We start from the raw sequence: 41,555 nt of genomic DNA, 5'->3' as shown, positions 1-41,555 counted from the left end.
GGCGGGCTTAACTTCCGTGTTCGGAATGGGAACGGGTGTTTCCCCGCCGCTATGGCCACCGGAAATCTTCTGTCAAACCCCCGCGGTTCCTCGAGCCGTTCAGAGCGAGCACGAGCGCCGATGTCCCCAAGCCCTCGGCCGATTAGTACCGGTCGGCTGAACACCTCACGGTGCGTACACCTCCGGCCTATCAACGTGGTCGTCTAGCCACGGGCCTTACCAGGTTGACCCTGTGGGAGACCTCATCTTGGAACGGGCTTCGCGCTTAGATGCTTTCAGCGCTTATCCCTTCCGCAGGTCGCTAACCAGCCGTGCCCTTGGCAGGACAACTGGCACACGAGAGCTGCGTCCGTCCCGGTCCTCTCGTACTAGGGACAGCCTTCCTCAGGTCTCCTGCGGCTGCACCAGATAGGGACCGAACTGTCTCACGACGTTCTAAACCCAGCTCGCGTACCGCTTTAATGGGCGAACAGCCCAACCCTTGGGACCTGCTACAGCCCCAGGATGCGATGAGCCGACATCGAGGTGCCAAACCTTCCCGTCGATATGGACTCTTGGGGAAGATGAGCCTGTTATCCCCGGGGTACCTTTTATCCGTTGATCGACGGCGCTTCCACACGCCACCGCCGGGTCACTATGCCCTGCTTTCGCACCTGCTCGACTTGTCAGTCTCGCAGTCAAGCTCCCTTTTGCCATTGCACTCGACGGCTGATTGCCAACCAGCCTGAGGGAACCTTTGGGCGCCTCCGTTACGCTTTAGGAGGCGACCGCCCCAGTCAAACTACCCACCAGACGCTGTCCCCGACCCGGATGACGGGTCCGGGTTAGAGTCCCAGCACGGCCAGGGTGGTATTTCAACGTTGCCTCCACTCCAGCTGGCGCTGGAGCTTCCCAGGCTCCCACCTATCCTACACAAGCCGTACCAAGACCCAACATCAAGCTGTAGTAAAGGTCCACGGGGTCTTTCCGTCCTGGTGCAGCTAACGAGCATCTTTACTCGTACTTCAATTTCGCCGGGTCGGTGGTTGAGACAGTGGGGAAGTCGTTACGCCATTCGTGCAGGTCGGAACTTACCCGACAAGGAATTTCGCTACCTTAGGACCGTTATAGTTACGGCCGCCGTTTACCGGGGCTTAGGTTCAGAGCTTCGCCCTTGCGGGCTGACCCTTCCCCTTAACCTTCCGGCACCGGGCAGGCGTCACAGCGTATACATCGTCTTACGACTTCGCACGCTGCTGTGTTTTTAGTAAACAGTCGCTTCCCCCTGGTATCTGCGACCCCTTCGAGCTCCGGACGCGAGGTCCTTCACCCTAGTGGGGCCCTCCTTCTCCCGAAGTTACGGAGGCAATTTGCCGAGTTCCTTAACCACCGTTCTCCCGATCGCCTCGGTATTCTCTACCTGCCCACCTGCGTCGGTTTGGGGTACGGGCACCGTGTCAGCTCGCTAGAGGCTTTTCTCGGCAGCATGGGATCGGTGACTTCGCCTGAATCGGCTCGGCATCGCGTCTCAGGGTTGTATGAGGCCCGGATTTGCCTGGTCCTCCCCCTACACGCTTACCCCGGGACAACCAACGCCCGGGTTCACCTACCCTTCTGCGTCCCCCCATCGCTACCCTTACCGGGGCTGGTCGGTTCGCCCGAAGGCAGCCCCTTAGTTCCCCGGATCGGGTTGGGCGCGGACACGGTGGTACCGGAATATCAACCGGTTGTGCATCGACTACGCCTCTCGGCCTCGCCTTAGCTCCCGACTCACCCTGGGCGGATTAGCCTTCCCCAGGAACCCTTGGGCTTTCGGCGGAGGGGTTTCTCACCCCTCTCTCGCTACTCATGCCGGCATTCGCACTCGACCACGCTCCACGACGGTTCACACCGTCGCTTTACTGCGAGATCGACGCTCCGCTACCGCCCCTGCTTGCGCAGAGGCCCGCAGCTTCGGCTCTGGACTTGAGCCCCGCTAAATTGTCGGCGCAGGACCACTCGACCAGTGAGCTATTACGCACTCTTTCAAGGATGGCTGCTTCTAAGCCAACCTCCTGGCTGTCTGGGCAGTCCCACATCCTTTCCCACTTAGCACGGATTTAGGGACCTTAGCCGGCGGTCTGGGCTGTTTCCCTCTCGTCCGAGGAGCTTATCCCCCACGGACTGACTGCCGGGCTGTGGAGTTACGGCATTCGGAGTTTGGTTGGGGTCGGTAGGCTTGTGGGCCCCCTTGCCCATCCAGTGCTCTACCACCGCAACTGAACACCCGACGCTAGCCCTAAAGCTATTTCGGGGAGAACCAGCTATCACCGGGTTTGTTTGGCCTTTCACCCCTACCCACAGGTCATCCCCCAGGTTTTCAACCCTGGTGGGTTCGGTCCTCCACGAGGTCTTACCCTCGCTTCAACCTGCCCATGGGTAGATCACCCGGCTTCGGGTCTAGGACACGCGACTAGACGCCCTGTTCGGACTCGCTTTCGCTGCGGCTCCACCTCTCGGCTTAACCTCGCCACGTGTCGCTAACTCACCGGCTCATTCTTCAAAAGGCACGCCATCAGGGCCGCCGGTACTACCCAGCAGCTACCCTCTGACGGTTTGTAGGCCAACGGTTTCAGGTTCTATTTCACTCCCCTCCCGGGGTTCTTTTCACCTTTCCCTCACGGTACTTGTCCGCTATCGGTCGGCGAGTAGTACTTAGCCTTAGGAGGTGGTCCTCCCAGATTCACACGGGATTCCACGTGCCCCGTGTTACTTGGGGACACTGCCGGGAGACCGGACGAATTTCGCGTACGGGGCTGTCACCCTCTCTGGCGCAGCTTTCCAGAAGTCTTCCGCTATTCGCCGGTTTTGTAACTCCCTGATCGGTCCGACGCCCGATCTGGCAGGCCCCACAACCCCCGACCGGCAACGCCGTCGGGCTTTGACACCGGCCGGGTTTGGGCTGGTCCCTTTTCGCTCGCCGCTACTCAGGGAGTCGCTGTTGCTTTCCTTTCCTCGGGGTAATGAGATGTTTCACTTCCCCCGGTTAGCCCCTCACGCCCTATGTGTTCAGGCGTGGGTGACACCCCATTACGGGTGCCGGGTTTCCCCATTCGGAGATCCGCGGATCACAGCTTGCTCGCAGCTCCCCGCGGCTTATCGCAGCCTGCCACGTCCTTCGTCGCCTCTCGCCGCCAAGGCATCCACCGTTGGCCCTTAGTAGCTTGGTAATAGAGATGCTCGTGCTCGCTATGCAATTCTCAAGGATCAAAGCGACCGAGCAAGTTTCTTCCTTCTGGCACGCACAACTACTGCCCTCGGGAAGCTTGCTCCCTCAAAACTGGATAGTGCGTCCGCCCCCACCCCACGGGCCGGCATCTCCAGCACAGAGACACTGCGCGAGTTCCAGCTCATGGGTTGTGAAGCGAGTAGTCGGCTGTCTACTAAATCGAGCCCAAGAGTGCTATCTGCTGCCGATCGGACCGTACTTGTCCCTACAGGCAGATAGACGGCTCAAAAGGCTCCTTAGAAAGGAGGTGATCCAGCCGCACCTTCCGGTACGGCTACCTTGTTACGACTTCGTCCCAATCGCCAGGCTCGCCTTCGACGGCTCCCTCCCTTGCGGGTTGGGCCACCGGCTTCGGGCGCTCCCGACTTTCGTGACGTGACGGGCGGTGTGTACAAGGCCCGGGAACGTATTCACCGCGGCATTGCTGATCCGCGATTACTAGCGATTCCGGCTTCACGGAGTCGAGTTGCAGACTCCGATCCGAACTGAGACCGGTTTTGTGGGATTCGCTCCCCCTCGCGGGTTCGCAGCCCTTTGTACCGGCCATTGTAGCATGTGTGCAGCCCAGGGCTTAAGGGCCATGATGACTTGACGTCGTCCCCTCCTTCCTCCGAGTTGACCTCGGCAGTCCCCTGTGAGTCCCCGGCACTACCCGTTGGCAACACAGGGCAGGGGTTGCGCTCGTTGCGGGACTTAACCCAACATCTCACGACACGAGCTGACGACAGCCATGCAGCACCTGTGCAGGGCGCCGAAGCAGCCCCTGTTTCCAGGGGTTTTCCCTGCATGTCAAGCCCTGGTAAGGTTCTTCGCGTTGCATCGAATTAAGCCACATGCTCCACCGCTTGTGCGGGCCCCCGTCAATTCCTTTGAGTTTTAGCCTTGCGGCCGTACTCCCCAGGCGGGGCACTTAACGCGTTAGCTTCGGCACGGAAGGTGTAGACAACCACCCACGCCTAGTGCCCATCGTTTACGGCTGGGACTACCAGGGTATCTAATCCTGTTCGCTCCCCCAGCTTTCGCTCCTCAGCGTCAGGAACGGCCCAGGAGACCGCCTTCGCCACTGGTGTTCCTCCCGATATCTGCGCATTTCACCGCTACACCGGGAATTCCATCTCCCTCTGCCGTCCTCTAGCCACGGAGTATCGACTGGCCTCCCGGGGTTGAGCCCCGGGCTTTCACAGCCGACTTCCGTAGCCGCCTACGAGCTCTTTACGCCCAGTGAATCCGGACAACGCTCGCCCCCTACGTATTACCGCGGCTGCTGGCACGTAGTTGGCCGGGGCTTCTTCTGCGGGTACCGTCACTTTCGCTTCTTCCCCGCTGAAAGGGGTTTACAACCCGAAGGCCTTCGTCCCCCACGCGGCGTCGCTGCGTCAGGCTTTCGCCCATTGCGCAAGATTCCCTACTGCTGCCTCCCGTAGGAGTCTGGGCCGTGTCTCAGTCCCAGTGTGGCCGGACACCCTCTAAGGCCGGCTACCCGTCGTCGCCTTGGTAGGCCGTTACCCCACCAACAAGCTGATAGGCCGCGAGCCCATCCCGAACCGGCGGACCTTTCCACCAAAGAACATGCGTCCTCTGGTGGGTATCCGGTATTAGCCCCGGTTTCCCAGAGTTATCCCGGTGTTCGGGGTAGGTTGCTCACGTGTTACTCACCCGTTCGCCGCTAGGTCTTCTCCCCGGTTGCCCGGGGATGGACCCCGCTCGACTTGCATGTATTAGGCACGCCGCCAGCGTTCGTCCTGAGCCAGGATCAAACTCTCCATCGAAAAACTGGCCTCCCCGACTTATGCCTTAGTAGCTCCATCTAATACCGATTGCCTCCGAAGATTCGCCTAGTTGGCAATCTGGCGGAAAGCAATCGTTTCGAGAGCAACGGCTGAGCCAGGGAGAGTTTTCAATGAGAGTCCTGGACAATCGGACCCACAGCGCGACCATTCAACCGTATCCGGTCGAATATGGTCTTAGCCTGCTGTCGCCCCAATCGTCCGGATTTGTCATCCGCCTTCCCGATAGGTCACAAAAGGACTTAGAGCTGAAACCACTCTTTCCCTTTCTCAACGGACCTCTCGGGAGCGATGATTTACCGACTTTTGGCGCACTATCCAGTTTTCAAGGAGCAAACAGCGCCCGAGTCTAATCCAAGGGCCTAGCGCGTTAGCGAATTTCTCGTGCACTCCTGCTCGCGGAGAGCGAGCTTCTAAAGACTCCGCCGGCGTCCCGGCGGCTTTCTGGAAGGAGTCAGCGCGCCTACTCAGGATCATCAGAATATCCCGGCCCCACTGTCCAGTCAACGCGATAAAAGTGCTCCGCATTCCAGGTCATATCCTACTGTGCGCAGGCCGCTCGCCTAGACCAGGCAGCTCGCTACGGGCGCTCTGAGACCGACACTTTTACGACACGTCTCTTACCCACTGAGACCACCTGGCCGTCCAGTGCTGCGATTTCTATTTCGGCAGTTGGGTCGGTTATCAGCTCTCCGCCGATCCTCACTGCTGACTGCTCTATCATGCGTTTGCCTTCTGAGTTTGAAGAAACCAAGCCTAGCGCCGCTATAAGGCGGGCCGCCCAGATTCGGCCGTCCCGCCCTTGCGCCGGATCCAGCCTTACTTCGGGGATTTCGTCTGGAAAACCCCCTTCGACAAAAACTCGATCGAACTGCTCCTCGGCAGCTGTTGCGGCTTGCGGACCATGGTACAGCCCCACCACTGAGCGGGCCATCGCCCGCTTAGCATCGCGCGGACTTTCTCGTCCTGACTGAAGATCCGCAATCAAGCGTTCGGCTGTGTCCAAATCAAAGCCAGCTGCCAAACGGATGTACTCGGGAAGTAAATCGTCCGAAATTGACATCAGTTTTCCGAACATCTCGGCGGGAGGAGTATCGATGGCAATGTAGTTACCGTAGCTTTGGCTCATTTTCATCTTGCCGTCGGTTCCCCGTAGCAATGGAAGAGTCAAGCACACCTGTGGTTGCTGGCCCACCGCCCGTTGAAGATCCCGACCGGCTATGAGGTTGAAAACCTGATCGTTGCCCCCCAGCTCGATGTCGGCCTCTACCGCAACGGAGTCATATGCCTGCAGCAGCGGATAGAGAAACTCTACGATGCTTATGGGATTTCCCGCCTTGAAGCGCTCGGCAAAGTCGTCGCGTTCGAGCATCCGGGCGACAGTCGACTGGGAAGCCAACCACAAGAACCGCTCCGAATCAAAGTTGTCCAACCACTCAGAGTTGTATCGAATCTCTAGGCGCTCTCGGCTCAGAATGCTGGTTATCTTGTCCAGACATGCACTCGCGTAGGCTTTGACCTGTTCTTTGTCCAGCCTCGGTCTAGTTTTGGATCTGCCGCTTGGATCCCCTACTCGTGCGGTGAAGTCCCCTACGATGAGAACCGCAACGTGGCCAAAATCCTGAAAGAGTCGGAGTCTTCGCAAAACGACCGCCCACCCGAGGTGTACATGTTGAGCAGTGGGATCCACGCCGAGCTTGACCCGGAGCGGCCGCCTGTCGGCAGCCGACTCTGCAAGCTTGGTTTGCAGGCCTCCCTCGGGAATCACATGGGTAGCGTAGGCAGTCAGTTCTCGATTCTGACGTTCGATGTCCAAATCGGATGTGGCTTGGATAAGAGGTCGCTCTTTATCGCTCAAAACCGGGGCATCCTCCAGTCGAGTAAAAAGCAGATAGATCGATCACATACGCAATGCTAGCTACATGGAGCACCTCAGTATCTAAAGATCCATCAAAGAATCCGTTCTTTAGAGCCATCAGCAGAGCTCCAATCTGGCTGGCGTGTGCAGCCATTGTGGCAGCAACAATAGGCTGCGCCCGCTGGGACACGCCAGCGCTTGTCTCCGCCATACGACCGCCAGCCCAAACCAGCTCTGTCACCGCAGCCGATGGATCCATCATCGCTCAGCTCCATGCTGTCGAGAATCGTCAGGTCGTTCCCATAACCGAGGTAGCCGAGCCCGCCGTGCAAGCCGTAGTGGCTGTCGAGGACGCATCCTTTTTCGATCACTCCGGGGTGGATTACAAGTCGATCGTAAGAGCTCTTATTCGGGATTTACTCAGAGGGGAGGCGGCGGAGGGGGGCTCTACGATCACTCAGCAATACGTGAAAAATGCTCTCATTGGGTCCGAGAAAACGCTTTCGAGAAAGTTGCGAGAGGCTTCCCTTGCCTACCACCTAGAAAAAAGCCTCTCTAAGCAAGAGATACTCGAGCGGTACTTGAACACTGTGTATTTCGGTAGAGGCGCATACGGCATCGAGGCAGCTGCGAAGACTTACTTCGGAAAGAGCGCTTCGCAGCTTAGCCTTGCAGATTCAGCGCTTCTGGCAGGACTGATCAAGTCTCCTGGAGACTACGATCCTGCACTCTCGCCGGATTCTGCGAAGCGCCGGCGGGACTTTGTCCTAGACATCATGGCCCGACACCGTCTTTATCCATTGGACCAAATAAGCGCAGCAAAAGAACAGCCGATACAAACCCTTCCGATTCAGGAATCCGAGCGGTTTCTAGCGCCGTACTTTGTCGACTACGTAAGGCAGTGGATACTGACTGACCCTCGCTTTGGGGATACACCCGGCGCTAGGGCGCAACTGCTCTATGGCGGAGGGCTTCGAATCGAGACGACACTCGATCCGCGGATGCAGGCCGCCGCAGAGGCGGCTGTGGCCAAAGTTGTCTACAAACCCGAGGACCCTTATGCGGCGCTCGTAGCCATCGACGCTAAAACTGGCGCAGTAAGGGCGATGGTAGGGGGGAGGGATTTTTTCGATCCTTTGGATCCGCAAGCCAAATTCAATTTGGCAACTCAGGCCAGGCGGCAACCCGGATCCGCGTTCAAACCATTCGTATTGGCGACAGCTCTTTCAGTCGGCATTCCCGAAGACAAGGTCTACAAGGGAGGCTCGCGGATCTCCATTCCGATCGGCGGAGGTGCTACTTGGGAAGTAAAGAACTACGACGATCGAGCCTATGGACCCATGACTCTGCGGACCGCCACGACCTTTAGCGTCAACGTGGTTTATGCCCAAGTCATGCGCGAGGTAGGCCCTGTGCGAGTAGTGCAAACGGCCCACAAAATGGGCATCGTCTCTCCCATCAAAGCGGTCCCCGCAGTTGGTTTGGGATCAGAGGAAGTCACCCCATTTGAGATGGCATCCGCTTACCAAAGCCTTGCAAACGACGGGGTGCACATTGAGCCGTACGCTGTGTCGAAAATCACCGACGCCAATGGAAATGTCATTTATGAGACCACGCCTAAGCAAACCCAGGCCCTCGACCAGTCTCTAGCTGCTCGAGTCAACGACATTCTGCAAGATGTAATGAAACAGGGGACCGGTGTTGACGCTCGAATAGGTCGCCCGGCTGCAGGAAAGACGGGTACCTCAGAGAACGAAGCCGATGCGTGGTTCGTGGGCTACACACCAGAACTGGTTGCAGCAGTGTGGGTTGGATTTCCTCACGGACAAGTTCCTATGAAACCGCCAAACACTCGGGAGACCATTCTTGGCGGAACCTGGCCGGCCCTGATATGGCGTAACTTCATGGCAGTTGCGTTGGCCGACATACCTGCCAGTCAGTTTCCTCCACCCGGTGGAGAATCCGCCTTGTCTGGAGTAGAGCCACTCGAGAACCTCATGGGATATGAGGCTTCCGACGCAGAGGCGTACCTGATGGGTCTGGGCTACAAGGTCCAAAAAATATACGAGTATAGCGACGAGTTTCCTCCCGATCGCGTGATTCGACATGATCCGGAGCCTGGGGCGCGTGTACCTGTAGGTGGCACCGTCAAACTGTGGATCTCGACCCAAGAAGGAAAACCTCTTCTTGTACCTAATTTGCTCGGGCTCGTCGAACAAGATGCGCGGGACGCTATCTCGCTCGCTGGCTTCAAAGGAAAAAGCCACGTCGAGTCTGATCCCGACCCGGATGCAGCCGCCCGCTTCGCCGGCCGAGTCTGGAAGCAACAGCCTCCTCCGGACACCAAGGCAGCTCCTAGTACGACTATCGAGTACTGGGTAAATCCGCTTCCATCTTCAGCCCCTCGGGGATAGTTGCTATCCGAACCCAAGATGCCTAAAGCCTTGAGAGCCTAAAGAGCGGTGCTAGATTGGATTATTGGGCTCTGCTGCAGTCGACCCTGCTCTGTTGCGTCTGCTGCCATGGCCATGGCCTAGAGACAAATCGGTTTTTGTCAATGCAGTACCGCCATTGGTGCCCGCCGTCCCGCCGAAGCCCGACCCTATAGGATCGATAGATTGCTTCTGGGGTAAAACCATCGTCGGAGATCCCAAGAGTCGAGCTACACAAGTCCGCTCCGTCTGACGTTCTGTCGATGCCCAGGGCCTGGGCGAGCTTTCCCGGACCAGAGGCAAGGTTGAAGAAGTCGTCCGTCCGTCGGCGTCTCATAATTATGTCGATACCTTCGAGTGGCTCTGCAGCCCGCAGAAGTACGGCCGAGCACTCGCCTTCTCTCCCGGTGACCACATTCAAGCAGAAGTGCATGCCGTAGGTGAAGTAGACATAGGCGTGTCCGGGCGGTCCAAACATTGTTCCGTTCCGAGGGGTCATGCCTTTGAATCCATGCGAGCCCGGATCGTCAGCGCCACCATACGCCTCGGTTTCCACGATTCTCACAGCAACGAACCCATCAGCGGAGTCACACCATAAAATCTTTCCCAAAAGATCGATTGCTACTGAGGTGTGCCCACGGGCGTAAAACGACCTCGGGAGGCGGCTCTTGTAAAATGCCCGTCTCTGGCTGGTGGTCCTTTTTATCGCGCTCAGCCTCTTCGCTTCTCGGCCCATTTCTCGATTTCCGCTAGGCGCTTTTCCGCTTCTTCAAACTGCACTTTAAGAGGCTCGAAACCTGCCATTCCTTTTCCCCGTCGTTTGGAGACAGCCTCGGCTGGGCGAAGTGAAGCCACCTCTTGCGCCGACAATACGCTAACGCCAGCAACCTCCAAGTCATTGGGGCCAACTTCGCTCAGTCGGCGCCTTTCGGAGACGAGATGCCGTACGAGTCGCGCGATCTGGCGATGCGCCTCTCTGAAAGGAACCCCTCTACGTACCAGCTCTTCCACGATTTCTGTAGCCAGAGCAAACGAACCCTCTACGCTATCTCTCATTCGGTCTGTGTCAAAGCGAGCACTAGAAACGGCTCCTGCTAGAGCCTTCGCTGTTCCAACCACTGTGTCGAAGGACTTGAAAGCCGCTTCCTTGTCTTCTTGGAGATCCCGGTTGTAGGCAAGAGGGAGCCCTTTTGTTACGACCAGAAGTTGCAACAGACAAGCAATCGATGCAGACGTGCGGCCCCTAGCAAGCTCAGCCACATCGGGGTTCTTCTTCTGCGGCATGATAGACGATCCGGTCGCCCAGGAATCTGATAACTCGACAAAGCCAAATTCCTCTGATGACCATATGACCAGCTCCTCGGCGAGGCGACTCATATGCACGTGCGCTATGGCCAACGCGTACAAGAAGTCCGCAGCAAAATCTCTGTCGGAGACGGCATCTACGCTATTTTCAAAAACGGATCCAAAACCCAACTCTCTGGCTGCCACAGATGTATCTGATATCAGTGAGCTTCCTGCTCCCGCTGCAGCTCCGAGCGGGCTAGTGTCCGCGCTTCGGAAAGCTGCCCTGAGGCGCTCGCAGTCACGCAGTAGCGGCCAGACATGAGCTAAAAGATGGTGGGCGAGCGGTATCGGCTGCGCCCTTTGAAGGTGGGTGTACTCGCAGACTAGAGCATCTCCGGCCGTAACTGCTTTGCTCTCAAGAGCTCTCGCTAGTTCGACAATGGCGAAGGCAGCTTCCTTACACGCGTCCTTGACCCATAGCCTGAAATCAGTCACTACTTGATCGTTGCGGCTTCGCCCCGCATGAAGACGCCCTGCCACCTCCCCCGTAAGCTCGCCCAGCCTTCGCTCAATAGCGACGTGTATATCTTCGTCAGACTCGGAAAGTCGAAATCGGCCCGTGGCAAGCTCTGCCTCCACAGCAGAAAGCCCATTTTTCAGTCTTTCGGCGTCGTTAGCGGAGAGTACTCCGGAGGCCACCTGAGCTTGAATATGAGCTCTAGAGCACTCGATGTCGTACTTCCAAAGCCTTTTGTCCGTGGCGATGGACGAGGAGTACTCGAGGAGTGTCCGATCTGGTGGAAGACTGAATCGCTCGCCCCAGACCATCCAACGCGCTGTTTCTGCTTCGGGGACCTCACTCATCGACAATGGACCTCTCCGCCCACGTCCTCACTGGAAGCGAGAAAACTCGCACGTAGCCAGCCGCATCGGCGTGGTCAAAGCGATCTCTTTCGTCGTAAGTCGCAAGGTCCTCTATGTACAAGGCGAACCGCGATCTTCTACCTGTAGGTTGACACCTTCCGGCACTGTATCGCAGACGCACCTCCCCCTCGACCCGTTTCTGTGTCTCGTTGAAGAAGGCTTGCAGAGACTGACGGAGCGGAGAGTGCCACATCCCATCGTAGACGAGCTGGCTCCACACTGGCTCTAGAAGGGCTTTTTCGTGGGCGAGATCTCTCTCGAGTGTGAGCGACTCCAGGTCGCGATGAGCCTCGATTAGAGCAAGTGCGGCAGGCGCTTCGTAAACCTCCCTGCTCTTTATCCCGACGCGTCTGTTCTCGATCATGTCTACCCGCCCAAAACCGTACCTTCCGCCTACATCACCGATGAGCTCTATCAGCTCTACCAGGGAGCGTTTTTTTCCATCGATAGCCACCGGTCGCCCTTCTTCGAAGCCGACGACTACATCACAAGGAGCTAGCACAACATGTTCAGGGTCCGCTGTAATAGAGAAGGCGTCCTCTGGGGGCGCAGCCCATGGATCTTCCAAAGGACCGCACTCTACCGTCCTGCCCCACAGGTTCTCGTCTACCGAGTATGGGGACTCCTTGGTGGCAGTCACCGGGATTCCATGTTTTTGAGCGTACGCCACTGCCTGCTCGCGACTCACCGGGAAGTCGCGGGCAGGCGCCAAAATCTCGCAGGAGGGGTACAGAGCGGAAATAGACACCTCGAAACGGAGCTGGTCGTTTCCTTTACCGGTACAACCGTGGGCAATCTTTGTCGCCCCATAAGAACGGGCAACTCTAACGAGCTCGGATGCTATGCACGGGCGAGACAAAGAAGAAATCAGGGGATATCGACTTTCATATAGGGCATTGGCAGCTACTGCGGGAACCAGATAATCCTCGGCAAATTCCTCCTGGAGATTGGAGACCACCAACTCGTGTACCGAGGCCGCCTCAGCCCTTTTCGCCGCTTGCGTCAAGTCCTCTTTCTGTCCAACATCGGCCAGAACGGCGATTACATCGTAGCCTTGCTCGTACGCTAGGCGGTGCGCTATGACCGAAGTGTCTAGCCCACCCGAAAAGGCCAAAACTACTGTTTCAGCCACGTCTTATCACCTCCCATGAGCGCCGGTCAGATCGGCGAGGACTTCTTTTACCAAACTGCCAAAACCCTCTTCGCACACCACAATGATCGTGTCGTCTCCTGCGACAGTGCCCAGCACCCGACTGATAAATGCACCGTCCACGAGCGATGCAACATAAGGAGCGTGGCCCGGCAGTGTCTTGAGCAAGACTATGTCACCGGATGCAACTACAGCGGAGACCGAGCCAGCCAAGGCCTTGCGCATGAGTGCATCCCGTCCTGGCTGCAAGTAAGAGTCGCGTACTTCCTCAGGACCAAGCACGTATGCCCCTTCTCCGGAGGAATTTCTGACCTTGCGAGCTCCGATCTCCCTCAGATCGCGGCTGACCGTCGCCTGAGTCACTGCCATCCCACGTTTGGCCAAAGCTGCCACTAGTTCTGCCTGTGTCTTGGCTCCTCCTTCCGAGAGCAACCCCTCAATCAGTTTGTGGCGAAGCTCTTTCCGACTTGAACGCGGTCCGGCCGTCCTTGTGATAGATCGCGAGGTCTTTTTTTTCTTGGGCATTAACGATCACTCTCCCAAGACGGCACACAACAGAGCGTTCTGAGCGTGCATCCTGTTTTCCGCTTGTTCGAAAACTATCGATCGGTCCGAGTCTGCAACTTCGGCCGCTATCTCCTCGCCCCTGTGCATAGGCAAACAGTGCATTACTACCGCTCCATCAGCTGCGTGCGAAAGCAGCTCTTTGGTTAGAGCGTACGGGCGCAACATCTCCACCAGAGAGCGCTCTTCATCTTCCTCGCCCATAGAAACCCACACGTCGGTATAGACAGCTTCGGCGCCTCGTACAGCCTGCATCGGATCGTGTGTGATCAAAAACCTTCCCCCGAAAGATTCGGCTAATTCCCTGCAGCGATGAGCATAAGATGGGTCGAGCGAACGCTCCGGCGGCGTGGCAATCCTCGAGTCCAAACCTGCCATACACGAAGCCAGCATTAGCGACCTCGCCACGTTGTTGGCGTCGCCCACATACGCCACAGAGCTGGCCCCCACCTCTTTGAGAGTCATTAGATCCGCAAAAGCCTGCATAGGGTGTGCGACATCAGAAAGAGCGTTAAGCACCGGCGCTACCATGGAAGAAGCTAGGCTTACCAAAGTACGGTGAGCAAACACACGGGCAGCGAGAGCATCTACATAGCGGTCGAGAACACGTCCTGTGTCTTGTAGCGTTTCCCCTCTGGACAACTGAAGCTCTCCAGAGGAGAGAGGGATAGAGGATCCTCCCAATTTGAAAATTCCCGCTTGCAAGCTGACCCGAGTGCGCGTGGAAGGCTTCTCGAATAGCAGCGCAATACATCGTCCCTCAAGCCCTCCCTGCAGACGAGAAGGATCGGACTTTGCTTGGAGTGCCAAGTCGACCACGGCTAATAGCTCTTCTCGCCCAAGGTCGTCTACATCAAGAATGTCTCGGCCTCTTAGGGAGGGAATAGGAGATATCACAACAGTTTCTTCCGGTCACAAGGCTGAAGCGATGTCTCGAGGGCATCTTTTAGTTTCTCGACTCCCTCCTCGATATCATCCTCTGTGATTACTAGCGGTGGACAGAGCCTGATGGTGTACTCGCCCACAGCGTTGATCAACAGGCCCCGTTGCAAAGCTGCCTCAGCGACGGACTTTGCGGGCACCTCTGTGTCCGCCCCTAGCAGAAGACCTTCTCCCCTCACTTCTCGTATACCCGGCAGCGACGCTACTGCAGCCGCGAGAAGTTTTCCATATCGCGCCGCCCGATCATCGAGAGACAAACGCCGCATGATCTCGAGTACCTTGCACGCTACTGCCGAGACTACGGGACCGCCGCCCAGCGTCGTGCCGTGCTCACCAGGAGCGAAGGCCGACGCGACCTCTTCACGGGCCACACATGCGGAGATGGGAAAGCCATTGCCGAGCGCCTTGCCGAGCGTGAAGATATCAGGTCTAAGCACTTGCCACCTCTCGTGATGAAAAGCCAACCACTTCCCTGTCCGGCAAAGTCCTGTCTGAACCTCGTCGACAACCACCAATGCGCCTGAAACTTCCCTCGCCTCGTTTATCGCTCTAACCGCGTCGACGCCGAGTGGGTGAATCCCGCCTTCTCCCTGTATTACCTCTAGAAAAAGAGCGCCCGCATCTTTAATCACCTCGCAAATGTGCTCGGGCGAGCGCGGATCTACGTACTCAATCGATCCCACCAAAGGCTCAAAGGGGATCCTCTTGGAGGGCTGGCCCGTTATGGACAAAGCTCCCATCGTCCGCCCATGAAAAGAGTTTTCGAAAGCAACAATTTTTCGACGCGCTGGATCGCGCAAATGCCAGTACTTTCGGACGAGCTTGATAGCGCACTCGATCGCTTCTGCTCCCGATGATGCATAGAACACCCTTCCCCACCCGTTTAGACGCCTCAGTTCTTCGGCGAGACGAAGTTGGGGAACCGTGTAATAAAGGTTAGAAGTGTGAACCAGCAGAGCAGCTTGCTCAGCGACCGCCTCTGCAAGCTCCGGATGAGCATGCCCTAGGCTAGTTGTCGCAATTCCTGCTACGAAATCAAGGTAGGATCGCTCCTCCGAATCGATCAGTCTGCATCCCGTCCCTCGGACAAAAACCACGGGGAAGCGTGAATAAGTAGGCATGATGCAGCGACCCTCGATCGCTGCGGCTTCGGCAACATCCATCGCGCGAGCCCCTGAAGCTGCTGGCTCGCCTATAGCTTTAGAAAGCCCGGAACTATAATCTTCCACGGGATCGAAATTCCTTCTCGGTCGGAGATCCCGGAGCACGGGCCATTGTCCCGATTCCCTCCGGTGTGAAGACCTCCAGCAGGACAGCGTGCTCTACCCTGCCATCTAGGATGTGAGCCCGAGGCACCCCACCCTTTAGTGCCGTCAAGCACGACGAAATCTTGGGAAGCATCCCCTCGGAAAGCTTTCCCTTTTGCAGCATTCTTTCGAGCTCTTCCAAGCTGACCTCAGAAAGCAAAGATTCTTCGTCCCCTAAATCTTCGTACAATCCGCGGACATCGGTTAGATAGACCAGCTTTTCCGCGCCCAGAGCAATGGCGATGGCTCCAGCAGCCGTATCGGCGTTGATGTTGTGGACCTCTCCATCAGGCGAGACTCCCAACGGAGCGATCACAGGGATGAGGCCATCGTCTAAAAGTTTCAAGACGACACCGGGGCGTACTTCTTCGACCTCTCCCACCAACCCTAAATCCTCGCCACCCGGACCGAGTCGTCTACGAGTGACAAACAGGTTTCCATCTTCTCCCGAAAGGCCCATTGCCAAGTCGCCGTGGCGATTGATAAGTCCGACGATGCGCCTGTTTATGTGGCCGAGTAGAACCATTCGGGCCACCTCTACCGTCTGTTCGTCGCTGACCCGCAATCCTCCGACAAAACGGGGCTGCATCCCTAGCTTGGTCATCATTTCCGAGATCTGGCGGCCGCCTCCATGTACTACCACGGGACGAATACCGACCAGACGCATGAGCGCCATGTCCTCAGCGAATGCCTCCGCTAGACTCGGCGTCGTCATCGCCGCTCCGCCCAACTTGATCACGACTGTCTTGTTCGAATAAGCCTTGATATATGCGAGGGCCTCGATGAGCACCGAGGCCTTGTACTGGGTGGATGCGACATCTCTCCCTGGATTCATTGCTCAAGAAGTAGCCATGTTTTCTTCAACGTAGCCTGGACCCAGGGCGGCAATAACTCTTACGGTTCCAAAAGGTCCCATGCCCAAGTCGCAAACGATTTCCACTTCCGAAGAGGACATGTAAGAAGAGAGATCGTTCGAATGCCATTCCGAAGTGGCCACGCCATTCCGACACACCTCGAAGGGGCCGTACCAAACCGAGACAGCCCGAGAATCGAAATACCGAGCGACGCTTCCGGCCTCAGCAACGATCCTGCCCCAGTAAGGATCTCCTCCATACAACGAACAACGCACCAGAGTCGAAGAGGCGATCGCACGCGCCACTCGCTCGGCGTCGCTTTGAGATGCAGCACCTCTTATCCGCAGCACTGCTAGTCTGTTGGAACCCTCTCCGTCCCGAGCCATTTCGAGCGCGAGATAGGCGCACACAAAGTCAAGACCCTTCTGTAAGACATTCCCAACGGCAGATGTCACAGCATCGCCGAATTTGACACTAGGACCTTCTCCGGTAGCCACCGCAAGAACGCAGTCGTTCGTGGACATGCAGGCATCAACGCTCATCTTGTTGAAGGTCTTCGAAACCGAGTTTCTCAAAAGACGTCGAAGCGTGTTGGGATCGACAAAAGCGTCGGTAGCAACAAAGGCCAGCATGGTAGCCATTGCGGGCTCGAGCATGGCAGCGCCTTTTGCGATCGCCCCGACAGTCACGGTGCCGTCTATTGACTCCACCCCGACTGCGCATTCCTTTGGAAATCTATCGGTCGTCATGATTGCTCGGGCAGCCTGGTGCCCGGCGTCTTCAGATGAAGACATAGCAATCGCATTTATCGCCGAAGTCACAGCTTCTATAGGGAGGAAAGTCCCGATTATTCCCGTAGAAGCAACAAGAACGCAGTCTTCATTGGCACCAATGACGTGGGCTGCAGCTCGCTGCATTGCCTTGGCATCCTCGAGACCTTTTTCCCCCGTCAAAGCGTTGGCACACCCTGCGTTAGCAACAATCCCTTCAATTGAAGACCCACTCTCGACCACCCCCATAGACACCAACACAGGAGCTGCTTTTGCTTTGTTCGCGGTGAAGACACCTGTTCCACAAGCTCTTTTCCCCGTACCTTCTACTGCAATAAGCGCCACATCGGGCGCTTTACTACGACGCATTCCCGCCGCTCCGACTCCTGCTTCTATTCCTGTAACAGAAGTGATAGTCCCCCCGTCTAGGAGCCTCCCTCCAAAAGATTCCAGTTCGAATCCCAATTCGAAGACTTCCTCAGGAACCACGCTCACTCCTCAGCCTCACCTCACCTCCGCACTGACCTTTTACGGCCACAAGCCCCAAGAAGAAAGGCCTGCTGTTTCATCGAGTCCGAGCATGACGTTGGCGTTGTGAATTGCCGATCCGGCTGCACCCTTGCCCAAGTTGTCGATGGCCACCGTTGCTACCGCAACCTTGAAACCTTCATTTCCCCTCTGCCGCACTGCAACGTGAATTGCAGCCATGTTTGATCCCCGCACTGCCTTGGTGTTGGGAGGAGCTGAAGTCATAGCTACAAATGGCTCACCGGCGTAGATTTCCGAGTAAATCGCTGATACCGTCTCGGCTCCAATATCGGGAGAAAGCGGAACGTACGCTGTCACCATCAGTCCTCGTGCCATCGGGACCAAGTGTGGGACGAATACCACCATCGTCGCGCCACACAAATCCTCCAAAACCATCTCGATCTCGGGCTGGTGCCTGTGACCTTCCACCGCGTAGGCGACCGTGTTTTCCGTTGCCTCCGAAAGCAATAGTCGTTTTTCGGCTCCTCGTCCTGCCCCAGATAACCCAGATTTCCCATCAATGAAGATCTCTCCCCTAATGACTTTTTCTTTTGCCAAGGGATACAAAGCCAGCAGCGCGGCGTACGCATAGCACCCCGGATTAGCAACTCGCTTTGCAGCCGAAATTACAGAGCGGTAAGCCTCCGTAAATCCGTAAACCCACTCGCCAGTACCTGCTTCTTCGGGACGCGAAAAGCCATACCACACAAGGTGTGTTTCCTCGGGCAGCCTGAAGTCCGGACCCACATCGACTATTCGATCGGGTGTTTTCGCACCCAATTTGGCCAAGTACCGGGACGACTCTCCCGCAGGGAGGCAAGTAAAGAGCAGGTCAAGGCCGGACAAGTCCAAGGATTCGCTCACTCCCTGGACTTTCATCCTAGGAAGCCCTCGATCATCAAGACTTTCATGCAACCAAGGATGAAGTTCTGCCAAGGTGGTTCCAGTCGAGGCCTCACCCCCAACCCATGCAATTTCTAGATACGGGTGGCAAGCTAACAGCCTCAAAATTTCGCCCCCCGCGTATCCCGATACTCCTGCGATACCCGCCTTATAAGCCACCTTTGCTTTCCTGCCTTTTTTCGATCTAGATCTAAGCGCCCCGACTGGATGTAAGCGATGCAAGCGATCCAATCGGGCTCGCAGTACTTACGTATAGCGCATATAGATTATACACTATACGTTACTGCGTGCAAACATACGAGACGGCCAAATTTCAAAGACCCGCTAGTGCTTTAAAGACCATTCCAAAAATGGCGCTTCCGCCTAAGGAACGAAGGAGATGGAAATTAGGAGCTCCTAAGCTCAGCACCAAGTCGCTCGCCTACGTGCTGTATGATCGCTTCTCTTACTTCGCCCGCTTCTTCGTCGGTTAGTGTTCGATCCAGAGCCGAGAGGGTAACCGTAACCGTGACGCTTTTTTTACCTTCTCCAAGCTTCGGACTACGGTACAAATCGAGTATTTCAGCACGCTCTACAAGCTGCCCCCCGCCCTCGATTACAGCTTCCGCAACGACAGCTGCCGGAGTGTCGTTTGCGACTACAAAAGCGAGATCGAAGTAGACAGGAGGGAAACGAGAAAACTGCTTGTAGGGAACGGTCTCCGAGAAAAGATCACAGATCCTATCCAGATCGACCTCGAAGACCGCAGTCGAAGCCTCTATCCGATATGCCGTTGCAAACTCCGGGAGTACTTCGGCCACAAAACCTATACGCTCCCCATCGGTGAGGACGCCCGCGCAGCGCCCTGGATGAAAACCATCTAAGGTATCGGGAACGAACTCCACACCGTCTACTCGCCCCGCCTCGAACACCGCATCAAGTACTGCCTTTGCACCAAAAAACTCAGGGGCCTCTACCGTATCGGTAATACCGTTTCTAGCGCCGGTGAGGCGGGTATCGGGCAGCACGACGATTCCCCCCAAGGAGAGGTGTTCCGACGGGAGGCCGTCGTCGTCAGGTGGACCAAAGACCGTACCAATTTCGAAAAGACGTAGGTCTTGGCGGCGGCGTGCGAGGTTCCGTGCTGCTGACTCCATGAGCCCAGGAATCAATGTCGGTCTTAGAGTGCTCTCCTCGACTCGAAGTGGATTTGCCAGACTCGTCGTAGCCGAGCGCATCGCGACCGGAAGCTTATCCAAAGAAAGCATCGAGAAGTTTTTGACCGCCGTAAAACCGCATCCGATCACTAGCTGTGAGATTCGGCGCCTTATGCGCTGAGTCCGATCGAGCCTTCCTATCCTTGCTCCGGAAGCGGGAAGTGTCTTTTTTACGTTGTCGTATCCATACAGTCGTCCAACTTCCTCAATAAGATCGACTTCTCGAAAAATATCCCTTCTGAACGTGGGAACCTCGACATCGAGGGCAGTCTCGGAACGCCCGATTATGCGTAAGCCTATGGAAGACAAAAGTTCCGCCTGACGCTCGATTGGGATCTCTGTTCCGAGTAACCGGTTTGTTTTCTGCGCTCGTAGTTGCACACGTGCTGGATTTATCGGACGAGGATATACATCCACGGCGCCCCTAGCCACCGTTGCTTCGCAGACTTGCTGAATCAAACATGCCGCTCTCTTAGAAGCCCACTCGGCGCCCTCGGGATCGCAGCCTCTCTCGAATCTTGCGCTCGACTCGGTCCTGATCCCATGGCGCTTCGCGGTTCGAAGAATGCCAGCAGGCTCAAAGTACGCAGACTCCAGCAAGACTTCCGTAGTCGAAGCCGAGATCCCGCTTCCCTCCCCGCCTACTACGCCGGCGATCGCCAACGGCCGCTCACTATCAGCAATCACGAGATCGTCCGAGTCTAAAGAGTGTTCGTCGCCGTCAAGAGTTGCTATCCGCTCGCCTGCTCTGGCAAGCCTGACCACGATGCGCCCTTGAGATACTGTGGAGTAGTCAAACGCGTGGAGGGGATGGCCGACCTCGAACAAGACAAAGTTAGTGACGTCGACGACGTTGTTAATCGGCCTAGCACCTGCTTCCCGCAGCCTAAGAGCCATCCACAGAGGTGATGGACCAACCCGAACATCAAAGATGTATCGGGCGATGTAGCGAGGGCATCGGGACTCCTCCTCGATTACCACAGAGACCTTGTCTCGAGCTGGGCGATCACTTTCGTTGAGCTTGATGTCGGGCAAAACGAACTCCATGCCAGAGGAGGCACTCAGCTCGCGGGCGAGCCCCAGCACCGACATGGCGTCCGGGCGATTCGGAGTGATGTCGACCTCTATTACGCTGTCACCAAGCCCCAAGACTTCCTCTAGCGGAGTTCCCACCTCTAGCCCAAGGTCCGGTCCTGAAGACCTGTCAGCAATGACCAATATTCCTTCCGAGTCGCTCCCGACTCCGAGCTCGCTTTCCGAGCAAATCATCCCGTAAGACTGGATGCCTCGTACCGTCCTTGCCTCGACTCGAACACCCCTGGCTATCTCGGAGCCGGGAGGGGCAAAAGCTACGTAGTCCCCAACATCGAAGTTGGACGCCCCGCACACGACATCGACTGCATCCCCGGTACCGTACAGGATCTTGCACAGCCTCAGCCTGTCGGCATTTGGATGCGGCTCCCATCCTTCGACACGTGCTACGACCAGGCCTCTGCATCCTTCTCCGAAGGTACTCACGGACTCGACCTCGAAACCGGCCGAGTCCAATCGAGAGGCAATCTCGGAAGGAGACTCATCGATTGGTAGATAGTCCCGAAGCCACCGCAACGGTAGGCGCACGCTCCAACCTCCGATTGCTCAAAACTGGGAAAGGAACCGCAAGTCGTTCTCGTAGAAAAGTCTGATGTCGGGAATGCCGTAGCGCAGCATTGCCAAACGCTCTACACCCATGCCAAAAGCGAAACCCTGCCACTCTTCAGCATCGTATCCGACAGCCTCGAATACTTTGGGGTCGACCATTCCGGCCCCTAGCACCTCTATCCATCCGCTGCGCCCACAAATCGAGCAACCCGAGCCGGAGCAGGCAAAGCACGACATTGCAACCTCTACCGATGGTTCAGTGAAAGGAAAGTACGATGGAAGCATGCGTATGCGCTCGCCCTCCCCGAAGAACTCTTTTACGAAGTGCTCCAAAGTACCAGCTAAATCCCCGAGTGTGATTTCGCGATCTACGGCAAGGCCTTCCACTTGATGGAATACTGGGGAATGAGTCGGGTCTAGTGTGTCCCGTCGAAACACTCGCCCCGGCGAAATCATGAAGAGCGGCGGCCGCCTAGCCTCCATAACATGAACCTGGACCGGAGAAGTGTGCGTCCGAAGCAGCACTTCCTCTCCCCTCCCTGTATCGAGATACAAGGTGTCGTGCATGGAACGCGCCGGATGCCACTTAGGAGTGTTCAAAGCCTCGAAATTGTAGTAGTCCGTTTCTACCTCGCGTCCTTCGGCAACGGAGTAGCCCATGCCTACGAAGATGTCGACGATCTCCTCGGTGACCTTGTCTAGAACGTGGAGGCGTCCTGGCCTCGGAGCCGGAGACGGCAGCGTGACATCAATACGTTCCCCGGCGAGTCTCGCTAGGATCCGCTCGCTCTCGAGATCCCGACGCTTTTTCAAAACCGCCTCTTCTAAGGTGCGACGAAGCTCCGCGATGCGCCTTCCAGCCTCGGGCCGCTTTTCCGGAGCCACATACCGAAGCTTCCTGTTGGCGTCAGCCAAAGCAGAGCTTTTTCCCAAGAACATCGAGTCGAGCCGCTCGAGAGTTTCCAGGTCTGGCGCTGCCTCCACCGCAGAGATCGCATCTGCAACGATTTCCTCGAGGCGGTGCAAGTCCAGCTTTGGATCTACTGTTGATTCAGGCATCTTCAATATCCTCACGAACGAGCTGTGTTGCCCGAGGGACTAGAAGTTCGAACACTGCCCCTGGATAATCTCCAGTCGACCGAGGGGTAACAAGACGAATGTCTCCGCCTTGAAGCCGCATAATTCTTCGTGCATTGTGCAGTGCGATTCCGAGCCCCCGAGGCTGACCAGATCGGGGGCGACCCTCCAAGTCCGCTGAGAAAATGAGGCTCTTGAGACCATCTGGGATCCCCTCACCGCCGTCTTCAACCCGCACACTCACGAACTGAGCAGTGACTCGAAGAGACACACGGGCCTTACCGCTCCCGTGCCGGAGGGCGTTTTCGACGAGCGCCTCCAATGCCTTCGATAGCCTCCCTGGGTCAGCCTTGGCCACCGATAGCCCGGTCTTTTCGACCTCAATCTCAATATCGGAATCTTTGAAGCCTTCTCTGACCCTGCGGACAATTTCTCTCACTACCTCGGACACGTCTACAAGTACAGGCTCCCATTCAATGGCTCCCAGCTCCAAACGGGCGTAGTCTACGAGTTGGTCCACTGCTGATTGCATCCTGGCCGCCGCCCCCCTAATGTGGTAGAGCATCTCGTACCTCAAAGACTGCTCGAGAGAATCACCCCGGCGCTCCAGAGTCACGGCATATCCACTAATCGCGGCTAGAGGGGTCTTCAGATCGTGGCTCGCCTGAGAAACGAACTGTGCCACAGAGGGAATCCGCTCTGCATTGGTGTTATTCGCAGATGAATTGTCACCAGATGAAGCAGTGTCTCCGTGCGGTGTTGACACGGCCATCCCCGCTATCCCCGCGGGAATTAGGGCGCTTCTTTTGACAGCGAGCGCCGTGCCTCTTGTACCAGGCGAACGAAGGTGCCCGGATCCTCGACGGCGATATCTGCCAGCATCTTGCGGTCAACGTCTAATCCCGCGCTTTTGAGGCCTCGGATAAACTTCGAGTAACTGAGACCGGAGCTTCTTGCAGCCGCGTTGATTCTCACTATCCAAAGCCTTCTCATGTCGCCCTTGCGGGCCCGCCGGTCTCTATAGGCGTACTGACCCGCGTGCATAACCGCTTCGTTGGCGACTCGAAACCGTCTCGACGCCGCGCCTCGATATCCCTTAGCTCGCTCTAGAATTTGCCGGTGTTTTTTCCTAGCGTGAACTCCGCGCTTTACTCTCATGGCTCTCCTTATTCACCTTTACCCAGAGAGATGAAAGACATTGCAGAAAATAGACATTTAGCGAACAGTCTCGCTAGCCGGAGGTCCGGCCCCCCAACAGCCTGCGAGCCGCCCTGCGGTCGGGGGAAGCTAGTTCTTGGTCTCCCTGGAGCCTCCGCTTCCTCCGACTAGACATTTTCCTCAGAAGATGACTGCGGTATGCCCGACGACGCATGATCTTGCCCGTTCCGGTCAAGCGGAAACGTTTGGCTGCAGAACGCGATGTCTTCATTTTAGGCATTGGTCTTTCGCTCCTTCTTGGTAGGGGCCAGCACCATAACCATGTTCCTGCCATCGAGTTCAGGCTGATGCTCCACCGATGCTGCGTCGCTTAGGTCGGTGGCAATCTTTTCCAGCAAGTTGTGACCAATGTCTGGATGGGCAAGCTCCCGTCCCCGAAACATCACTGTCACTTTCACCTTTGCACCTTCTGACAAAAACCGTTCGATATGTTTGAGTTTGGTCTCGTAATCGTGCTGATCAATCTTTGGGCGAAATTTCATTTCTTTTATGACGATATGGGTTTGGTGTTTGCGTGCCTCCCTAATGCGCTGGGACTCTTCGTACAGCCATTTGCCATAGTCCATTAGCCGGCACACCGGTGGATCGGCCTGAGGAGCTACTTCTACAAGATCAAGCTCTTGCGACGCCGCGGTTGCCAACGCTTCCTGAATTGTCTTTATACCGAGTTGCTCCCCGGTCTCCGAAATGAGGCGCACCTTAGGTGCGGTGATCTCGTCGTTGACGCGATGCTTCCGAGTCTGGCCGACTCCCTCTTTCCCCCTTGGCTTAGCCCGTATCTCCTTGACTCCTTTCGACGCGATCGAAACGCTACCCGGCCGCTCTAGACCCCTCGTACCACAACGAGCCAGGGTATCCAGGGCCAGAGGCCCACAACGGGTTTACCGAGTATAAACAAGTCATCGCCGTAACAGAAGGGTAGGTTGACTGCTCAGCAGAGAAACCGCTCAGGATTCGCTCACTTCGAGCTTCTATCTCGCTGTATCATCCATGGACTCGGATGAACCCGGTTCCGGCCGGACTCTTGTGGCCTCAAGCTTGCCATCCTCATCCTTGCCGACTTCAAAAATTACGCGAGCCCGCTTACGGAGCCCTTTGTATCCATCCACTTCGATGTTTTCCTGCCTCACGAAAAACTCTGCTCCATTATCAGCGACGATGAAGCCGAATCCCTTGGCCTCTATGTACCACTTAACTGTTCCACGAACTTCACTCGACACCTGCGTTGCGCTGCCTCCAGTGAAAACCTCTGAGTGCACACCTTGGGGGTCACAATACGATCTTTGATATAGGCATCTCGACTATGTCTTCTGCCCCTCGGTCCTTTAGTAACGGTATCAGCTCGTTCACCCCCGACTTGGGCACCACGGTCTCGACAGCGAAGTATGTGCCACCGTGCAAAGTCGAGACAGTGGGCGACTTCATCGACGGAAGCACCTCGACAACGTCTTTGAGCTTCTCAGACGAGACGTTTAGCTTTATCAGCACTCTCCCTCTGGCGTCGAGCGCCCCCCTCAACAGTACGGCAATTTCCTCCAAGGCTTTCCTCTTCGATAGATCTTGCCAGGCACTAGCATTAACGATCAGCTCGGGGTAGCTCTCAAGCAGGGTATCGATAATGCGCACTCCGGCGGCGCGCAATGACGCCCCGGTCTCGGTGTTGTCTACGATCGCATCTACGATGTCAGGTACTTTGGCCTCCGTAGCGCCGTAAGAAAGCTGGATTTTCACCTCGATTCCCAACTTTTCGAAGTATCGCGATGTAATTCGCGGGTACTCAGTCGACACCCTGATACCAGGAGCAAGATCCGAGGGCTTCTTATAAGGCGACGATTCGGCAACCGCTAGTACGAGCAGGACCGGTCTCGATGTGGACTTCGAGTACCTCAGCTCGGTGACACTAACGACGTCGGCCCCGGTCTCTTCGATCCAGTCTCTGCCAGTAATTCCGGCATCGAATAGCCCGTCCGCTACGTAGTGCGGAATTTCCTGTGGGCGCAAAAAACGAACCGACTCAATGCGAGCGTCGTCGATATCTGCCTTGTAATCCCTGGCCGAGCGGCGCTGAATCGATAGGTCGGCTTCGTCAAACAGCTTTATGGTGGCATCTTCTAAAGAACCCTTAGGCAATACTAGTTTCAGCAATTCCTCCTCCTCATCTGCCTTGCCAAGAGTACATGTAGCGTTTGCCGCACATACACTCGAAAGTGACGATAGAATAAGTACGCCTGCCCACTGGGTAACGAACCATCAAGTAAACGGCGTCCCATTTCGCGCTTGATCCCCAAACGAACCGCGTCGATACCTCGATAGAGAACATTTTTGAATGAGTGCTAGCGCGCCGCTACCGATGCACATGACACGAGCCGCCAATGACAAGACCCTGGGAAACTGCTGAAGAGCTGACTCTCGGAGAACGTCTCTTCCCCACTGAAGAGGCATTCCCCGATCACATAAAGCTCATGCGCTACCGAAGCCAGCTGGCTCTCGGCATTTCGATAGTGATGGTCATTGCGTCTTTCTTGCTCGACCTCTTCCAGCCAATTCAGGATCCCAGTAAGGTTTGGGTCCTCCGCTCCATGCTAGTTGGAAGCTTGATCATTATTTTTCTAGCGTCCAGATCCAGCGTGATATCTCTTCCGCGCCTTTACGCGCTCACATACATCCACTACTTTACCTTGGCGTTTTTCTTTGCGTTGATCGTGGTCTTTGGCAAACAGACAGTTCTGTTTACCGCGTTTCACACAATTATTGTAGGAATCCTTCTCCGCCCGCTTTCGGGACCACAGGTTACCGTGACACTGGGGCTTGTTGTTGCAGGCGCGATGGCTCGGGGATTTGGGATTGCTAACGCCAAAGAATGGCGAGAGTTCATTGCTGAAATGCTTGTACTTTTAGGGACTTGCTTCCTCGTTCAGGCTGTAGCCGACATGAACTTCAAACTCCTCGTTGCAGAAGGCGAAGCCCGCCAGCGCATGGAAGACGCTATGCGCAAAATGAACTTTCTTTCCAGCTTCGACCACCTTACACGTGTAATGAACCGCCGCAACTTCGAGGATGCTTTGGAAAACGCGCTCTTGGAAGCCCGATCTGCGGGGCAGGGGCTCGGCTATCTAGAGATCGACTTAGACTATTTCAAGGACATCAATGACACATACGGACACCAGGCTGGAGATGCTGTCCTGAGAGCCGCGTCCGAGAGAATAGCCTCTTGTCTTCGGACAGGTGATTTGGTCGGACGAATGGGCGGAGACGAGTTCGCCGCCGCAGTCAAGGCTGCCACAACAGATGTAGCTGAACGTGTCGCAGCACGAATCCTAGAGTGCTTCAAGCAAACACCGGTACGTACAAGTTGGGGGGACATACCCATCTCTTGCACGATCGGAATCGGGTGCTATCCGGGCAAAGGAGCCGCCACAGCTAGCGCAGTCATGGCGGCAGCGGACACTAGTCTTTACGAGGCGAAAGAAGCAGGAAGAGGGAGAGTCGGCCGCCCCGTATTAGTTTCGGATGTGGAGCACGCCCCGGTTGCCGAGAGCTATGTGCCGGGAGTAGGGATGCCTTCTCTCGAAATATCAGCCGCATCCCCCCATCTCCTAGAGCAGTTGAACTCGCTAGATACCGATGAGTCTTCCCGCTCGCGGCCTGAAAGCGGTACCGCGTCGCGGCCTCGGAGAGCGAGAAAGGACGGCCGAAGCCGATCCGATCGACGAAGTGACGGCTTGCAAAGCGCAGAAGGCGAAGGGTCTCACGAGGTTGTACAAGCATCCGCGGAGTCTCCAGTTCCGCCTCCTCCTCATCGACGTGGCGGAGGCGCTTAGGTCCTGTGGCACCTTAGGTGACGCCAAATGGATTTAGAGTCGCTCCCTCCGAGTTCCCTCAACGTAAGGATCATCTCCAACGCTGCCGTAGCTGCCTCGAAGCCTTTATTGGACTCGACACTGTCAGCAGCTCTTGCCAAGGCCTGGTCCATGTCGTAAGTGGTCAAAACGCCGAAGGCCACTGGCACCCCTGTTCTCAAAGACACCTCTTGTAATCCATAGGAAGCAGCCGAGGCAACGTAGTGGTAGTGGTCAGTATCTCCCCTTACGACGCATCCGAGAGCTACGACAGCATGAACCCGCTCAAGCTCTATCACCTTAGCAACCGCTATCGGAATCTCGAATGCCCCAGGCACCCATACCAAGATGCATCTAGACCGGTCATTCAGGTCAATACCTACGCTCGCTAGAGCGGCTCTAGCCCCATATAACAGCTTCTCGGTGACTCGGAAGTTCCATCTGGCCGCCACTATTCCTACACGGATACCCGCGCAGTCAGCAGCGGTCATCCTGCGCGCAGTTTCCGACAAATAAGCCGCTCTCTTGAGGCCCTTGGAAGCATATTTGTCTGGCGGCATGTGGTTTATTGGCCGGACTCTCCTCGTGGAGGGTTTTCTACAGCCTCGGCTTCCTCTAATTCCTTCTTCGATGACGAAGGTGCCAGCCCTGTCGAAGAAGTCGAACCGCTGTATTTGTGGCCGTTGGGCTCCATTGATGCCTCAAGCCCGTCCAAAAGGTGGCCTAGCTTTTCTTTTTTGGCCCTGAGATAAGCTATGTTCTCGCGCGTCGGATCTGTCTCAAGCGGAACCCGCCCAACGATCTTGAGACCGTACCCCTCGAGTCCTGCTCGCTTGGTCGGATTGTTTGTCATCAGCCGCATTGTCGTTATGCCTAGGTCCGCAAGGATCTGAGCGCCGATTCCGTAGTCGCGTGCGTCCGCTGGAAAGCCAAGACGAAGGTTGGCGTCTACGGTGTCGTGCCCTCGCTCTTGGAGCTCGTATGCCTGCAGTTTGTGCAGGAGACCGATACCCCTTCCCTCGTGACCCCTGAAATAAAGCACCACACCCGCACCCTCTTCGGAAATCTTCTTGAGCGCAAGTTGCAGCTGGCGGCCACAGTCGCACCTCAACGACCCGAACACATCGCCAGTCAGGCACTCAGAATGAACCCTCACCAAGACTCCATCTCGCCCAGCAACGTCTCCCTTTACCAAGGCCAAATGCTGTCCGCCGTCGACCAATGACTCGTACCCAATAGCCCGGAATTCCCCGTAACAAGTGGGGAGGCGAGCCTCAGCCACCCTCCTTATAAGTCGCTCTGACTGCCTCCGGTAGTGAATCAGGTCCGCTATAGTGATGATCGGAATGTCAAAACGGGAAGACATTTCCAGAAGGAACGGAACTCTCGCCATCTCGCCGTCTTCCCGCATAACCTCGCATATGACTCCGGCGGGTGCCAATCCGGCCAGGCGTGCCAGGTCGACAGCCGCCTCGGTGTGTCCAGCCCTCTTGAGCACTCCACCCTCTTGGTATCTCAGAGGAAAGACATGGCCGGGTCGAGTGAAATCCTCGGGCTTGGATGCGGGATCGATAAGGGCCCTAATCGTCACTGCTCTATCGTAAGCGGATATCCCGGTAGTCGTCTTGTGCTTGTAATCTACCGATACGCAGAACGCTGTCTCTTTGGCATCTGTGTTTTCGGTGACCATAAGTGGTATTTCCAGCTCGTCGAGGCGGGAGCCCAACATTGGGACACACACCAAACCCCGTCCATGAGTCACCATGAAATTGACGATCTCTGGCGTGACCTTCTCTGCTGCGCAAACGAGATCGCCTTCGTTTTCGCGGTCTGCGTCGTCGACAACTATGACCATCCGGCCGTACCGGATGGCCTCGATCGCCCCTTCGACCGGGAAAAACTCTTTCATCGCTAAGGCTGCTTCTTATCCGTGTAAAGGCCGAGCATTCTCTCGACGTACTTGGCTAGAACATCGAACTCAATGTTGGGCCGGTATCCCACCTCCCACGCGCCAAGCGTCGTCACTTTTATCGTATGAGGAACTAGTACCACCTCGAGGAAGTTATCGCCACAGGCGGCGACCGTTAGGCTCACCCCATCGGCGGCTACAGATCCCTTTTGGGCGACATAAGGCGCAAATTCGACCGGATAGCTAAGGCGAACTCGCCTAGCTTCCCCCTCATCTACGAGCGACTCTACAACCCCAGTGCAGTCAATGTGGCCCTGGACAAAGTGACCACCCATAGGCTCTCCTGCTCCTATAGCAGCCTCCAGGTTTACGCGATCGCCCTCGGTCAGAAGTGCTAGGTTTGTCCTCTCCAAAGTTTCCCTAACAGCGTCAAAGTGTGCTTTCGAACCCGACACCCCTGTAGCCGTCAAACAACATCCGTTTATGGCTACGGAATCCCCTATGCGGACCTGCCTACTGAGGTTAGAAATATCTACTAGAAATTTGGATCCCCAGTCGGAACGAAGCACAGCTTTGACGGTGCCAACCGCCTCCACTATCCCAGTGAACATGTAGTATCCAAATTCCCTACCTTCTAAAACGAACTCCCTGACAGAGACTACGCCCTGTCGTGCTGTCCACTATCATCGCCTATGGGCCTCGCCACAATCTTTGCGTCGCTTTCGATTCTGGAAACTTCACAAACTTGCCACATTTCGGCACTGTCTATCGACTGCCCCACCTCACCTTCAAGGATCGGAATGCCACCGCCACCCAACAACTTGGCCCCTATGTACAAGACCATTTCGTCTATGTATCCTCCTGCCACAAAGGATGCCGCTAATCGAGGTCCCCCTTCCAAGAGCAGCTCTACGATCTGTACAGATCCCAAAAAACGCAAGGTCGAACCTACATCTACCACACCGCCCGACAGCTTTGTCGTTACAACTCCGACGCGCGGTAGATTTGAAATATGCCAACAGCCTAGATCGCCTGCGGATACCACCTCGACTTCGTGTCCGGCAGAGCGAAGCTTGGCGCTTAAGCTCTTCGCACCAGCGGGGCCGCTGAAGATTGCGATCGCACCCCCCTCAAAGCTAGCGGCAGTTGAAAACAGCTTCTCGTTTCCCGATAGTCTTCCCGACGTGTCAAAGATTACGCGTACTGGCTGCGGCCCCTCGAATCCATCGAGCCTGCAGGTAAGCTCGGGATCATCGGCAACCACAGTGCCTGACCCAACGGCTATAGCATCGGCTCGAGCCCGGTAGAAGTGTGCGTCCTCGCGCGCTTTGCCAGAGGTGATCCACTTAGAGCTGCCATCGGCTGCGGCGACGAAGCCGTCGAGAGTCGCAGCTGTTTTGTAACGGACGAAGGGGCGGCCCGTTTTCTTATGGTGGAAGTACTCCGGGTCGATTGCCTCTACTTCTTTTTGAGCGAACCCCACTTCAACTTTAAGTCCTTTCTGCCTCAGAAGCTCCACTCCCCTACCGGAGACTCTTTTGTCGGGATCTATCATTCCGATAAATACCCTGTGCACCCGCGACGCGAGGATGGCTTCAGTACAAGGTGGAGTTCTGCCGGTGTGCACACACGGCTCCAAAGTTACGTAAAGGTCGGCCCCGTACGCTTCGGTCCCGGCCTCTTTCAATGCTTCCGCTTCCGCATGGGGTGTCCCGGGGCCCCTGTGGTATCCCCTGCCTACTATCTGCCCGTCCTTGACAACCACCGCCCCCACAGCGGGGTTGGGATGCGCGGTCCACCGGCCGCGCGTGGCCAGCCGGACTGCTTCTTTCATGAACGCCTCGACGGTGGCGTGCTCGGGATCCATCTAAAACACCAAGGAAACTCAGCGAAGAGTCTGGTATGGAATCATCGTCGGACAAGAGAACCGCGAGCCGAGGTTTTTTAGTCCAAGCTAATCCTCGCCGAAGATGTAACGAATGAATTGCACTAGTTCGTTCATTTTGAAGGGCTTTGTTATGTAGTAGTCGGCACCAGCGGACCACCCCTCCCACACATCAGCCTCTTGACGCCGAGCGGTCAGAAGGACTACAGGGAGTTCCGCATACTCGGGCGTGCTTCTCAACTCCTGGAGTACATCGTATCCGTCGACCTCCGGCATCATGATGTCGAGTACGACCAAATCAGGTTCGCTCTCCCGAATCAGTTCGAGTGCTTGTCGCCCTCCACTGGCCTCTATAACCTCGTAACCCTCGTCCTCGAGGTTGGCCCTCAGTATCATCCGGATATCCCTGTCATCGTCCACGACGACGATGGTTTTCTTGGATGTGGACTCGCTCGTCTGTGTCATTGCTCTTTTCCCCACAATAGATTATCTGCACCCACCGCCTTTTGCGGCGACGATGCTCCGAAGGGGCACCGAGCCATCCCCACAGATGCCAGCCGCTTCAGCTCTGCTGCAGCTCCCGCCGGATCCTTGCTCCCAAATATCGAGCTGGCGGAGACAAAAACCGTGGCTCCCGCTTCTGCCGCTCTTTCAATGTTCTCGGCTGTTATCCCCCCGTCCACCTCGATCTCAAAACCAAGTCCCATTTCTTCCCGCCACTGTCTTATGCACCTAATCTTATCGATGGCAGACTCTATGAACCTCTGACCAGAGAAACCCGGATTTACAGACATCACTACCACCATGTCGGTCGAGTCGAGCAACGTAATGAGTACCTCTTCAGATGTGGATGGATTGATCGCAATGGATGCCCCAATACCTAGCTTCCGCAGCGAGCTCAGGTCTTTACGCGGATCGTCGCTCGCCTCATAGTGAAAACTGATCGAGTCGGCTCCGGAGGCTGCAAGCGAATCGAAGTGGGAGGCAGGCCTAACCGCCATTAAATGACAGTCGACGAACAGATTGCTGTGAGCCTTTATGGCCTCGATTACGACATTTCCCATGGTGATGTTAGGTACGAAACAACCGTCCATGACATCAACATGAATCATGTCGGCATGTTCGGAGACAGCCTCAATTGCATCCCCGAGTGCCCAAAAATCAGCCGAAAGTATCGAGGGGGCAAGCTTGGGTTTCATCGCAGACAGATCATGATGTGCCCAGTCGAATAGTGTTACTCATGCGCACGCCCCGAAGGAACTCTCTCGCCAACATTACCCTTTTTCCCTCGGGCTGAACCTCCTCTAGAACGAGGATGCCGTCCCCGCAAACCACCCTCAGCTGGCCGTTTTCATCGACCACCACGTCTCCGGGAGATTTGCCAGGTTGCCGCCCCCACTCTGGCAGTGACGCTTCCGAAATCGCAAAAGCTCTGTGGATTTTTATGAGCTTTCCCCTCAAGTATGTGAATGCGCAAGGGCTCGGGTGTGCGGCCCGAACTAGCCTTTCGATATCGAAGGCACTTTTGCTCCAGTCAATCTGACACTCCTCCCGTTTTAGGGGAGGCGCGTAAGTCACGCCATCCGCTGGCTGTGGCTTAGGTCGAGCCGTCCCTTCCAAGATTGCCTCGAGTGAACGAATGACAAGGCGTGCTCCAATTTCGGCAAGCCTTGCTTCCAACTCACCCGCACGCTCTCGTGGCTCTATCTGCGTGGCCTCACACTCGAGCACGGGCCCCGTATCAAGGCCTTCGTCAATCAACATTGTGCAGACGCCTGTTGTCGTATCTCCGGCTAGTATCGCCCGCTGGACCGGTGCCGCCCCTCTCCACCTGGGTAGCAGAGAAAAATGCAAATTGAGTATCCCGTTGCGAAATATCTCGATCATTTCCTTGGGAATGATTTGGCCATAAGCGACGATTACGCCGGCATCTGACCGAGACTCCTGAATCTGGGGGAGAATTTGGTTCACTTTGGACGGAGAAAGTACCCGAATCCCTCGAGATGCAGCCTCGCAAGCTACAGGGGTGGGAATGTCTCTGCGACCTCTCTTTCTTCCGCGAGCTGGTTGGGTAACGACATAGACGATGTCCGCGCCCCACTCGCAGAGAGCTCTCAATGACGGCACAGCACAGGTTGGAGAACCGAAGAACACAACGCGCGCCCTACCAGACATTACATAAGCCTTCGCCTGATCTCAGCTAGGGCCTCCTTTCGGCGCTCCCGGTCAAGCCGGTCGATGAGAAGTACGCCCTCTAAATGGTCGGTTTCGTGAAGAAGTAGCCGGCCGAGAAGTTCGTCGCCCTCAACAGTTATTTCCTTACCGTCCAAATCAAGACCTGTAGCGACAACAAAGCCAGGGCGCTCGATCTCGAACCACAGGCCCGGCACCGAAAGGCATCCTTCGTTATAGACCCAGGTTCCCTCCGTCTTGAGTATCCGGGGATTTATTAGAGCGCCGGGACCAGATCCGATGTCAAAAACAAATATCTGTTTCTCCACGCCGACTTGTGGGCCCGCCAGACCTACCCCAGGGGCGTCGTACATTGTCTCGAGCATGTCGTCTGCGAGCTTGCGAAGCTCGGGGCCTATCTCGCCTGGCGAAACCCGAGATGCAACTCGCCGCAGCACTGGATCTCCATACTTTCTTATTGGAAGAATTGCCATGGATAGCTCCTCAAAGCTGGCGGTATGAAGCGTCGGGATCGACCTCGACTCGCACTCTGGCCCCTTTGGTCTCCGCTGCCTTTCTGAGGGCTGATACGGGCTCCCACAAAGAGACACTTCCGTCGTGAAGAACGAGTGCCCTACGATGCTTACCGTCGTCGTGCGGACCTGCTATTTCAAGACGTGAGTTCGCGCGGTCTACAGAGGCGAGTCTTTCAGCGAACTCATCTATGAGAGCTTTTCCCGTTTCATCCGGGCTTTCTACAAGGACTGCCCGCGAATAGGGCGGTAACCACTCTGCTTTCCGCGCTACCAGGTCCCGGTCTAGCAAAAGATTTTCTTCGTCTTGGGCAAACGCCTGAAGAACCGGATGGTCAGAGTGATAAGTCTGAATAGCTATTGCTCCCGGTACCTCATCGTCGTACTTACGATAGTCTTTTCGCTGACCCCGCACTAGTAGTGCGCACAAGTCGTACAAGATCCGAGCGGTCCTATGCCACGCATCAAAGCTCACTAAACCTACTAGCGACTCGAAGCTCACGACTACTACTAGCTGGACTCTGTCTAAACGCCAAAGTGCCGCCTCTGTGGCAACAACAATAGATGCGGACGCACCCGCGGCAGAACCCGGTGTTCCCGAGCCGTCCTTTACAACGTGACCTACCGAAAAACCCGGAAAAAGTCTTCTCGCCTCGTCCTCGATAGCTGCAACTCCCGGTCCTGCGAGCCGTAGGCGCTCGGAGCCGCACCGGGGACAGCGTGTATATGAGTCCCGCTCCATCGTGAACCAGCAGTCCGTGCATCGCTGGGAGCGATACTCGCCCTTTTTCGTCACGAACAAAACTGCACGGCCCCCTTTTCCTACGACATTTCGCACGAGTCGAGCAGAAAAGGGCGCTATGTGGCCCGGCTCTGGCACCTCTTTAGAGCGATCGACCACGACAACCTTGGGGAACAAAGCTTTGCGGACATCGCGCCCGGGCTGTATGTACCGAGTACGAGAAGCCCGGGCATCGTAAGAAGGCCATGGCGCGGCCAGTATCGTCGAACACCGTTCGATCCGAGCTCGCAAGAGAGCCACCGTTCGCGCATTGTAATAAGGGATGCGGTCCTCAATGTGGCTTGGGGAAGCTTCGTTTAGGACACAAACAGCCCCCAGAGGCGCCGCGCGCTGCAGAACGACAGCCCTGTCTCCAGCTATGACACAGCCAGGGCTCGATGCTGTGGACCAGTTGGCCGCCCGAACCTTAGTAGGAGCTTTGGTATCTATGAACACGTAGTCGCTGCCTAATGCCGCCAGCATTTGCTTGGCATCAGCGGTCACGGCGCTACCCAGCGCCACCAAACTCGACTGGCCGCCCGCTCTTAGTCTCTGGAAAAACTCCGAGAAAACGGAAACAGGCGGATGCCCGGGAGGGTGACGCACCAAAATCACTTCCAAGTCATCACAATCCATCCCTTCTTCGTGTACAGGATTCGTATCGACTATCTCGTATCCCTGGGTAACGAGAGCATCTCTCAGCCACGAGGCCGCCTCGTTTTTCTCCGACGTCTCCCGATCCAGCTCGTAGGCCGAACGATCACCTCCAGCCACCTCAAGGAATGGCCTCCCGTTCAGTGCCGTGTTGGAAGTCGCCGAGCGCAGCGAAGTTGGCGGTGTCATTCGGCGCAGAAACCTCCGAATATCGGTCAAGTAATACTCGGCCGCTGCTGCCGCTAGTCTCACCTGGGACAACGAAAGCAAAGGGAAGGGAGCCCCCAACGACAGAATCTGTTTTAATCCGGCGACAATTTCTTCGCTAAACCCGACCACCCAACCCCTCGAGCGCCGATTGCGAGATGGAACCCACACCAAAGAACCGACCCTAACAGAAGGCGAAAGGTTCGGTGGGACAAGGTAGTCGTAGTGAACATCTCTTGTGGGATGGTCCAACACGACCTTGGCAACGGGCCCTGGGCGGGGATCCGCTAGAAACCGGCGATAGCCCTCTCTCACAGCGGTTTGGAGCACTGTTGCGAGAGGCCCGCGAGGGATCTCCCAATACTGCTCGCTCACCGAAGTGAAGAAGGTCTGGTCCGCACTGGAGGGCTGCCGGACCCCGTCCTCAGATTCGAAGCGGCATCACGAGCTCAGTTTAAAGAAAGCGGTCTTTTAGCTCTTGGGCCGCGTCGCTTGCTTCCCATGTGAACTCTGAGTCGGAGCGACCAAAGTGTCCGTATGCCGCGGTTTTTCTATAGATAGGCCTTCTTAGCTGAAGTCTCTCAATGATCGCGAGCGGCCTGAGGTCAAACACATCCGAGATAGCCCATTGCAACTTCTCCTCGTCGATTTTTGAAGTACCAAAAGTTTCTAGCATCACAGAAACCGGCCTCGACTTCCCGATGGCATAGGCAATCTGTACCTCACATCTTCGCGCCAGTCCTGCAGCTACGATGTTTTTCGCTATCCAACGCGCAGCATATGCTCCAGACCGGTCCACCTTGGAGGGATCCTTTCCAGAGAAAGCACCACCGCCGTGTCTAGCATACCCACCATAGGTGTCTACTATGACCTTTCGTCCCGTTAGTCCGGTGTCGGCGTGGGGACCTCCAATCTCAAAGCGCCCAGTGGGGTTTACCAACACTTTCATTTCCGAAGAGTCGATGTGATCGGCTACCACTGGCCTCACGACAGACTCGAACAGCGCGTCCTTTAGTTCGTCTGTTGTGACGTCTGGATCATGCTGGGCAGAGATCAGCAGCGTGTGCAGTCGCTTCGGTCGACCATTTTCGTACTCGATGGTGACTTGGGTCTTCCCATCCGGTCTCAAGAACTTCAATTGTCCGCTCTTTCTCACCTTCGCCAGCTGCTTGGCGAGCCGATGGGCTAGCCAGATAGGCATAGGCATGAGATCCGGGGTTTCGTCACATGCAAACCCGAACATCATTCCCTGATCGCCCGCCCCTTGCTCGTCTCGAGCGTCAGACGAGCCCTCGGATCGCACCTCCAGAGCCTTGTCTACCCCTATTGCAATGTCGGGACTTTGTTCGTCCAAGCACACCATGACACCGCAAGCGTCTGCATCGAAGCCATACTCGGCTTTGGTGTACCCAATCTCCCGGATTGTCTGGCGCACGAGCTTTTGAAGATCAAACTGGGCAGTAGTAGAAATTTCGCCGGCCACGATTACCATGCCGGTCGTGATCAACGTCTCGCAGGCGACCCTACCGGTCTCGTCCTGCTCCAAGACCGCATCCAACACGGCATCGGAGACTTGGTCGGCGACTTTGTCAGGGTGGCCCTCGGTAACCGATTCTGAAGTAAACAGAAAATTCCTATCCACACTCACCTCACTTTTGCACCCATAGAGATTACAGATCGCGGAGTCGGACTGCGAGACGGTCCCAGATGATACGGGCAAGAGCGGCTTTGGGCATCAAAGGAAGATTCTCCGTAAGCCCGTCTCTAGTGATGATAGTCGCCTCGTTAGTTTCAGAGCCGAAGCCGGACCCCTTCCTAGACACATCGTTGGCGACTATAACATCCAAGTCCTTTCTCTCCAGCTTCATGCGGGCATTCTCGTCTAATTCGCCCGTTTCGGCCGCAAATCCCACTAACAGGCGCGTTCCGAGCTCTCCCTTTTTTCGAAGCTGCGCTAGCTCTTCTAGGATGTCTGGATTGGGTTCAAAAGCTACGGCGTCGAGTCCTACTTCCTTTTTGATTTTATTAGCAACCGGCTCTTTTGGCCTGAAATCAGCGACAGCTGCGGCCATCACTACGACATCCGCCGATGGCGCAGCGGCCAAGACCGCATCGCGCATTTCGTGAGCGGTCTCCACTTTCACTTGGTCCAACCGCCGCCGCTCCGCTTCTAAAGGCACGGTGGTGACGAGCGTTACGTTGGCGCCTCTCAACCAGGCCTCTCGGGCAAGCGCATGTCCCATTTTCCCGGAAGATCGATTGCCCACGTATCGAACCGCATCGATGGGCTCCCTAGTCCCGCCGGCCGTGACAACGGCAAAGATTCCATCTAGCTCCTTGTCAGGCGTCGTCGAAAACGGAAAAGCTGCATTGTTCGCACGCTCGACCACGAGCTCGGTCAAGTAAACAATGTCTTCAATCTCTGGGAGCCTTCCAGGTCCTTCATCGAATCCCGCTAACTCGCCCCATGAGGGCTCCATCACCGTGACGCCCCGCGAGCGCAGCACCTCGACGTTGTGGCGCGTGGCATGGTTTTCCCACATCTCAGTATGCATAGCTGGAATCATCACGACCGGTGCCGACGTAGAAAGAATCACTGCCGATAGCAGATCGTCGGCTATGCCTGCAGCTGCTTTGGCAAGTATCGTCGCGGTGGCAGGCGCGATAAGCAAAGCGTCTGCCGATTTACTCAACACCGTGTGCGCTAAAGGCTCCTCGCCGCTCCACAAATCTTTCGCAAGCCGCTTACCCGAGAGCGCCTCGAAGGTAAGCATTCCCACAAATCGCTTGGCGTCCTCCGTGAGGACCGGAGTCACTTCTGCTCGGCGTCGAAGCAACTCTCGGAGGAGATAGACAGATTTGTAAGCCGAGATGCTCCCAGTTACGCCTAAGACCAAATGCTTCGACGATAGAACGCTGGAATTCGTACTCATCAAATGGATAGGCCACCTCTCTAAAGCTCGCCCTCTTCAAGAGAGGGCCTTCTGAAGTTACTTTACGCGACTTGCGCCCTGCTTGAGAGAGTCGATGGCCTTCTTGTAGTACTCCTCGTCATAAGTGATCTTGCCGGCGGCAATCTCCTCAAGCGCTATCGTGAGAGGTTTTCTGGAGGTCGTATGCACCTGTGGGGGAGCATATCTTCCGATTCCCTCTCCCAATTGGAGGTAGTAGTCGTTTATTTGGCGGGCTCGCTGCGCCGCCAGCATTACGAGAATGAACTTCGACCCAGTCTTGGCGAGCAGTTCTTCGATAGGGGGCCTAGTCATACGCTCTGATTCCTCCTGGCCTGGTCGATGATAGCCCTGACTTCGGCAATAGCGGCTTCTAGATTGTCGTTCATTACAACAAAATCGAAGCGATCCTTTTTGGAAATCTCTTCTTTAGCAATACCGAGTCGCTTCTCGATCGTTACGTCGTCATCGGTGCCGCGCCGCCCGAGCCTGCGTCGTAGTTCGTCTATGCTAGGGGGCTCTATAAAGATGGTTACTGCCTGGGGCATCCGTTTCTTTACTTGCATTGCACCTTGTACATCAATCTCGAGTATGACGTCACGACTTTCAGCTAGCTTGGCTTCCACCTTCTCTCGCGGCGTTCCGTACTTGTAGCCATATACGGTCGCCCACTCCAAAAGAGCGCCCTTTTGGGCCATGGCGTCAAAGGTAGCATCATCTACGAAAAAGTAGGTCACACCATCAGCGTCGCCTGGCCTAGGAGGTCTAGTGGTCACGCTGGTGGCAACCCACAAGCGTGGGTCCTCCTCCGCCAGCGCCTGGACGATGCTGCCTTTTCCTGCACCCGAAGGTCCTGCTATGACGAACAGTCTGCCCAACTACAAGCTGCCTGCAAGGGACCAAACGCTTTTGTAAATATCTTGGTTCCGGCGAATCGCACTCGCTCAGCTAAACCGCTCGAGAAGGCCCTGCCGCTGGCGGGCTCCCAACCCCTTGACCCTACGGGTCTCGCTAATTTCGAGCTCTTGCATGATCTTGCGCGCTCGAACTTTACCTACCCCGGGGAGAGACTCAAGAAGAGATAGCACCTTCATTTTTCCGATTACTTCGGACTTCTCGCCCTTGTCGAGCACCTCCTTGAGAGTGGTAGAACCGTTCTTCAACTTTTCCTTTATCTCTGCCCTTTCTTTTCGCACCTTGGCAGCCTTCTTCAAGGCTTCCTGGCGCTGTTCAGCAGTCAAGGCTGGCGGCTGTTGTTGTTCCGGCATGTGTGCCTCCTTTTGGCTTTGATCGGAAGGGTGCGATGTGCGCGCGGCATTATAACCGTTCGTGATGACGCAGATTAGGGCAGACCGCCAGGTATTGCAACCCCTTGAAGTTCTCTTACCGAAAAAATCCGGCTACGAAGACACCAGGCCTCAATCTCTCCCGCAATTTTGGCAGGAGCTCTCGGGTCGTAAAAACTCGCCGTGCCCACACCCACAGCACTAGCACCCGCCATTAGCATCTCGACGGCATCACAGCCATTGAAGACCCCGCCAGTACCGATAATTGGAACACCCCGAACCTCGCTCGCCACCTCCAGCACATGCCTAAGTACGATCGGCTTTATAGCGGGCCCAGACAGGCCCCCTCTAGGGTTGCCCAACGCCAGAGCCGCGTGATGAATCTCTAAAGCAGTGGCCAAAACCGTATTGGTTAGGGTGAGCCCCGTAGCACCAGCCTCTAGGAGTTCTTTGGCCATCTCGACAAGACTAGGCAGGTTTGGGCTGAGTTTTGCGAACACGGGTTTTCCCGCCGATCGGACGGACTTCGAAACCGCCTGGATGACAGATGCTGACAGCTTGTAGTCGTGGGCAAAGATCTCGGTAGGTTTTTCCAAGTTCGGGCAAGACAGATTCACCTCAATAGCGATAACCGAATTCCGACAAGCTAGCCGCGAAGCAGCTTCGGCGAACTCGGAGACACTCCTCCCCCACACACTGCCGATTATGGGGATGTCCCAACGCTCCACAAGAGCTAGGTGCTTTTCTACCCACTCGTTGACTCCTGGGTTTTCGAGGCCAATCGAGTTGATCATGCCTGCTGGAGCCCGCCGTATGCGGGGAGGAGGATTTCCGGGCCAGGCATCGAGCGACAAAGACTTGGTCGTGTATGCACCAATTCGCGAGACGTCGACTCCCCTCAAGTACTCGTCGGCCAGCCCAAAAGTGCCCGCGGCTGTGATGACGGGAGAGCGAAGCCTAAGGGGACCTAGGTCAACAGAAAGATCTACGCATTTTTCTTTGGGATTTGCAATCCGGGCTCTCTTGCGGCTTATCCGGCTGAACATGCGCGCCTGAAGCATCCCGAACTATGTCCGGGAGGCGTGGTACTCCTGGAGTGAGCGAACTTCGGCCCTTGATCTCCGCATTGCTGCAATCCCCGATACAGCTGCCTCGGCCCCTGCAATCGTCGTGATACAAGGAATACGTTGCTCCAGAGCGGCACGACGCAGGTAGTACCCATCTGCCCGCGGCCCTCTTCCTTGGGGAGTGTTGATAACTAAACCGACTTTTCCTTCTTCGATCAGCTGTAGTCCCGTCACCCCGCCTTCGCCCAGCTTCGATACCTCTACAGCAGGAATCCCCGAATTCTTTAGGGTACCGGCAGTACCAGCCGTTGCGAAGATCTCGAAACCCAACTTCGCGAATCGGCGAGCTACTGGAACGATGGCCGCCTTGTCACGGTCAGCGACGGATATAAAGATGCCTCCCTGGGTTGGAAGCTTGCTGAATGCCCCGGCTTCGGCTTTAGCGAAGGCCATCCCAAAAGTGCGTGCTATCCCCATTGTCTCGCCGGTTGACTTCATCTCTGGACCCAGAAGCGCATCGGAGCTGGAGAAGCGGCCGAATGGAAGAACCGCCTCCTTGACCGAGACGTGCCCAATGACCGAATCG

37 protein-coding genes and 3 rRNA genes (1 of these 40 only partly in view) are annotated in these 41,555 nt (G+C 56.2%); 2 read left to right on the top strand and 38 right to left on the bottom strand.

Features of this window, described 5'->3' with window-relative positions; translation table 11 throughout:
• The 5 genes from rrf to C4318_05885 form a co-directional block, all read right to left on the bottom strand.
• Positions 1–63: ribosomal RNA gene (gene rrf, locus C4318_05905) — 5S ribosomal RNA — on the bottom strand; the annotation flags it as partial.
• Between the two features lie 62 nt (positions 64–125).
• A 23S ribosomal RNA gene (locus C4318_05900) occupies positions 126–3,201 on the bottom strand.
• Between the two features lie 278 nt (positions 3,202–3,479).
• Positions 3,480–5,012 (bottom strand): 16S ribosomal RNA (locus tag C4318_05895).
• A 292-nt stretch (positions 5,013–5,304) separates the two neighbouring features.
• Positions 5,305–5,562: a hypothetical protein gene (locus C4318_05890; protein ID MER3454677.1), complete on the bottom strand. Its 258-nt coding sequence runs from the start codon at positions 5,560–5,562 to the stop codon at positions 5,305–5,307.
• Between the two features lie 52 nt (positions 5,563–5,614).
• Complete coding sequence (locus C4318_05885; GenBank protein MER3454676.1) at positions 5,615–6,931, bottom strand: tyrosine--tRNA ligase; 1,317 nt, start codon at positions 6,929–6,931, stop codon at positions 5,615–5,617.
• Between the two features lie 14 nt (positions 6,932–6,945).
• On the opposite strand from C4318_05885, the gene C4318_05880 reads away from it, so the two are divergent.
• A complete protein-coding gene (locus tag C4318_05880; protein MER3454675.1) occupies positions 6,946–9,306 on the top strand; it encodes a penicillin-binding protein in 2,361 nt (786 codons plus the stop codon).
• A gap of 61 nt (positions 9,307–9,367) precedes the next feature.
• On the opposite strand, the gene C4318_05875 is transcribed toward C4318_05880, so the two are convergent.
• From C4318_05875 to C4318_05795, 17 genes are all read right to left on the bottom strand, one after another.
• Positions 9,368–10,060 carry a DNA-3-methyladenine glycosylase gene (locus C4318_05875; GenBank protein ID MER3454674.1) on the bottom strand — a complete coding sequence of 231 codons (693 nt, stop codon included), beginning with the start codon at positions 10,058–10,060 and terminating at the stop codon, positions 9,368–9,370.
• Positions 10,036–11,475: an argininosuccinate lyase gene (argH, locus tag C4318_05870; protein ID MER3454673.1), complete on the bottom strand. Its 1,440-nt coding sequence runs from the start codon at positions 11,473–11,475 to the stop codon at positions 10,036–10,038. Before argH ends, C4318_05875 begins: the two co-directional genes overlap by 25 nt.
• Entirely contained in the window at positions 11,468–12,667 is a 1,200-nt protein-coding gene (locus tag C4318_05865) for an argininosuccinate synthase (GenBank protein ID MER3454672.1), read from the bottom strand. The genes argH and C4318_05865 overlap by 8 nt, the downstream gene beginning before the upstream one ends.
• 6 nt (positions 12,668–12,673) lie before the next feature.
• Positions 12,674–13,210 (bottom strand): arginine repressor, encoded by a 537-nt coding sequence (locus C4318_05860; GenBank protein MER3454671.1) that lies wholly within the window; start codon positions 13,208–13,210, stop codon positions 12,674–12,676.
• A gap of 6 nt (positions 13,211–13,216) precedes the next feature.
• Positions 13,217–14,146: an ornithine carbamoyltransferase gene (gene argF / locus C4318_05855; GenBank protein MER3454670.1), complete on the bottom strand. Its 930-nt coding sequence runs from the start codon at positions 14,144–14,146 to the stop codon at positions 13,217–13,219.
• On the bottom strand, positions 14,143–15,420 hold the full coding sequence (locus C4318_05850; GenBank protein ID MER3454669.1) for an aspartate aminotransferase family protein: 1,278 nt from the start codon (positions 15,418–15,420) through the stop codon (positions 14,143–14,145). The genes argF and C4318_05850 overlap by 4 nt, the downstream gene beginning before the upstream one ends.
• On the bottom strand, positions 15,407–16,333 hold the full coding sequence (gene argB / locus C4318_05845) for an acetylglutamate kinase (GenBank protein ID MER3454668.1): 927 nt from the start codon (positions 16,331–16,333) through the stop codon (positions 15,407–15,409). The genes C4318_05850 and argB overlap by 14 nt, the downstream gene beginning before the upstream one ends.
• Positions 16,334–16,336: 3 nt before the next feature.
• Positions 16,337–17,617 carry an ornithine acetyltransferase gene (locus tag C4318_05840; protein ID MER3454667.1) on the bottom strand — a complete coding sequence of 427 codons (1,281 nt, stop codon included), beginning with the start codon at positions 17,615–17,617 and terminating at the stop codon, positions 16,337–16,339.
• Between the two features lie 33 nt (positions 17,618–17,650).
• Complete coding sequence (locus C4318_05835) at positions 17,651–18,796, bottom strand: N-acetyl-gamma-glutamyl-phosphate reductase (GenBank protein MER3454666.1); 1,146 nt, start codon at positions 18,794–18,796, stop codon at positions 17,651–17,653.
• Between the two features lie 143 nt (positions 18,797–18,939).
• Complete coding sequence (locus C4318_05830) at positions 18,940–21,384, bottom strand: phenylalanine--tRNA ligase subunit beta (GenBank protein ID MER3454665.1); 2,445 nt, start codon at positions 21,382–21,384, stop codon at positions 18,940–18,942.
• A 3-nt stretch (positions 21,385–21,387) separates the two neighbouring features.
• Positions 21,388–22,449: a phenylalanine--tRNA ligase subunit alpha gene (locus C4318_05825; protein ID MER3454664.1), complete on the bottom strand. Its 1,062-nt coding sequence runs from the start codon at positions 22,447–22,449 to the stop codon at positions 21,388–21,390.
• Positions 22,442–23,239, bottom strand: coding sequence for a hypothetical protein (locus tag C4318_05820; GenBank protein ID MER3454663.1), 798 nt, complete (start codon positions 23,237–23,239; stop codon positions 22,442–22,444). The genes C4318_05825 and C4318_05820 overlap by 8 nt, the downstream gene beginning before the upstream one ends.
• Before the next feature lie 20 nt (positions 23,240–23,259).
• Positions 23,260–23,625: a 50S ribosomal protein L20 gene (locus C4318_05815; protein ID MER3454662.1), complete on the bottom strand. Its 366-nt coding sequence runs from the start codon at positions 23,623–23,625 to the stop codon at positions 23,260–23,262.
• Positions 23,626–23,698: 73 nt separating this feature from the next.
• A complete protein-coding gene (locus C4318_05810; GenBank protein ID MER3454661.1) occupies positions 23,699–23,905 on the bottom strand; it encodes a 50S ribosomal protein L35 in 207 nt (68 codons plus the stop codon).
• Positions 23,898–24,464, bottom strand: coding sequence for a translation initiation factor IF-3 (locus C4318_05805; protein ID MER3454660.1), 567 nt, complete (start codon positions 24,462–24,464; stop codon positions 23,898–23,900). The genes C4318_05810 and C4318_05805 overlap by 8 nt, the downstream gene beginning before the upstream one ends.
• A gap of 192 nt (positions 24,465–24,656) precedes the next feature.
• Positions 24,657–24,905: a cold-shock protein gene (locus C4318_05800; GenBank protein MER3454659.1), complete on the bottom strand. Its 249-nt coding sequence runs from the start codon at positions 24,903–24,905 to the stop codon at positions 24,657–24,659.
• A 49-nt stretch (positions 24,906–24,954) separates the two neighbouring features.
• A complete protein-coding gene (locus C4318_05795; GenBank protein ID MER3454658.1) occupies positions 24,955–25,830 on the bottom strand; it encodes an ATP phosphoribosyltransferase in 876 nt (291 codons plus the stop codon).
• Positions 25,831–26,057: 227 nt separating this feature from the next.
• Here C4318_05795 and C4318_05790 point away from each other — a divergent pair, with 227 nt between their 5' ends.
• The gene (locus tag C4318_05790; GenBank protein ID MER3454657.1) at positions 26,058–27,506 is read left to right on the top strand and encodes a hypothetical protein; all 1,449 of its coding nucleotides are present in this window, start codon (positions 26,058–26,060) and stop codon (positions 27,504–27,506) included.
• Here the strand turns inward: C4318_05790 and C4318_05785 are convergent.
• The 16 genes from C4318_05785 to carB form a co-directional block, all read right to left on the bottom strand.
• Positions 27,503–28,015 carry a 6,7-dimethyl-8-ribityllumazine synthase gene (locus tag C4318_05785; protein MER3454656.1) on the bottom strand — a complete coding sequence of 171 codons (513 nt, stop codon included), beginning with the start codon at positions 28,013–28,015 and terminating at the stop codon, positions 27,503–27,505. The genes C4318_05790 and C4318_05785 overlap by 4 nt on opposite strands.
• A gap of 74 nt (positions 28,016–28,089) precedes the next feature.
• A complete protein-coding gene (locus C4318_05780; protein ID MER3454655.1) occupies positions 28,090–29,433 on the bottom strand; it encodes a bifunctional 3,4-dihydroxy-2-butanone-4-phosphate synthase/GTP cyclohydrolase II in 1,344 nt (447 codons plus the stop codon).
• Between the two features lie 2 nt (positions 29,434–29,435).
• On the bottom strand, positions 29,436–30,044 hold the full coding sequence (locus C4318_05775) for a riboflavin synthase (protein MER3454654.1): 609 nt from the start codon (positions 30,042–30,044) through the stop codon (positions 29,436–29,438).
• A 47-nt stretch (positions 30,045–30,091) separates the two neighbouring features.
• Positions 30,092–31,300 carry a bifunctional diaminohydroxyphosphoribosylaminopyrimidine deaminase/5-amino-6-(5-phosphoribosylamino)uracil reductase RibD gene (ribD, locus tag C4318_05770; GenBank protein MER3454653.1) on the bottom strand — a complete coding sequence of 403 codons (1,209 nt, stop codon included), beginning with the start codon at positions 31,298–31,300 and terminating at the stop codon, positions 30,092–30,094.
• Positions 31,301–31,387: 87 nt separating this feature from the next.
• Complete coding sequence (locus tag C4318_05765; protein MER3454652.1) at positions 31,388–31,783, bottom strand: two-component system response regulator; 396 nt, start codon at positions 31,781–31,783, stop codon at positions 31,388–31,390.
• Positions 31,780–32,517, bottom strand: coding sequence for a ribulose-phosphate 3-epimerase (rpe, locus tag C4318_05760; GenBank protein ID MER3454651.1), 738 nt, complete (start codon positions 32,515–32,517; stop codon positions 31,780–31,782). Before rpe ends, C4318_05765 begins: the two co-directional genes overlap by 4 nt.
• Positions 32,518–32,527: 10 nt before the next feature.
• The gene (locus C4318_05755) at positions 32,528–33,493 is read right to left on the bottom strand and encodes a methionyl-tRNA formyltransferase (protein ID MER3454650.1); all 966 of its coding nucleotides are present in this window, start codon (positions 33,491–33,493) and stop codon (positions 32,528–32,530) included.
• Positions 33,493–33,984, bottom strand: a complete 492-nt coding sequence (def, locus tag C4318_05750; protein ID MER3454649.1) for a peptide deformylase — start codon at positions 33,982–33,984, stop codon at positions 33,493–33,495. The genes C4318_05755 and def overlap by 1 nt, the downstream gene beginning before the upstream one ends.
• Before the next feature lie 10 nt (positions 33,985–33,994).
• Entirely contained in the window at positions 33,995–35,995 is a 2,001-nt protein-coding gene (locus C4318_05745) for a hypothetical protein (protein MER3454648.1), read from the bottom strand.
• A gap of 124 nt (positions 35,996–36,119) precedes the next feature.
• A complete protein-coding gene (locus C4318_05740) occupies positions 36,120–37,307 on the bottom strand; it encodes a methionine adenosyltransferase (GenBank protein ID MER3454647.1) in 1,188 nt (395 codons plus the stop codon).
• A 28-nt stretch (positions 37,308–37,335) separates the two neighbouring features.
• Positions 37,336–38,598, bottom strand: coding sequence for a bifunctional phosphopantothenoylcysteine decarboxylase/phosphopantothenate--cysteine ligase CoaBC (gene coaBC / locus C4318_05735; GenBank protein MER3454646.1), 1,263 nt, complete (start codon positions 38,596–38,598; stop codon positions 37,336–37,338).
• A 57-nt stretch (positions 38,599–38,655) separates the two neighbouring features.
• Positions 38,656–38,931: a DNA-directed RNA polymerase subunit omega gene (gene rpoZ, locus C4318_05730; protein MER3454645.1), complete on the bottom strand. Its 276-nt coding sequence runs from the start codon at positions 38,929–38,931 to the stop codon at positions 38,656–38,658.
• Positions 38,928–39,494: a guanylate kinase gene (locus C4318_05725; GenBank protein MER3454644.1), complete on the bottom strand. Its 567-nt coding sequence runs from the start codon at positions 39,492–39,494 to the stop codon at positions 38,928–38,930. The genes rpoZ and C4318_05725 overlap by 4 nt, the downstream gene beginning before the upstream one ends.
• Positions 39,495–39,560: 66 nt before the next feature.
• On the bottom strand, positions 39,561–39,884 hold the full coding sequence (locus C4318_05720) for an integration host factor (GenBank protein ID MER3454643.1): 324 nt from the start codon (positions 39,882–39,884) through the stop codon (positions 39,561–39,563).
• A 74-nt stretch (positions 39,885–39,958) separates the two neighbouring features.
• On the bottom strand, positions 39,959–40,963 hold the full coding sequence (locus C4318_05715) for a dihydroorotate dehydrogenase (GenBank protein MER3454642.1): 1,005 nt from the start codon (positions 40,961–40,963) through the stop codon (positions 39,959–39,961).
• A gap of 6 nt (positions 40,964–40,969) precedes the next feature.
• Positions 40,970–41,555, bottom strand: partial view of a carbamoyl phosphate synthase large subunit gene (gene carB / locus C4318_05710; GenBank protein ID MER3454641.1) — the final stretch only. Its footprint extends 2,693 nt past the window's final position; only the last 586 of its 3,279 coding nucleotides appear in the window; its start codon lies beyond the right edge, outside the window — the gene reads right to left on this strand; the stop codon is at positions 40,970–40,972.

The organism is Acidimicrobiia bacterium, assembly GCA_040289475.1.
GTDB lineage: Bacteria > Actinomycetota > Acidimicrobiia > ATN3 > PSLF01 > PSLF01.
The sequence above is the reverse complement of the archived record's forward strand: the minus strand, read 5'-3'. Positions and strand labels throughout refer to the sequence as shown.

What these genes read in the sequence shown, in the direction of transcription:
- C4318_05780 (MER3454655.1), bottom strand. Translation starts at nt 29,433, where the DNA reads ATGAAAGAGTTTTTCCCGGTCGAAGGGGCGATCGAGGCCATCCGGTAC.
- coaBC (MER3454646.1), bottom strand. Translation starts at nt 38,598, where the DNA reads ATGAGTACGAATTCCAGCGTTCTATCGTCGAAGCATTTGGTCTTAGGC.
- argH (MER3454673.1), bottom strand. Translation starts at nt 11,475, where the DNA reads ATGAGTGAGGTCCCCGAAGCAGAAACAGCGCGTTGGATGGTCTGGGGC.
- C4318_05785 (MER3454656.1), bottom strand. Translation starts at nt 28,015, where the DNA reads ATGACCGCTGCTGACTGCGCGGGTATCCGTGTAGGAATAGTGGCGGCC.
- C4318_05875 (MER3454674.1), bottom strand. Translation starts at nt 10,060, where the DNA reads ATGGGCCGAGAAGCGAAGAGGCTGAGCGCGATAAAAAGGACCACCAGC.
- C4318_05880 (MER3454675.1), top strand. Translation starts at nt 6,946, where the DNA reads ATGCTAGCTACATGGAGCACCTCAGTATCTAAAGATCCATCAAAGAAT.
- C4318_05810 (MER3454661.1), bottom strand. Translation starts at nt 23,905, where the DNA reads ATGCCTAAAATGAAGACATCGCGTTCTGCAGCCAAACGTTTCCGCTTG.
- C4318_05890 (MER3454677.1), bottom strand. Translation starts at nt 5,562, where the DNA reads ATGCGGAGCACTTTTATCGCGTTGACTGGACAGTGGGGCCGGGATATT.
- C4318_05820 (MER3454663.1), bottom strand. Translation starts at nt 23,239, where the DNA reads ATGGCCGTGTCAACACCGCACGGAGACACTGCTTCATCTGGTGACAAT.
- rpoZ (MER3454645.1), bottom strand. Translation starts at nt 38,931, where the DNA reads ATGACTAGGCCCCCTATCGAAGAACTGCTCGCCAAGACTGGGTCGAAG.
- C4318_05720 (MER3454643.1), bottom strand. Translation starts at nt 39,884, where the DNA reads ATGCCGGAACAACAACAGCCGCCAGCCTTGACTGCTGAACAGCGCCAG.
- argB (MER3454668.1), bottom strand. Translation starts at nt 16,333, where the DNA reads ATGAATCCAGGGAGAGATGTCGCATCCACCCAGTACAAGGCCTCGGTG.
- C4318_05715 (MER3454642.1), bottom strand. Translation starts at nt 40,963, where the DNA reads ATGCTTCAGGCGCGCATGTTCAGCCGGATAAGCCGCAAGAGAGCCCGG.
- C4318_05860 (MER3454671.1), bottom strand. Translation starts at nt 13,210, where the DNA reads ATGCCCAAGAAAAAAAAGACCTCGCGATCTATCACAAGGACGGCCGGA.
- C4318_05825 (MER3454664.1), bottom strand. Translation starts at nt 22,449, where the DNA reads ATGCCTGAATCAACAGTAGATCCAAAGCTGGACTTGCACCGCCTCGAG.
- C4318_05775 (MER3454654.1), bottom strand. Translation starts at nt 30,044, where the DNA reads ATGTTCACTGGGATAGTGGAGGCGGTTGGCACCGTCAAAGCTGTGCTT.
- C4318_05755 (MER3454650.1), bottom strand. Translation starts at nt 33,493, where the DNA reads ATGTCTGGTAGGGCGCGCGTTGTGTTCTTCGGTTCTCCAACCTGTGCT.
- ribD (MER3454653.1), bottom strand. Translation starts at nt 31,300, where the DNA reads ATGGATCCCGAGCACGCCACCGTCGAGGCGTTCATGAAAGAAGCAGTC.
- C4318_05765 (MER3454652.1), bottom strand. Translation starts at nt 31,783, where the DNA reads ATGACACAGACGAGCGAGTCCACATCCAAGAAAACCATCGTCGTCGTG.
- C4318_05790 (MER3454657.1), top strand. Translation starts at nt 26,058, where the DNA reads ATGACAAGACCCTGGGAAACTGCTGAAGAGCTGACTCTCGGAGAACGT.
- rpe (MER3454651.1), bottom strand. Translation starts at nt 32,517, where the DNA reads ATGAAACCCAAGCTTGCCCCCTCGATACTTTCGGCTGATTTTTGGGCA.
- C4318_05815 (MER3454662.1), bottom strand. Translation starts at nt 23,625, where the DNA reads ATGAGAGTAAAGCGCGGAGTTCACGCTAGGAAAAAACACCGGCAAATT.
- def (MER3454649.1), bottom strand. Translation starts at nt 33,984, where the DNA reads ATGGCAATTCTTCCAATAAGAAAGTATGGAGATCCAGTGCTGCGGCGA.